This is a genomic window from Phytopseudomonas punonensis, assembly GCF_900142655.1.
GTDB lineage: Bacteria > Pseudomonadota > Gammaproteobacteria > Pseudomonadales > Pseudomonadaceae > Aquipseudomonas > Aquipseudomonas punonensis.
Map to the genome: position 1 here is coordinate 55,513 of NZ_FRBQ01000011.1, position 55,297 is coordinate 110,809.

A 55,297-nucleotide genomic window follows, 5' to 3' on the forward strand; every position below is an offset into this window, starting at 1 on the left:
AACGTGAATCGTACGTTGCGGCCAGATAGGTATACGCCAGCGCGGCAGACCATCGCTCGGCGAACTGGCTGTCGACGCCCAGTTCGAAACCGCGCCGCAAAGTCTTGCCGGCGTTTTGGTAACTGGTGCGCCCGTCGCGATTTTCCAGCACGGCGATCTCGTCATCTGTGTTGATCTGGAAGATCGCGGCATTGATCCGGGTTTCTCCGGCGATACGAGCTTTTAAGCCGATTTCGTACTGGGTACTTTCAGACGGTTCCAGGCCATAGTTGAAGCCGGAATTTCCTTGGGAATAGGCTAACTCGGCTTGGCTTGGCGTCTCGAAGCCCTTGCCGACGCTGACGTAACCGTTCAGGTCAGGCGTGAAGGCATAACCGACGTTGACCGATGGGGTGGCCTTTTCGTAACGTTTGGTGCCGCTGTCATCGCCATTGCCGACAACTATGTACTTGTCATCGACATCCACTTCGACGGTGCTGTAGCGCAAGCCGCCCTGCAGCGTCCAGTTGCCGATGATCCACGTAGCCTGGGCGTAGGGATCCAGGCTGGTGACAGTGTCCACCTCATTGCGGCGCAGGTTGCCTTTAACACCACGATTCACGTCCGGCAGCGTACCTACATAGTTTTCGTAACCCTGGCGGTCGTCTCGACTCTGGTCGTAGTCAAGGCCGTAGACGAGCTCAAGATTTCCAGCCACACCTTCTATGGGTTGAAGCCAGCGCACACTGCCACCGTGGAATTTTCGCTCGAAGTCCACCACGCCACCGCTGTTACCCGGATTGGCCTGAGGGTTGATGGGCGCAACACCGGGTCTAGGACTTGGCTCTATGGGGATGGCAAGATATTGAACGACATGACGCTTGCCCGCATAGGCGGTCACTTGCAGCGTCGCATCACCAAAATACCGCTCATAATTCGCTCCAAGTTGCTGATGGTCGATGCTTTTTCGCGTGTTGTAGCGAGTGGCGTTGCTCGCCACCGAACGCGGATCAGCTTTGTAAGCCTCCCATTCCTGCCCCAGCGGATCCTGCGTACCATTCTGCTCCAGGCTGCTGTAGATCAGCGCCAGCTTGCTGTCTTCATCCGGCTTGAAATTGAGCTTGGCAAAGATCTGATCACGGCGCGCCGAGCTGTGGTCGCGGTAACCGTCGGTGTCCATCCGCGAGGCGTCGAGTACGAAGCCGACGCCATCTGCCTCGCCTTCGGCGGTGAGGTGATTGCGAGTCAGGCCGTCGCTACCGATCAGCGTCTCGGCGCCGATACGCGGCCGGCCGATGCCATCACGGGAAAACATCTGGATCACCCCACCAGCATTGCTGCCATACAAGGTCGAGGCAGGGCCACGCAGCACTTCGATACGGTCGGCGGTATCCAGGTTGAAGGTCGCTGCCTGGCCCTGGCCATCCGGCGTACTCGCAGGAATACCGTCGGTGATCAACTTCAGCCCACGCACGCCGAAAGCTGAGCGCGCGCCGAAGCCGCGGGAGGATATCTGCAAGTCCTGCGCGTAGTTTTGGCGGTTCTGCACCACCAGCCCCGGCACCCGTGTCAACGCTTCGGATGCGTTGATCCCAAGCTGACCATCAGCTATCTGCTCGCGATCGATGCTGTCCACCGAAAACGGCAGGTCAAAACTTTGCGCCGCACTGCGTGAGCCGCTGACCACGCTGGGTTCGAGCACCAGGCTGCCAGATGCCTCCTGGGCCTGCGAGTTACCGGCCGCCGCGCAACTGCATAGCAGCATGGCCTTGGTGAGGCGGCAAAGCTGCGAAGGTTGGGAGATTGCTGTGCAGCTGGTAGACATGATCCTTTCCTTGTTCAGCATTGGCACACCCGGCGCCGCCATCCGGATCGGGATGGTTGAGCAAATCGTGGCATGGCGAATTCAACTTTCTTAGCATTCGCAAAACCGCAGGGCCTGCACTATACGGTCGGGCAGGCTTGACGTGCGACCCGCCAGCCAAAGCGATTGTTCAAACAATAGTGAGTGCCCGGAGATAACCGAATTGGCATTGCCTTACCCTGGCGGAACCTTCACGTGCGCTACGCCTCAAGATCGACGGCTCGTGTATCGCGGATGGCCTGCCTCCTGGCTCCGATATCAACCAATTGCAGGCTTGCCTTGCTCGCATCATCCGGCAACACTGCCGGCCCTCTCTCATTGACTGGAGCCTGCCTTGCGCCCTGCCGACATGCTGCGCCTTTTGTTGCTCGCTGCGATCTGGGGCGCCAGTTTTCTGTTCATGCGGGTTGTCGCGCCGGTTATCGGTAGCATGCCAACGGCCTTCTTTCGCGCCTCGATAGCCATGCTCGGGCTGCTGGCGATCCTGCTGCTGATGCGGGTGAAGTGGGACTTTCGCGGCAAGCTCGGCCTCTGCCTGATGCTCGGCGTGATCAATGCAGGTATTCCTTCGGCCATGTACAGCATGGCGGCGATGGTGCTGCCGGCGGGCTATTCGGCAATCATCAATGCCACCACACCACTGATGGGGGTGCTGATCGGAGCACTGTTTTTTGCCGAAGCGATGACGCTGACACGGGCCGCGGGTGTCGCTCTCGGCCTTTTCGGTGTCGCCGTACTGACCCGCAGCGGCCCGGCAGAGATGGACCTTAGCCTGCTGCTAGGCGCCCTGGCCTGCCTGCTAGCTACGGTGTGTTACGGCTTTGCCGGTTTTCTAACCCGCCGCTGGATAGCGGGTGGTCTGGACAATCGACTTACCGCATTTGGCAGCCTACTGGGCGCCAGCTTGTTCCTGCTACCAATGTTCGGCGGCTCGCTGGCGATACAGCCGCCAGCCAGTTGGGGCGGTTGGCTGGAATGGTCGTCACTGCTGGGGTTGGGGCTGGGCTGCACCGCATTTGCCTACGTGCTGTATTTCCGCTTGCTCAACGACATCGGGCCAATCAAGGCCTCGACCACCACCTTTCTGATTCCGATATTCGGCGTGTTGTGGGGCGCGCTGCTGCTCGACGAGCCGCTGTCCTGGGCGCACCTGTATGGAGGGATCCTGATTGCCATCGCTTTGTGGCTAGTGGTTCGTCCTACGACGAAGATGCCGACTTAGGCGTACGCGGCAGTTAGCTGCTCATCAGTGAGAGCTGACTGCTAGAGCCCGTGATCGCGCGCACGGACTGGGCGTCCACACGCGCTCCCACAAAAGCTGAATAGCTACTGCTGCAGCTCCTGCTCGGTAAACAGGTCGCTGAACAGCATGCTCGTCAGGTAGCGCTCGCCGGAGTCCGGCAGGATCACCACGAGGGTCTTGCCCTGCATATCCGGCTGTTCGGCCAGGCGTACCGCCGCTGCCATCGCCGCGCCGCAGGAAATACCACAAAGAATCCCTTCCTCGCGCATCAGACGCAGAGCCATGGCCTTGGCGTCTTCGTCGGTCACCTGCTCGACGCGGTCGACAATCGACAGGTCGAGGTTTTTCGGCACGAAGCCGGCGCCAATGCCCTGAATCTTGTGGGGGCTGGGTTTGACCTCATCACCGGCTATGGTCTGGGTGATCACCGGCGATGAAACCGGCTCCACCGCGACGGAGAGGATCGCCTTGCCCTGCGTCTGCTTAATGTACCGCGAGATACCAGTGATGGTGCCGCCAGTGCCAACGCCGGAGACCAGCACATCGATGGCACCCTCGGTGTCGTTCCAGATTTCCGGGCCGGTGGTCTTCTCGTGGATCGCCGGGTTGGCCGGGTTCTCGAATTGCTGCGGCATGTAGTATTTGCTGGTATCGGAGGCGGCGATTTCGGCGGCCTTGTCGATCGCCCCTTTCATGCCCTTGGCCGGCTCGGTGAGTACCAGCTCGGCGCCCAGCGCCTTCAATACCTTGCGGCGCTCCAGGCTCATAGAGGCCGGCATGGTCAGCATCAGCTTGTAGCCTCGTGCGGCGGCGACGAACGCCAGGCCGATACCGGTGTTGCCAGAGGTCGGCTCGACCAGGGTCATGCCCGGTTTGAGCACGCCGCGAGACTCGGCATCCCAGACCATATTGGCGCCGATCCGGCACTTCACCGAGTAAGCCGGGTTGCGGCCCTCGATCTTGGCCAGAATAGTCACGCCCTTGGGCCCGAGGCGGTTGATCATCACCAGGGGTGTATTGCCGATAGCCTGTGCGTTGTCTGCATAAATACGGCTCATGGTGTATCGGTTCCTTGTCATGACTGAGCCCGTCAGCCTATGCCTCAAGCCAGAACACGTCCAGCGTCTGGAAGTTCGAACTCCGGTAGATCGGCGGCAGTCAACTCCACACACCGCGTAACCGGACACCCACGATGAAACGTCGCTACAGCCTGCCCCTGTGGATCTGCCTCGGCCTGCTCACCCTGCTGCTGGTCGTGCATGTCGCCCTGCCCTACATGGTGCGCAATTACCTGAATGACAAGCTGGCCGAGATGGGTGATTACCGCGGCCAGATTGATGACATCGACGTGGCACTGTGGCGCGGCGGCTACCGAATCAATGGCCTGCGCATCGTCAAGGTGACCCAGAACCTGCCGGTGCCCTTCATCGACGCGCCGCAGATCGACATTTCGGTGAGCTGGAACGAACTGCTGGAGAATCATGCGGTGGTCGCCCGGGTGGTGTTCGAGCGCCCCGAGGTGAACTTTGTCGACGGCAAAAGCAGCGAAGATTCGCAAACTGGTGAAGGCACCGACTGGCGCGAGCAATTGAACAAGCTGCTGCCCATTACCCTCAACGAAGCAAGGATCAACGATGGCACCCTGGGTTTTTACAACTTCAATACCTCACCGCGGGTGAAACTGAAGGCCAATGACATCCAGGCCAGCTTCTATAACCTGACCAACGTGGCCGACGAACAGGGCGACCGCGTGGCGCGCTTCGAAGGCAAGGCCAAGCTGATGGATCAAGCGCCGCTGGAAGCCAGCGCGGTGTTCGACCCTTATCACAACTTCCAAGACTTCGAATTCCGCGTGCGGGCCACGGATATCGAGCTGCCACGCCTGAATAACCTGGCCAACGCCTACGGCAAATTCGACTTCAAGTCGGGCACCGGCGATATCGTGGTCGAAGCGATTGCCGAAGACTCCCAGCTCAGCGGCTACATCAAACCGCTACTGCGCAACGTCGAGGTGTTCGACTGGCAGCAGGATGTCGAGAACAAGAACAAAGGCTTCTTCCGCTCGATCTGGGAAGCGGTGGTCGCCGGTAGCGAAAAGGTGCTCAAGAATCGGCCCCGCGATCAAATCGCCACCCGCGTGGAACTGCGCGGCAGCACCAAGCAGCAGGATATCAGCGCCTTCCAGGCCTTTATCGGCATCCTGCGCAACGGCTTCATCCAGGCCTTCAACAGTGGTTTCGAACGCGACGCCGCTGAAGAGCCGTGAGCTGTCCATTCAGTGACTGAATACGCCGGCAACGTTCACAGCCGTGAGCCGGGCACGCTATAGTCGGCGCTTTCGTATTCGCCTGCACCGCGTGAGGATTCCCGATGAAGTTCGAAGGCACCGAGCACTATGTCGCCACCGATGACCTCAAGCTTGCGGTCAACGCCGCCATCACTCTGCAGCGCCCGCTGCTGGTCAAGGGCGAGCCCGGCACTGGCAAAACCCTGCTCGCCGAGCAACTGGCCGAATCCTTCGGCACGCGGCTGATCACCTGGCACATCAAGTCCACCACCAAGGCACACCAGGGCCTCTACGAGTACGACGCGGTCAGCCGTCTGCGTGACTCGCAGCTCAGCTCCGACAAGGTTCACGACGTTCGCAACTACATCAAGAAGGGCAAGCTATGGGAGGCGTTCGAGGCCGACGAGCGCGTGGTGCTGCTGATCGACGAGATCGACAAGGCCGACATCGAGTTTCCCAACGACCTGTTGCAGGAACTCGACAAGATGGAGTTCTACGTTTACGAGACCGACGAGACCATCAAGGCCAAGCACCGGCCGATCATCATCATCACCTCGAACAACGAAAAGGAGCTGCCGGACGCCTTCCTGCGCCGCTGCTTCTTTCACTACATCGCCTTCCCGGATCGCCAGACCCTGCAGAAGATCGTCGACGTGCACTACCCCGGCATCAGCAACAGCCTGGTGGCCGAAGCGCTGGACGTGTTCTTCGACGTGCGCAAGGTGCCAGGCCTGAAGAAGAAGCCCTCGACCAGCGAACTGGTCGACTGGCTCAAGCTGCTGATGGCCGACAACATCGGCGAAGCGGTGCTGCGCGAGCGCGACCCGACCAAAGCCATCCCGCCGCTGGCCGGGGCCCTAGTCAAGAATGAGCAGGATGTGCAGTTGCTTGAGCGCCTGGCCTTTATGGCACGCCGCGGTAATCGCTGATGCATAGCGGCAGCTGCCTGTGCGGCGTGGTGAAATATCAGATCGACGCGCCTATCAAATCGGCCAACCATTGCCATTGCGGCCAGTGCCGCAAGAGCCACGGCGCGGCATTCGCCACCTACGGCAACGTGCGCCGCGAGCATTTTCGCTTCACTCAAGGCGAAGAGTCGGTCAGCACCTTCACCTCATCGCCAGGCGTAGGCCGCACCTTTTGTCAGCACTGTGGCTCAAACTTGCAGTGGTTCGCCGAGCAGCCTTATCCGAAGTGGGTGTCGGTCGCGCTTGGCACACTGGATACGCCATTGCAAAACCTTGAGCAAAAGCACATCTACACCCGCTCGAAGGCCGATTGGTACTGCCTCAACGACGGTTTACCCGTCGATGATCACAACTGAGGGGGCGCCATGCTGCTCAACCTGTTCAACGAAATGCGCGCGGCCAAGGTGCCGGTGTCCCTGCGCGAACTGCTCGACCTGATCGATGCGCTCAAGCACAAGGTCGTGTTTGCCGACATGGACGAGTTCTATTACCTGGCTCGCGCCATTCTGGTGAAGGACGAGCGTCATTTCGACAAGTTCGACCGTGCCTTCTCCGCCTACTTCGATGGTTTGCAGAACCTCGACCAGCACCTCGAAGCGCTGATCCCCGAGGAATGGCTGCGCAAGGAATTCGAGCGTTCGCTGACCGACGAGGAACGCGCGCAAATCCAGTCCCTTGGCGGCCTCGACAAACTGATCGAGGAGTTCAAGAAACGCCTGGAAGAACAGAAGGAACGCCACGCCGGCGGCAACAAGTGGATCGGCACCGGCGGCACCAGCCCGTTCGGATCGGGCGGTTACAACCCGGAGGGCATCCGCGTTGGCGATGCCGGCAAGCGCCAAGGCAAAGCGGTCAAGGTGTGGGATCAGCGCGAGTACAAGAACCTCGACGACTCGGTGGAGATCGGCACGCGCAATATCAAGGTGGCCCTGCGCCGCCTGCGCAAGTTCGCCCGCCAGGGCGCCCAGGACGAACTGGACCTCGATGGCACCATCGACCACACCGCCCGTGACGGCGGCCTTTTGAACATCCAGATGCGCCCGGAGCGTCGCAACACGGTCAAGCTGCTCCTGCTGTTCGATATCGGCGGCTCCATGGACGCCCACGTCAAGGTCTGCGAGGAGCTGTTCTCGGCCTGCCGTACCGAGTTCAAGCACATGGAGTATTTCTACTTCCATAACTGCGTGTACGAATCGGTATGGAAGAACAACCTGCGCCGCAATGCCGAACGCATGTCCACCCACGACCTGCTGCACAAGTACGGCGCCGACTACAAGGTGGTGTTTATCGGCGACGCGGCCATGGCTCCCTACGAGATCACCCAGCCGGGTGGCAGCGTCGAGCACTGGAACGAGGAAGCGGGTTACCTGTGGATTCGCCGCTTCATAGAAACCTACAAGAAGCTTATCTGGATCAACCCCTACCCGCGGGAAGCCTGGGACTACACCACGTCGACCGGCATCATTCGCGAGTTGATCAACGACCAGATGTTCCCGCTTACTCTGCAGGGGCTGGAAGACGGGATGCGCTTTCTGGCCAGGTAGCTGCAACCTGTAGCCCGGGTCGAGCGCAGCGACACCCGGGAAAGGCTCTGGGTATCGCTTCGCTCAACCCAGGCTACGCAACCACTTCAACGCATGCGCGGCGTCTGTCGCTCTGGCGCAACGCGGCGCTGACGACGGCCAAATGGCAAAGCCAGCAACAGCAGGATGCTTTCCACTACCCAGGCGATAAACAGCGCGCAGGCGATACCCCAGGCGATCGCCTCCGGCGCCAGCAGCACCTGATAGCGGTAGGCAGCCCGGGTTTCTGCCAGCAACTGCGCATCGGCAGCGGTTGCCAGGTGCCAGACCTGGCCATACCAGGGACCTTGCATCGCCAGGGATTCTTTCTCGAGCAACGCAGAGCGCTCGACCAGCAGGCCGACGCTGCGCGCATCGCTCTGCATTACCGGATCGCTGCTATTGCGATAGTGGCCGACCAGGCGCTGCAGGTTACCGTCGAAGAAGCGCCGGGCAGTATCACGAAAGCCGCTCAGACTCTGTTCGGACTCAAGACGGTGGGCTTCGACGCGCTTGGCGTAATCATCGATGAAGCCGGGCACCTGAACGCCCAGCAGCAGGCCAAGAGCAAACAACGCCAGACGCAGATAACTTCTTATCATCCTTCCCTCGTCGCCCCGCGGGACGTCAGTCAGTTGCTCTGGCCCTGGGCGATGCATTCGCCGGCGCGCCACAGGCGCCATTCACCAGGCTGATAGACCGACCAGGCTTCGTTGTCGGTCAACGGCTCGGTGGCCAGCACCGAAACCACGTCATCGGGCGTGGTTTCGGCGTGAAAATCCACGCTCATGTCGGCATCACGCAGGTGTGCAGGGCCGAAGGGCGCGCGCCGGGTGATGTGCGCCAGCTTGGTCGAGCAAAAGCTGAATAGCCAGTCGCCGTCACTGAGCAGGCAGTTGAACACGCCGTGCTGTCGATAGGCCGCACAGGCTGCGACAAGTTCAGGCAACAGCACCTCGATCGGCACAGCTTCCGGGAAGGCAGTACGAATGCGGTTGAGCAGGTCACAGAAGGCCGACTCGCTGTCGGTATCGCCAATGGCGCGGTAGAAGCTCAGCGCCGGGCGGAAATCGGCCAGTTGGCCGTTGTGGGCGAAACACCAGTTGCGCCCCCACAGTTCACGCACAAAGGGATGGGTGTTGGCCAGGCACACGCGCCCGACATTGGCCTGGCGGATATGCCCGATCACCACTTCGCTCTTGATCGGATAGCGCTGCACCAGCTGCGCCACTTCAGATTCGCTGCTCGCCCGCGGGTCCTGGAAGAGACGCAGGCCGCGCCCTTCGTAGAACCCGATGCCCCAGCCATCTCGATGCGGCCCGGTACGCCCGCCACGCTGCATCAGCCCGGTGAAGCTGAAAACGATATCGGTGGGGACGTTGGCACTCATACCGAGCAGCTCACACATGATCTGGCTCTCGCTCTCTCAGGTTTACAAACGCGGTTCGACGCGAGTACTACGGCTGCCCCGTGGCGCCTTGTACTCTGGCTCCTGATCCTGCTGCAGACGCTCGCGCAAGGTCAGGTCGCTGTCATCGCCCTGCTGTTCTTCACGCGCGGCCTTGCGAGTCTTGGCGCGGCTCAGGAACGGCCAGCGTATGGCCACGAACACCAAATAGATGGCGAACACGATAAGCCCGTACATCGCCAGATCCGCCACAGCACGCCAGGCGTTGCTGCCCACCTTGAAAATCAGATCGAGGGCGACGATCGCCACAGCCGGTGCGAACAGCTCCTTGGCAGGGTCGACGATGGTCGGGCAAAACAGCAGGATCGCCACCAGCACCCGCAGCGGCTCACGCAGGTAGCGCCACATCCAGCCGGTAATCTTGAACCACACCAGCAGGCAGCCCAATGCGGCAATCGCATAAGCGCCCCAGGCGAGGAGATAGTCGTTTTCGATCATGAGGGGGATGGTTCCCTTGCTTGACTGGGCTCGAACGGGCAAATCCGTATTTTCGGCAGTTGCCTGGCCACAAAGGCGCTTATGATAACGGCTTTTCCCTGGTTCGGCGCTTTTAGGCCACTTCAAAAACCACCGCGTTTTTAGAAATGCCGCCTGGCGTCGCCCGCGCTTTGGAGACTCCCATGACCAACGCCCCTATCGCCCGCAAGGCCGCTGGCGCCGATCCATACCATTGGCTCGAAGCCCGCGACAGCGACGAGGTACTGGATCATTTGCGCGCCGAAAATGCTTACCTGGAAAGCCAGTTGAGCGATCAGAGCGCGCTGCGCGAGAGGCTGTTTCAGGAAATAAAAAGCCGTATTCGCGAGACCGATCTCTCGTTGCCGACGCCTTGGGGCGATTACCTTTATTACCAGCGCACCACCGCTGGCGATGAATACCCGCGCCACTATCGCTGCCCACGCCCCGCGGATGACAGCCTGAACATCGACGAAAGCGCGGAACAGCTGCTTCTCGACCCCAATGAAATCGCTGCAGGTGGTTTCCTGTCGCTGGGCGCCTTCAGCATCAGCCCCGATCAACAGCGGCTCGCCTACAGCCTGGATACCAGTGGCGACGAGATCTACCGCCTGTTCGTCAAAGAGCTGAGCAGTGGCGTAATCACGGAGCTGCCCTTCGAGAACTGCGACGGCAGCATGACCTGGGCCAATGACAGCCAGACTTTCTTTTACGGCGAGCTGGACGATACGCACCGCCCAGGCACGCTGCATCGTTTTCGTCTGGGCGAAGCGCAGAGCACCCAGGTTTTTCACGAGCCTGATGGGCGTTTCTTCCTCAGCTGCTACCGCAGCAGCTCAGAGCGCCAGCTGGTACTGCTGCTCGGCAGCAAGACCACCAGCGAGTGCTGGGTGCTGGATGCCGATGCGCCTCTAGAGCTCTTCCAATGTCTGGCCCCGCGTGAAGACGGCCACGAATACTACGCCGACCACGGCAAGCTCGACGGCGAATGGGCCTGGCTGATTCGCAGCAACCAGACCGGCATCAATTTCGCGCTGTACAGTGCAACACAGGAGCAACCAACGCGAGCCCACTGGCAGGAACTTGTGGCGCACAACGAGCACGTCATGCTCGAAGGCGTCAGCCTGGCCGAATCGGCACTGGTGCTCAGCTTGCGTGAAGGTGGTCTGCCGGTCATCGACGTACGCCCGCAGGGGCTGGCTGGTTATCGCGTCAGCCTGCCGGATGCGGCATACAGCCTGTATGTACAGGACAGCCTGGAGTTCAGCAGCCCGGTGATTCGCCTGCGTTACGAGGCGCTCAACCGCCCGGCACAGGTGCGCCAGTTGAAACTGGCGGATGGCACGCAGCAGATCCTCAAGGAAACGCCGGTGCTTGGCGAGTTCGATGCCGATGCATACATCAGCCAGCGGCTATGGGCGACAGCGGCGGACGGCACTCAGGTGCCGATCAGCCTGGTGGCCCGCCGGGACTCATTGGCGCAAGCGGCGCCCCTCTATCTATATGGCTATGGCGCCTACGGCGAGAGCCTTGATCCGTGGTTTTCCCATGCGCGCCTGAGCCTGCTCGATCGCGGCGTAGTGTTCGCAATCGCTCACGTGCGCGGCGGCGGAGAGCTGGGAGAAGCCTGGTACCGCGCGGGAAAACTGGAGCACAAACAGAACAGCTTCGGTGACTTCATCGCCTGTGCAGAGCAGCTGATCGCCCAGGGTTTCACCAACCCCTCGCAGCTGGCCATCAGCGGAGGCAGTGCGGGCGGCTTGTTGATCGGCGCGGTGCTCAATCAACGGCCAGAGCTGTTTGCCGCCGCCATTGCCGAAGTGCCTTTCGTCGATGTGCTCAACACCATGCTCAATCCGGATCTGCCGCTGACGGTGACCGAGTACGACGAATGGGGTGACCCCAATCAGCCGGCCGTCCATGAGCGCATCAAGGGTTACGCACCTTACGAGAACGTCAGCGCGCAGGCCTATCCCGCCATCCTCGCCGTTGCCGGTTACAACGACAGCCGTGTGCAGTACTGGGAAGCCGCCAAATGGGTGGCGCGGCTGCGCGAATTGAAAACCGATGACAACCTGCTGCTGCTTAAAACCGACCTGGAAGCCGGCCATGGCGGCATGAGCGGCCGCTATCAGGCCATCCGCGATGTGGCGCTGGAATATGCCTTCCTGTTCAAGGTGCTCGACCTGCACGTGGCAGGTCGATAGCGGGCTGCCGGAGTCAGCAGCGGAAGTCGTCAATCAGGAATTTGCTCGCCTGGTTGTTCGGGCGTCAGTTCTTCCTGACGCTCGGTGGCGTCATCGGCAGCTTTGGTGGACTCGTCGTTGTCACGGCCATCACGAATGACCGGCGGCGTATCCGGGTCGACCTTAGATGGATCTGGCACTTGAGGTGTCTGAATGGCGCCTGCCGGCTGCGGCGGCGCCGACTGTTGCTGCTGGGCGTGAGTGACGCCAGCCAATGAAAGCAGGCTGATCAGCATTACGCTGGATGTGCGCATGTTTGGTACTCCTCTGTACAAAGGGACATGCTGCGTTGGGCATTGCCGGCGCGCGGAAAGTGCAGACTCATTGCTCGGCTCAGCCTATATACTGCGAAAACCGGTTACCAAGGATCGATCATGAGCAGCCCATCCACGCCAACCTCCAAACTCGACCGCATTCTCGCCGACGCCCAGCGTAGCCGCGAAGAAGGCTATCGCGACAAAGCCCTGCGCATGTACCCGCACGTATGCGGCCGCTGCGCCCGTGAGTTTTCCGGCAAGCGCCTGAGCGAACTGACCGTACACCACCGCGACCACAACCACGACAACAACCCTCAGGACGGCTCCAACTGGGAGCTGCTGTGCCTGTTTTGTCACGACAACGAACATTCGCGTTACACCGATCAGCAGTACTTCAGCGAAGGCTCGACCGCCAGCCAATCGGGGCCGAAAACCACCCACAAGGCATTTGCCAACCTCGCTGATCTGCTGCAGAAAAAATCCTGAGGAGCGAACAGGCCGTATAATGCCGCCCATTTTGCGCGAGGCCTGTCCGTGGGCAACAAACGATACAGCTGCATTGGTCTTTACAACCCCAAGTCACCGGAGAACGTCGGCGCCGTGATGCGCGCCGCCGGTTGCTACGGCGTTGCCTCGGTCTTCTATACCGGTAAGCGCTACGAGCGCGCGCGGGACTTTGTCACCGATACCAAGCGCGTGCACCTGGATATTCCCTTGATTGGCATCGATGACCTGCAAAAGGTCATCCCGCTCGGCTGCACACCGGTAGCCGTGGAACTGGTGGATGGCGCCCTTCCCTTGCCGACTTACACCCACCCGGATCGCGCCTTCTATATCTTCGGCCCCGAAGATGGCTCGCTGGACAAAGCCGTACGCGACTGGTGCCAGGAGGTGATTTATATCCCGACTCAGGGCTGCATGAACCTGGCCGCGACGGTCAACGTCGTCCTCTATGATCGCCTGGCCAAAGGCAACAACACCAAGACCGGCCCCAAGTACTGAGCGAGTTGCGGGCAAAATAAAGCCCGGCCTAAGCCGGGCATCCGGTGCAGCATGCCAAATCAGGCCGGCTGAACTTTGCCACCGGTACGCTCGTAACCGTCTTCGGCTACCAATTTGCCACCGACGCGTTCAAAACCGTTCTCGGCAACTTTGCCGCCAGTGCGGCTGTAACCATCTTCAGCTACCAGTTTGCCGCCAACGCGCTCGAAGCCGTTTTCGGCGATCTTGCCACCAGTACGCTCGTAACCGTCTTCAGCTACCAGCTTGCCACCGACGCGTTCAAAACCATTCTCGGCGATCTTTCCACCAGTACGCTCGTAACCATCTTCAGCTATCAGTTTGCCACCAACGTGCTCGAAGCCGTTTTCAGCGATTTTGCCACCGGTACGTTTGTAACCGTCTTCAGCGACCAGCTTGCCGCCGACATGCTCAAAACCGTTTTCGGCAATCTTGCCACCAATACGCTGGTAGCCATCTTCAGCGACTTTCTGCGCACCAACCGAGTGCGAAGTAGTTGCGTCAACTGGGCCCTGTGGCAGTGCAAAAGCAGCGCTGGCGAGGGTGGCGATAAACAGGCTGGCGATAAATTCAGTTTTCATGGTGAGCTCCTTGGGAGGAAGTAAGTGGGTATGGAGCTCATGTTACTTAAGATTTTTTGATCAAAAACTTGATCCCGAGAATAGTAAAGATCGACTTCATTGATAGCTCGCGTAAACCAGCAGTGGCGGGCCTGTAAAGCAAAACGCCCAATCTGGCATCCGCACCGGATTGGGCGTTGTCGCATCAAAATAGATCAATTACTCAGATAAGTTAGCAACGGCAGACCAGGGCTATGGCCTGCAAGCCTGGCTAAAAGACTCAACGCAGTAGGCGCGTATCCAGCACCTTGGAGCTGCGACCCATAACGTTTTCGGTGATTTCGATGAAGTCCTTGGTGCTGGCCTTGTCCATGCGCATCAGGCCACGGGCAACGTCATCCAGGGAACGCTGTTGGCCATCTTTGGTAGCCTGACGAATCTCGCGGTCGAGCTCCTGCAGCAGCAGAACGGCGCGGGCGGTGACCGGCCCGGTAGAGGTTTCGGTACGTAGGGATTTGACCGGCTTGCTCCACTTGATCAGGTGCTCGCGCACTTTCTGGTAGCGATCTTCGCTAAGGCCGCCCGCACGCCGCATCACTTCGATGGCGTAATACTCGGCGATCCCTTCGCTGATCCAGTCGCTCTTGTCGGTGTCGCTGATCCGGCTGAAAACGTGCACCAGCTCGTGCACCAGTGAGCTGGTGCCGTTTTCGCTGACCAGCGGACGGTCGGCATGCATGAAATAGGAATTGGGCGCAGACAGGCCACCGCGCCACATAGGGTCACCAGCGCCGACTACCAGCAACTTGGCCGGGTCACGCGGGAACACCGCCTGCATTTCCGGCCAAACGAACGTCAGCAGAGTCAGGGCATCCATCCGGCGCATGCCCTCGCCCACGGGTGCGGCGATGGTGACCTGGGTCTCACCCAGTTTGGCGCGGCGAGTGCCGATCTTGCCCGCGACGATCCAGCCAGTGGGCCGGTCGAACTTGCGCTGCGGGTTGTCGATACGGAACTTGTTCTTGCCGACCCGCGGCCAGCCGGTTTCGACGCTACGCCAGCCTTTGGGCAGGTCGAACTCCAGGCGCGCGACCAGATCGGTATGGTCGGCCTGGTTAAGTACTGCGCTCGGGATCAGATCATCACCACGCAGCAGCGCCCAATCCTCGGTCATTCGTGCATCGAAACGCCCTTCCCCACGCGGATGGCTAATACGCACCTTGTAGCTCAAGGTGCTCTTGCCTTTGCTAGGCACCCACAGGCCACGCTGCTCGCCCTCCGGCTTCCACTCACCATCGGCTTTGAAGTCGCTGTAGTAGCCATCGTCACCGAGGTTGAAGTTGAGGCTGCGCACACGCTCGCCTTTTTCCAGGGTGATGCTGACCTGCGCCTCGTCGCTATCGGGAAGGAATTTCACCTTGTAGTCCAGATCGACCTTTTCGGCCGCCCAGACGGGCGTGCCGGTACTCAACAGAACAGCGGACAGCAGCAGGCAGCGAATCGACATATAGGAGACTCCAGGGCGGACGCGTCAGAACGCAACGGGGGATCTGAGCACAGCAAGAATATGACGCAACAGGGCAATCAAACACTAGCGCGCTTAAACGAGCCTTAACGGCTCATCGCAGACAATCAGCCAGCGCGAAAGATCAGATGTTCTTCCCAGTCATCTTCGGCCACGCTGTTTTCACTGAGCATGCGCCCTGCCTGGGAGATGCGCTCGCGATGTACGGCATCTGGGTCGCCGCAAACCAAGTGATGCCAGTGCGGCAGGTCCTTGCCCTCGCTGATCAGCCGATAGCCGCAGGTTGGCGGCAGCCACTGGAACTGATCCGCCTGGGCGGGAGTGAGCTGGATACAGTCTGGCACAAAGGTCTTGCGATTAGGGTAATCGCTGCAGCGGCAGGTTTGCAGGTCGAGCAGTTTGCAGGCGATGCGCGTGTAATACACCGCGCCATCGTCTTCGTCCTCAAGCTTTTGCAGACAGCAAAGGCCACAGCCATCGCACAGCGACTCCCACTCCTGAAGGTCGAGTTGCTCAAGCGTTTTGTGTTTCCAGAACGGTGATGTGGGAGCAGTCATGATCAGGCGGGAGGTAGCGGGCGAAAAGGCCGGCAGTCTAGGTCTGCCGGCCGCACAGCACAAGCCACGCGCGACGGCGTGACTCAATAGCCGCGGGAGAAATTCACCAGCCCTTTGAGGGCATGGCCTTCCCTGTATCGCTGCAAATTGCTGACGAACAGCTCGACCAGCAAATGCGGCAGCGTCGGCGCGGCGCTGTGGCCGGTTAGCAGCAGGTTGTCAGCCGTCCAGAACGGGTGGCCGACAGGCAGCGGCTCCTCACGGCACACATCGATCACCGCCCCGCCCAACTTGCCCTCCGTCAGCGCCGCAACCAGATCCTCATCGACCACGGAGGTGCCACGGCCGGCGTTGATCAGTACTGCGGTGGGTTTGAAATTGGCGAGCAGCGCGGCGTCATAGATATCGCGTGTCGCTGGCGTATTGGGCAGCAGGTTGATCACGTAATCGGCTTGCGACACCAGACGTGGCAGGCTCTCGAGCCCGGCCACCTCGTTGAACGGCGGCAGCGTTCGCGCGCTGCTGGCGACGCCCGTGAGCTCGACGTTGAAGGGCTTGAGAAAGCCCGCCACTGCCAGGCCGATTTCACCTGTGCCGACGATCAGCACCTTGCGACCAGCCAGGCTGCCCGGCACTCGCCCGTCCCAGCGCTGCTCACGCTGGGCCTGCAGCCGAGTGAAGAGTTCGCGCTCGTGGGCGAGCATATGACAAAGCACGTACTCGGCCATGATCTGCCCGAACACACCGACCGCGCGGGTCAGTTGATAATCCTTCGGCAGGTCATCTGCCAGCAGCGGCGCGATACCAGCCCAGGTGGACTGCAGCCACGCTGGCTTATGGCCGACACGCAGCAGCTCGGCGAACAGGCCGGGTTCACCCAGCCACACCGGGCAGCCGGCGGCCTGTTCAACGAGCGAACTGCCCTCGCCAACAACCAGCTCGAGCTGAGGAGCGGCGCTCTGCAGCAATTGCCGATAGATGGCGTGATCATGCTCGGCAATCAGTACCCGCATGATTTGATGCCCCCTCAGACCGGATCGTTACGACGTAGCAGCTCTTCGGGAAGATGCTCGATGTAATCTTCCTCCGGTGGCGGCATCTGCAGGTGATAACCCTGACTGTCGAGGTTCTCCAGCACCTTGGCGATATCCTCGCGGGCCAGCGTGCGCTCTGGCGTCAGCACCATGTCGAACGCATGGATGGGCGGGCCGAATGCGCTCAACAGTGGCTCGGGCACGCGCGCTAGCGCATCCGCGCGCAGCACGTAGAGATACATCTCGTTCTTGCGCGTACTTCTGTAAATCGAGCAGATACGTTTCACGCAGCTTCTCCTTCGCCAGCCAGGCAGTCGAGCAATGCCTGGCCCATCAATTCGCGACGCCAGCCACGCAGGCTCTCGGGCAAACGGTATGGCCCGTTCGGGTAGCCGCTTTTGAGCAGCGCCTCCAGCGTCTTCTTGCGCAGCATCAGTTCGGGCACGATTTCCAGGCGTTCGCCCTCACGCTGACCAATCGCACGCAGCTTCTTGAGCAGCCCGCTGGCCTCGATCGGCAAGGGCTCAGGCATCGCCGGTGGCCACTCGCTTGGCGGCAGCGCAGCCGCCTCGCGAATCAACTGCAGGATGGTTTCGCCATCCTGGCGGACAGTCTTCGGGTGCATGTCTTCGATACGCGCCAGAGCGACCAGATCGCTTGGCTGCTGGCGGGCCAACGGCCACAGCGAATGCTCACGCAGAATACGGTTGCGCGGCTGATTGCGTGCCCTGGCCTGACACTCACGCCAGATGCACAGCTCGCGCAGTACCGCGAGCTGTGCGCGTGACAGCTTCCAGGCCAACTTGGCGTCGCGGTACGCCTCTTCAACCGGCGTTTCGCGGCGCAGGCCGGCAATCAGCTCGGCGCCATCCTCGAGAATCCAGGCATTCTTCTCAGCCGAGAGTTTGTTTTGCAGGCGGCGATACAGCTCGGCCAAGTGCACGACGTCTTCGGCCGCGTAACTGACCTGGGTTTCGGACAGCGGGCGCTGCAGCCAGTCCGAACGGGTCTCGCCCTTCGGCAGCTCGATATCCAGCACCGCCTGCACCAGGCGCGAGTAGCCCATGGAGAAGCCGAGATTGAGGTAGCCGGCCGCGAGCTGCGAGTCGAACAGCGGCGCTGGCAGGCTGCCCGTCAGGCGCAGGAACACTTCCAGATCTTCGCTGCAGGCATGCACCACTTTGACCACCTGCTGATCTTCGAGCAATGCGGCGAATGGCGCCCAGTCGCCGATCAACAGCGGGTCGATCAGGTAAGCATGCTCGCCTTCGCTGACCTGCAGCAGCCCGGCAATCGGGTAGAAGGTGTCGACGCGCATGAACTCGGTGTCCAGCGCCACGAAGGGCTGCTTGCGCCAGACAGCGCAGTGCGCTGCCAGGCTGGCGTCGTCTCGAATCCAGACAATTTCGATGGTCACGCGGCTCTCCCGTAAAGATTGCCGCGCAGTATATCCCGTGAACCTCGGCTGTGCGCTCATGGCAGTTCGCTGCACAGACGCTCGCGCAGTGCATCGGAACAACGCAGCATGGGCTCGCGCAACTCGTCGACGATCAGCCCTTGCGTGGCGAGCATGGCCTTGACCGGCGCAGGGTTGGGCTCGCTGAACGCCAGGCGAATCCACGGCAGCAATTGGCGAAACCGCTCACGCCCCGCCTGCAGATTGCCTTGCTGCAACAGCGCGACCACGTCGACGAAGTCAGCCGTGCGAATATGCGCCGCCGCGGAAATGGCGCCGCTGCCGCCGAGGCACAAGGTGGCGAATATCTGTTCATCTTCGCCAGTGAGCACATCGAGCACAGCGTCTTCGATCAGCATCTGGGTCTTGCGTATATCGCCGCCACAATCCTTGATCGCCACAATGCGTGGGTGCCGGGCCAACTGGCGGATAGTCTCCAGCTCCATGCTCACGGCGCTGCGATACGGAATGTCGTAAAGGATGATCGGCAGCTGCGAGGCGTCGGCGATGGCCTGGAAGAACGCCAGCAGGCCCTGCTGCGAGGGCCTTACATAGTAGGGCGCTGGCACCAGAATGCCGGCCAACGGGCGACGCTGGATACACTGCAGTCGGCCCAGCACCGCGGCCTGGTTATTGCCGCTCAGGCCCATCACCACGCGATCAGCTGGCACCACCTCCAGCACGGCGTCGAGCACCGTCAGTTGCTCCCTCTCATCCAGAGCAGCTGCCTCTCCACTGGTACCACAGACCACCAGCCCGGTCGCGCCAGCTTCTATCAGATGCGTGGCCAGCGATCGCAGCGCCGGCACATCCACCTGTCCACCGCGAAACGGCGTTACCAGTGCAACCCAGACTCCAGAAAACGTAGACATGCATGAGACTCCTCGGTGTAGACCGTGTGGTCACCGTCGATGGAGTCCGGGAAGGGAGTGTAGCGAAGGGATACTTCGACTTAGCGCCTCTGTCCTGTCAGCCCATCTGACGGGACAGCGCGCCCCGGTCAAATGAGCGACTGTTTCTTCGACTTGCCAGCTTCCAGGCAAACGCACTGCGCCGTAGCGACGAGGCTATAGACACAAAACGAAGGCTGGGAAATGGGCGACATGAACTGCTCGGACAAGACGTTGTGGGCCGATACTGCCGAAACCACCGAAGCGGTGTCAATACGGACAGCAAAGGCACTACGAGAGCCTCTGCAGTTCCAATTAGGTATATACGCGACCGCTTCGATCCTCAATTGATTTAAAAACAGCCTTTTACAGCAGTAATATCCCACTATGCTTCAACTTGAGCGGCTAACCCACCGCTCCCGGTGGGTTTTATCGGTTCGCTGAAGTTGCTCAAATGCAGCTTCCAGCCTGGAAACTGTTTCTCGTTACCCTCCCCCACCCGGCCACCTCTATGCAGAGGCTCGTATGGGAATCGCCGCCAGTGACCTTAATCAGCAAATCATTCGCCCGACACTGCTGTATCTGAATAGACAATCCACTGCTGCCGAAGCCCTGCTGCTCGGCGTCGCCGCCTGTCAGTCGTCACTGGGCGCAGCCTTGGACAATCACAGCGGCTTTGGGCTGTACCGAATCACCCAGTCCCATCATCAGCACCTTTGGGATGATCGCCTGGCAGCCAACCCCGACCTCGCCAGCCTGGTACGCGGCCTGGCCAGCCAGCACGCGTTTCTCGGCGCGCCTCACTTGGAGCTGACCGTCAACCTGCGCTACGCCACAGCGATTGCCTGGCTGCTGATAGAGCACCATGGGCAAGAACTGCCAGCGGCTGACGATCTCGGCGCTCAGGCGCTGATCTGGCAGGCGGTTTTCGCGCCGTATCGCAAGCCGAATGAATTCGTTTGTGCCTGGCAACGTTGCATTCTCGGGCTGGCGAGCACCGCGTGAAAAACTGACTGTCGAGTCACAGGTGCCAAGCACCGAAAGGCTCTATATCCTGGGTTTCACGGATAGCATCAATCTCGAAGGATCGTGTTTACCCTGAACTTTCCGAATTGCAGCTCAGTCAGCAAGCGAGAGTTCCCCGAACCTGCCATGGAGCACCCCGTGAGTAAAACAATCCTAAGAACCGGTTTGGCAATCGCCATCGCATCCACCTCCACCTACGGTCTGGCCAGCGGCTTTGCTTTGAACGAGCAAAGTATCTCTGGCATGGGCATGTCGTTCGCGGGTCGTTCTTCCGCCGCGGACGACGCCAGCACCGTATTTGGCAACCCGGCTGGCATGGCGCGCATCCAGCGCGAGCAGGTCAACTTCGGTGTCGCCGCTATTCATGCCAAAAGTCGAATCAGCAATACCAGCAGTACGACCGCACCAGCTGCAGGTGGCGGCGGCGCAAACGGTGGTAGCAATGACGGCGATATGGTGCCGACCACTGGCGTGCCAATGGGTTACTACGTAAAACCGCTGGATGAAAAAGTAGCGTTCGGCGTTGGCGTGTATGTGCCCTTTGGTCTGGCGACGGAATACGAGAATGGCTTCCAGGGCCGCTATTTTGCCGACAAGAGCTATGTACGCGTCATCACCGTACAACCCACGCTCAGCTATCGCTTCAACGACAAGCTGTCGGTTGGCTTTGGCCCGACGTTCAACCATATCGAAGGTGAGCTGAGTTCTTCGCTGACCAACCCCTTTGGCCCGGCTGGATCAAATGACGGCAAGGTCAAGGTTAAGGGCGACGACACGGCCGTTGGCTTCAATGCCGGCGTGCTTTATGAGTTCACACCGCACACTCGCGTTGGTGTGACGTACCGCTCCAGGGTCAAGTACGAACTTGAAGGCGACACACGTGTATCCGGTCCGGGCGGCGCAATTGCTACCTCGGCAGGCAAATACGACGCTTCGCTAGATGTGACCACCCCCGAGTCGGTGGACATGTCCTTCACCCACGAACTGAACGATGCCTGGACGTTGTACGCCGGCAGCACCTGGACTCGCTGGAGCCGCTTCAAGGAGCTGCGTATCGAGAACGAAGGTGTCGGCGGCGCCTTTGCCGGCTCGTTAGGCACCATCGTCGAAGAGCAGGAATGGCATGACACTTGGGCTCACGCAGTCGGCCTGTCCTACAAGGTGAACCCGCAGTGGGTACTGCGCACCGGCCTCGCCATTGACCAGACCCCCACAAACAACACCGACCGCTCGCCACGTATCCCTTCTGGCGACCGGACTATCTTCAGTCTGGGCGCTGGCTGGAGCCCGACAGAGGATATGACCATCGACGTCGCCTACTCCTATCTCAAGGAAGAAGATGTAGACATCAGCCGCAGCAGCACGGCGCGCGGCAGCTACAACGCCACCTACAAAAATAGCGCTCACGGCCTCGGCGCATCCCTGACCTATCGCTTCTAATCGAAGCAGAGCCCGGTCACTTCAAACGGCTGGGCTCATTCTTCACACATAAAAAATCGCGGCCTTGGCCGCGATTTTTTTGCTTCTGGCCTCAAGGCTTTGAGGCAATCGCCTTCTCTATAGCGGCGATCAGCTCGGGATCATCCGGTTTGGTCAGGCTGGAAAACCGTGCTACCACCCGCCCTTTGCGATCGACCACGTACTTGAAGAAGTTCCAGCGTGGCGCTGCCGTCTGCTTGGCCAGCTCCTTGAACAAGGGGATGGCGTTATCGCCAGTGACCGGCTGGGTTTCGCTCATGGTGAAGGTCACGCCGTAATTCACGTAGCAGACCTTGGCGGTCTCCTCGGCGTTGTCGGACTCCTGTTTGAATGAGTCGGACGGCACACCAAGAATCTCCAGCCCCTGATCGCGATAACGCTTGTTGAGCGCCTCCAGCCCTTCGAACTGTGAGGTGAAGCCGCAGAAGCTGGCGGTATTGACCACCATCAGCGGCTTACCGGCGAACTGTTCACACAGGTCGATCTTGTCCTTGGATCGCAGCTTGGGCAGCTCACCTTGCAGCAGTGCCGGGCACTCGGCAGCCTGCAAGCTGCCGCTCAATGCCAGCAAGGCCAGGGGCACGGCAAACAATGACATTCGCATCGAATCGTTCCTTATCGGTAACCGCTCAGCAGAGGTTCATGCCCAGCTGCATGATCGCTAGGCCAGCCGTACGCCAGGCCCAGAAGATAACTGTAAGCAGAGCCAGCCCAACAGCGCCAACGGCTACTACGGTTAAAGGTTTGAACATCATGCCTGGGCTCCTTGCAAACGCGCTACGGGCTGCTCACGAACCGGCCAGTTGAGCGCGGCGGCAAGCACGCTGAGCAGGATGGAAATCTGCCACACCAGATCATAGCTGCCCGTGTGGTCGTAGAGGTAACCGCCGAGCCAGCCGCCAAGGAAAGAGCCCAACTGGTGAAACAGAAACACGATGCCACCGAGCATCGACAGGTTACGGACGCCGAACATAGTCGCCACGGTCCCATTGGTCAGCGGCACCGTAGACAACCACAGCAGCCCCATGGCGATACCAAAGGCGTAGGCCGTCCATACGCTCAGCGGCACCGTAATGAACAGCGTGATGACCACGCCGCGCGCCAGATACAAGGCGCTGAGCAAGCGCGGCTTGGAACGCCGCCCGCCCAACCAGCCTGCGATGTACGTGCCGAACACGTTGAACAAGCCCACCAGCGCCAACACCGTAGTGCCGACGATGGCTGGCAGATGCTGGTCGACCAGGTAAGCAGGCAGGTGCACGCCAATGAATACCACCTGAAAGCCGCAAACGAAAAAACCTAAGGCCAGCAGCCAGAAGCCGGAGTGGCTGCACGCCTCACGCAACGCTTCAGCCAAGGTCTGCTGAGGGCCGTGGGAGACTTGCGGCCGATCCTTGACCATCACGGCGAGCGGCACGATCAGCGCGACCATCATGCCCAGCGCGATCAATGCGGCCGACCAGCCCAGCCAACCAATCAACCCCAGCGTACCCGGCAACATGGCGAACTGGCCGAAAGAGCCTGCAGCGGCGGCGATGCCCATGGCCATACTGCGTTTCTCCGGCGGCACCGCACGACCGACGACGCCGAGAATTACCGAGAACGAAGTGCCGGACAGGCCGATACCAATCAGCAGCCCGGCGCTCAGCGACAGTGACAACGGCGAGTCCGCGAGCCCCATCAGCACCAGCCCGGCTGCATAAAGCACACCACCGACGATGATCGCCCGCTGCGCGCCGAAGCGATCAGCCAGCGCACCGGTAAATGGCTGTGCAATGCCCCAGATCAAGTTCTGCAAGGCGATGGCGAAGGCGAACACACCGCGCCCCCAGCCGAAATCCGCGCTCATCGGCGACAGGAACAGACCAAATCCGTGGCGAGTGCCGAGAGACAAGGCAAGGATCAACGACGCCCCCACCATCAAACAGATACCCGTGCGCTGTAGCGAGCTCATTGCATGTCCTTTTTGTTATCAAATCCAACACGGGTAGAAATGGTGATTAACGCCCTTATGGTCGATCCAGGCTGGCAAGCAACTCATCCAGCGCTTGCAGATGATGGGTTTGCACGCGCTGCTTCAGTTGCACCTGCACGCCCTGCCAGGCGTCAAGTGCGTCGCTAACAAGCTGCTCTCCGGCCTCAGTCATCGCCACCAGACGGTTACGCTGATCGGCGCCATCTTGCAGCATCACAAGATTACGCCCCTCCAACACCCGAAGATTTCGCCCAAGCGTACTGCGCTCCAGGCCCATGGCTTGCGCCAGATCAGTGATGCTTGGCTGATTGAGACGCTGCAGGTGCCTGAGCAAAGAATACTGGGCAACGTTGAGCCCGACACCACTCAGCGCGTCGTCATAAAGCTTGCTGACGCCACGACTGGCACGACGCAAGCGAGTGCAGAGGCATTCGGTAGGTAACATGGGATATAGGTATATACCCGCAATTCAACGCGCACAACCGCAAATCCAGCACATGAGCGAAACATTGGAGATATACGCAACCGCAGTTAGGCGATTTGCACAGCCAAAGCCAGCAACACAGCACACTCCAGAACTTCCAGCAGCGCACCGGCGGTATCGCCCGTGGTGCCACCCAGGCGCTGCGTCATCATGCGACGTGCCCAGAAGAAAACGGCTACGGCCGCCAGCATCGCCCAGATGCCACCGAGTAGCAGACACACCAGCGCCGTAACGGCGGATACAGCGATGCCGGTAGACCTCGGCAAATGGCCGGCCAGTGCCTCACCGAGGCCGCCAGCACGGACATAGGGCGTGCTGAGAAACAAGGCCAGCAGTGCGCCACGGCCAAGCACCGGCGCCAGCAGGAGCATGAGGTGACCACCCTGCTCCAGTAGCGCAAGTAGCGCGGCGAACTTGAGCAGCAGCAGCAATACCAACACCACCACGGCGATTGGTCCGCTGCGCGGATCCTTCATGATCGCCAGGGTGCGCTCGCGATCGCCGAAACCACCCATCCAGGCATCGGCGCTGTCTGCCAGGCCGTCCAGGTGCAGTGCGCCCGTCAAGGCAACCCACAGGCTCAGCAGCAAGGCTGCCTGCAAAGCGATGGGTGCAGCCTCGATTAGGTGCGCGGCGCCTATCAACAATCCGCCGATCAAGGCGCCCACCAGCGGGTACCAGAGCAACGAGCGGCCCGTCTGCTCTGGCGTGGGCATACCTGAAAGGCGCACAGGCAAACGGGTGAGAAACTGCAGAGCGATCCAGAATGGCGTCATGAGAGCTCCCGCAGGCTGTGCTCGTCGACCTGCAGGTGCACACGCTGGCCGTGAACAACACTGACCTGCAGCAGTTGCTCGCGAGGCAAACCGCGTGCTCTGGCCAGCAACAAGCGCATCACCCCGCCATGGGTGACCACCAGCAACTGCTGAGCGGGATACTCGGTCTGCAAGCGCTGCAGTGCATCGAGCACCCGAGCTTCAAAGGTCAACAGCGGCTCGCCGCCTGGTGGCGTGAAGGTATAAGGATCGGCCCAGAAACGACCGAGATCATCGGCGTCGGTTTCCATTAACTGGGCGGCGCTGCGCCCTTCCCAGTCGCCAAAGTGCAATTCCTGCAGGCCAGCTTCGAACTGCAGTGGCAACTCGCGGGCCGTGGCCAGTTCCTCGGCAAACCGCGCACAGCGCTGCAGGGGCGAGCTGATCACGGCGTTCCAGCTTTCATCGGCGTGTACCGCACCGCGCAACTGCGCCCAGCCTGCCTCAGTCAGTGCGTCGTCGAGGCTGCCGCGCAGGCCGCCGCCCTGCTCAGTTTCGCCGTGACGCAACAGATGCAGAATCACGCCGGACGATCCGCTACCGAAGCCTCGGCGAAGGTGGCCATGCCGTTGTGCAACGCACAGGCAAGGCGCAGCATCGGCACTACCAGCGCAGCACCACTACCCTCGCCCAGGCGCAGGCCCAGGCTAACGATCGGCGTCGCCTGCAGCGCTGCGAGCAGGCGCTGATGGCCTGGCTCGGCGCTCTGGTGGGAAAACAGCAGCCAGTCGCGACACGCCGGGTTCAAACGTACTGCCAGCAAGGCGGCGACGCTACAGATGAAGCCATCGACCAGCGCCACCACACCCTGTTGCGCACAAGCCAAATATGCTCCGGTCAGCGCACCGATTTCAAAACCGCCCAGGCAGCGCAGCGCCTCCATTGGCTCATCGGCAGCACCGCGATGCAGTACCAGTGCCGTCTCGATCACTTGCGTCTTGTGCGCCACACCAGCAGCAGCCAGCCCAGTGCCCGGCCCGACCAGTTCACTCACCGGACAGTCCAGCAGCAGGCAAGCCAACGCGGTGGCCGCCGTGGTATTGCCGATACCCATTTCGCCGCCGATGAACAGCTCATGCTGCTGCTCGGCGGCCCGGATCACGCTATCGCGCCCGGCCTGCATTGCGATCAACGCCTGTGCCGGCGTCATCGCCGCTTCACGCATCAGGTTTGCGGTGCCCGCACCAACCTGCAGATGGCGTACACCCGGTAACGGCTCCAGCGGCTCGGCGGTCCCGAGGTCGGTCACTTCCAGCGCAGCATCAAGCTGGCGAGCCAGCACGCTGATTGCGGCACCACCGCCAACGAAGTTACGCAGCATCTGCCCCGTTACCGCCTGCGGATACGCCGAGACGCCCTCGGCCACTACGCCGTGATCGCCAGCGAAAATGGCGATCCACACCTTGTCGACCAGCGGCCGCTCGCGGCCCTGCAGCGCAGCTAGGTGAACGGCCAGGCGCTCCAGTTCGCCAAGCGAGCCAGCCGGTTTGGTGAGTTGCGCCTGACGTGCCGCCGCCTTGTCGCGCGCAACCGAATCCAGAGGCTGCGTGGGGTTGAGCCACCAGTCGAGTGTCATAACGGGTCTCCCTTGAGAATCATCGGCAAGCCGGCAACGGTGAACACGACGCGCTGGCAGCGCTCGGCGATGGCCTGATGCAGCAGGCCGGCTTCGTCGACATAGCGGCGAGTCAGCTCGCCCATCGGCACCACGCCAAGGCCGGTTTCATTGCTGACCAGAATCAGCCGGCCAGGCAGCGCTGGCAAAAGGCTCAGCAACGCGTCGCACTCTTGATTCAGGCGGGCACCATCGTCGAGCATTAACAAGTTGGTGAGCCACAGCGTCAGGCAGTCGACCAGCAGGCAACGGTCTTGCGCCGCCTGCTCTTCGAGCACCCGAGCCAGCTCCAGCGGCTCTTCAATCAACCCCCAACGCTGCGGGCGCCGTTCGCGGTGCTGGCGGATACGGCTGCTCATTTCACCGTCGAGCGGCTGGCTGGTAGCGACATAAGTCACCTGCAAGGCCGACTCCGTCGCCAGACGTTCGGCGAGGCGACTCTTACCGGAGCGTGCACCACCGAGAATCAGTTCGTGCATTTATTTCGCCTCCGCAGCATCTGGCAGACCGCATAGCGCTCGCAGCGCAGCCTGGTCCAGATGGGCCTCGACCAGATCGGCCAGGCGCTCGATATCGCGCTCGCGCAAGGCGTGATAATCCACCGCCTGCACATCCTGCAGCCCGGCCCAACGCAGCAGCGCCGAGCATGCAGCCGAAGACTCGAACAAGCCGTGCAGGTAAGTGCCCATCACCTGGCCATCGGCGCTCAACGCACCGTCGGGACGGCCGTCATCGAGCTGAACCGCGGCGCGTTGCAAGTCGGCGCCAGAAGTCACTCCAGCATGAATTTCATAACCGCTGATTGGCGCGTCTTCCAGGCACAGCCGGCCGCTGACGTTGCGCAGCTGTTTGTGCGGCTCCAGCACGGTATCGATTTGCAGCAGGCCAAAGCCTTCGCTGCTGCCCGCAGGTCCTTCCAGCCCATCCGGGTCCTCGACACGACGCCCGAGCATCTGCAGCCCGCCGCAGATACCCAAGAGCTTGCCGCCATAACGCAGGTGCCGATCGATGGCAGCGGCCCAGCCCGCGCTGCGCAGGAAAGCCAGATCCGCACGTACACTTTTTGAGCCGGGCAGGATGATCAGGTCGGCTGGCGGAATCACTTCGCCAGGCCCGACGAAGGTCAGCTCAACCTGCGGATGCAGGCGCAGCGGGTCGAAGTCGGTGTGATTGCTGATCCGCGGCAGCACCGGCACCACCACCTTGAGTACCTGTTCGGTCTTGCTCACCTGGCGCCGGTCGATGGCGTCTTCGGCCTCTAGGTGGAAATCCATCAGGTACGGCAGCACGCCGAGCACCGGCTTGCCGGTACGCTGTTCGAGCCAATCCAGGCCCGGTTGCAGCAAGGCGATATCGCCGCGAAAACGGTTGATCACGAAACCTTTGAGCCGCGCCTGCTCGCTTGGCGACAGCAGCTCCAGGGTGCCGACCAGATGGGCGAACACGCCGCCCTTGTCGATATCGGCGACCAGAATCACCGGGCAATCGACCGCCTCGGCGAAGCCCATATTGGCGATGTCATTGGCGCGCAGGTTGATCTCGGCGGGCGAGCCAGCGCCCTCGACCATGACCACCTGGTGTGCATCCCGCAAACGCTTGTGGGAAGCCAGCACCGCCTCACGGGCGACCTGTTTGTAGTCGTGATAGGCCACCGCATTCATGTTGCCGATGGCCTGGCCGTGGATGATCACCTGGGCACCGGTGTCGCTGTTGGGCTTGAGCAACACCGGGTTCATATCGGTATGCGCAGGCAGGCCGCACGCCTGGGCCTGCACTGCCTGAGCGCGGCCGATCTCGCCACCATCGGCGGTTACCGCGCTGTTGAGCGCCATGTTCTGCGGCTTGAACGGCACCACGCTGACGCCCTGGCGGCGCAGCCAGCGGCACAGTGCAGTAACCAGCGTGCTCTTGCCGGCATCGGAGGTGGTGCCTTGCACCATCAGCGTGGCACTGGATTCACAACGGCTCATCGTGCCTCCTCGGCGAACACCTTCAATGAACGCTGCAGGCGCTGCCAACCTGCTTCGTCTGGCGGCAAACCAAAACGGATGCTTGCCGGCCGCTCGAACAGCCGGGTGAAAATACCGTTGCAGGACAGAAATTCATGCAGCAGCGCGGCATGCTCGCTGGCGATCCACTGGAACATCGCACAGCCGCCAGTAGGCGCCAGGTCATGTTCACGCAGCAGATTGGCCAGGCGCTGACCATCATGGATAAGCCGCTTACGCTGGGCATTCTGCCCGGCCCGATCGATAAGCATCTGAGTAGCCAGCCAGCGCGTCGGGCCGCTGATCGTCCACGGCCCAAGCATCTCTTCGAGTTCATCGAGCAGCGCGCCATTGGCCAACACGAAGCCCAGGCGCGCGCCTGCCATGCCAAAGAACTTGCCAAACGAGCGCAGCACGATCAGCCCGGGTAAATGGGCGTGAGCCCCCAAGCTCTGCTCCGGCGAGCAGTCGATAAAGGCTTCATCGACGATTAGCCAGCCGCCACGCTGGGCCAGCCGCGCATGCCAGGCGTACAGCTGCTCGGGCGAAAAACGTCGGCCAGTGGGGTTGTTGGGATTAACCAGCAGCAATACGTCGAGCCGCTCCAGCGCGCGGTTGACGCCTGCCTCGCTGATTTCCAGCACGCGGTGCCCTTCTCGCTGCCAGGCTGCAGCGTGCTCCGCGTAAGCCGGCGAGACGATGCCAACTCGTGCCTCGGTGCGCAGGCGAGGCAAGCACTGGATAGCAGCCTGGGAGCCCGCCACCGGCAACAGCCGCGCGGCGCCATAGTAGTCGCATGCTGCCGCTTCAAGACCATCATCGAGCTCCGGCAGGCGGTTCCACACCTGCTCCGGGATCGCCGGCAGCGCCAATCCGTAGGGCGCCACGCCAGTCGAGAGGTCCAGCCATTCGCCCAGGGGAATGCCGTACTGCAGTGCCGCTCGGCGTAAGCGCCCGCCATGCTCAAGCAACGCACACCTCCACGACCAGCAACACCAACAGCCAGAGCAGCACGCCACCCCAGACCAGATTCATCGCCCGTTCGATATCACGGGCATGGGGCTGCGGCCCCTCACCCAGTTCAGGACGCTGGTGTAGCTCACCGTGATAAATAGCCGCACCGCCCAAGCTCACACCAAGCGCACCCGCGCCCGCGGCCATCACCGGGCCGGCGTTGGGGCTGTCCCATTGCGGCGCCTGGCGTTGCCAGCAGCGTATTGCCGTGGTGGTGCGCCCCAGCAAGGCATAGGTCACCGCGACGAGGCGCGCCGGCACGTAGTTGAGCAAATCGTCGATCTTCGCAGCGGCCCAGCCGAAACGCTCGAAGCGCTCGTTGCGATAGCCCCACATGGCATCCAGGGTGTTGCTCAGCCGATACAGCACGACTCCCGGTGCGCCGGCGACGAGAAACCAGAACAGCGCGGCGAACACCGCGTCACTGCCGTTCTCCAGCACCGACTCGGTGCCGGCACGCGCTACGCCAGTGGCGTCCAGATCTTCCGTACGGCGGCTAACCACATAACCGACGCGCTGGCGCGCCAAGGGCAAATCGCCAAGGCGCAGCGCCTGAGCGACCGGATGGGCATGTTGATCGAGGCTGCGCAGGCCAAGGGCCGCATACAGCGCGATGATCTGCACCAGCCAACCGATCCAGGGCAACTGCACCAACAGCACGGTGAGCAGGGTGAGCGGCAAGACAGCAAGGCACCATGCGCTGACCCCGTGGCTACGCCAACCCGCACCGGACGGATTGAAACGCTGTTCGAGGCGGTTGGCCAACTTGCCGAAGCCCACCAGCGGGTGCCAGCGCTTCGGTTCACCGAGCGCGGCATCCAGCACCACGCCAGCGATTGCGCTGAGGATCAGGCTCATCGAGGTGTCCCGTTATTCATGGTTGCCCCAACGATCCTGAAACAACAGTTCACTCAGCGGCCGAACCTGCGCCCAGCCCTCCTGAACCAGCATCGGCGCCGGGTAGAACGCCGGCACCGGCCCCAGGCACAACACCGCCACAGGTTTGCTGCCAGGCGGCATACCCAACAAATCGGCCAGCGCCGCAGGATCGAACAACGATACCCAGCCCATGCCCAGCCCTTCGGCGCGGGCCGCCAGCCACAGGTTCTGAATGGCGCAGGACAGCGACGCCATGTCCATTTCCGGCAGCGTACGGCGGCCGAACACATAGGCTTCGCGACCTTCCATCAGCGCCGCCACCAGCACCTCGGCGCAATCGCGAACACCTTCGACCTTCAGGCGCATGAACTCGTCCGAGCGCTCACCGAGCGCCTCGGCGGTCAGCTGACGCTCACGCTCGACTAATTGGTAAATATCCTCCCGCAGCGCTGGCTGAGTGATGCGGATAAATCGCCAAGGCTGCATCAGCCCAACGCTAGGCGCCTGATGCGCGGCCTCGAGGAGCTTGGCGAGCAGCTCAGGGGCAATTTCGCCGCCGCTGAAATGGCGCATATCGCGGCGCTCGGCGATGGCTCGATAGACCGCCACACGCTCTTCGGCGCTGAACGCGTGCTCACTCATGGCTGCAACAACGCCGCTGCAGCTGCCGGGTTCGACGGCAGATAAAAATGGATATAAGAGGCAGTCAGTCGCCCAATACGAAATACCGCCTCGCTGACAGGTTTGTCATTCGGGCAATCTCCACGCACCAATGGCTCAAGCACCGACTCGAGCCGCGAATGGTGGTAGCTGTGGCCGCGCAGCAGGCCCTCTGGCAACGCAACGCTTTGCAGAGCCAGCGCGACCAGGCGCTTCTGCATCTGCGCGTGGCCAGGCACCAGTCCGGCCAGCTCGGCGTGTTCACCCGCGGCATCACTCAGCGACTCGAGCAGATACAGCATGCCGCCGCACTCAGCGAGCATCGGCTTGCCGGCCTGCTGATGTGCCTTGATCGCCGCGATCATTGATCCGTTGGCGGCCAGCGCCTGCAGGTGCAGTTCCGGGTAGCCGCCGGGCAGATAGAGACTGTCCACCTCTGGCAGCGCCGCGTCGGCCAACGGACTGAAGAACACAAGGCTCGCGCCCATTTGCTCTAGCAGATCGAGATTGGCCTGATAGATAAAGGCGAAGGATGAGTCCCGGGCCACACCGATGCGCACGCCCTCCAACAGCGGCGGCAATGGCGACAGCGAAGGCGCAGCGAAGGTCACCGGCGGTGGCAGGGTCACGGTCGCAGTCTGCGAGAGCGCATCGGCCGCGGTATCCAGACGCACGTCTAGGTCGGCAAGCTCGGCGGCCTGCACCAGGCCAAGATGCCGACTTGGCAATTCGATAGCCGCACTGCGTGGCAACGAGCCATACCAACGGATCGAGCTCGGAAGGCTGTCGCGGATCAGATCGTTATGGCGTCCCGGATTGACGCGATTGCCGAGTACGCCGGAGAACGGCAGGTCAGGCTGGTAGCTGGCCAGCCCGACAGCCAACGCGCCGAACGTCTGGGCCATGGCCGAGCCATCAATGACTCCCAACACCGGCACACCAAAACGGCGCGCCAGGTCGGCAGCCGACGGCGAACCGTCGAACAGGCCCATCACGCCTTCGATCAGAATCAGGTCCGCCTCGCCAGCCGCCTCCCAGAGCAGGCGACGGCTCTCGTCCTCGCCAACCATCCACAAGTCCAGCTGATAGACCGGGTTGCCACTGGCGCGGGAGAGAATCATCGGGTCGAGAAAGTCCGGCCCGCATTTGAATACCCGTACTCGCTTGCCCTGCCGCGTATGCAGGCGTGCCAGAGCGGCGGTGACAGTGGTCTTGCCCTGCCCCGAGGCAGGCGCTGCGATCACCAGCGCCGGGCACTGACGCGGCGCAAGGGGCTCAGCGCGAGAGAGCGATAGAGTTGGGCTCAAAATTCCACGCCTTTCTGGGCCTTAACGCCAGCCTTGAAGGCGTGCTTGACGAGCGTCATCTCGGTGACGGTATCCGCGGCGTCGAGCAGCGCAGGCGGCGCTCCGCGGCCGGTCACCACCACGTGCTGCAACTCAGGGCGCGATTCGATATCCCGCAGCACCACGTCCACATCCAGGTAACCGTGCTTGAGCGCGATATTCAGCTCATCGAGCACCACCAGGGCGATCGTCGGATCGTTCAGCAGCTGCCTGGCAACATCCCAGGCCAGGCGAGCCTTCTCGATGTCGCGCTGGCGATCCTGGGTATCCCAGGTGTAACCCTCGCCCATCACGTGGTAGCTGACTTCATCGGGGAAGCGACGAAAGAAGTGCTCCTCACCAGTGGCCATGCCGCCCTTGATGAACTGCACGACGCCGACCTTGAGGCCGTGCCCCAGCGCACGGGCAACCATGCCGAACGCCGAGCTGCTCTTGCCCTTGCCATTGCCGCTGTGCACCAGCAGCAGCCCGTATTCGTCCTGCGCTTGAGCGATCTTCTCATCCATCAGCGCTTTCTTGCGGGCCATGCGGGCGTTGTGGCGCGCATCGCGCTCGGCAGATTCACGGCTCTGGGTTGGGCTCGACTCGCTCATGGGATCTCCTCAGCGCCGGCCGGTAAGCACGCGCAGGTAAAACGCTCAGACAGAAACAAGCTATGCCTGATAACAAAAATGATCACACAGGAGTAGGCAGGAGCTGGCCGCGGCCACGCACCGGCCGCGCCCACCGCGCAACCCAGGAAAAGCGACAGGCCGGTCTCCGGGCTCACGAGCGTCGTATCCAAAGAGGACGCGACGGACAACGCCGCCTTCCCGTATCAGCGATACAGTGGCCAGTGGCGTGCTTGTACTCGTTTACCGTTGCGGGGGCAGCGTCGGCTTTGCGTGCTAGGCAGCAGCGCACCGACTTCCCAGTTTCACCACTTGGCCAAGGCCAGGGGCACCTGAAGCAGATCGCAAAGGGTAAGGATTGGCAACATAAGCGTCAATCGAAGACTCGGCGCCATTCAGGCGCGAGCCGCTCAGACGACATCAAGGGTGGCTGGCCAGCTCGACCGGAAATACCCGTTTGGCTTCAATATAGGCTCGCTGCCAGTAGCTGTTGGCAAGGCTGTCGAGACGCACAGTGCCGCCGGAGGACGGCGCATGTACGAAGCGCCCTTCACCAACATAAATGCCGGCGTGGCTGACGTTGCTGCCGCCATTGGTGGCAAAGAACACCAGATCACCGCTACGCAGTGCGTCGCGACCAACAGTTGGCGCGCGCATGCTGATCAGCTCACGGGTCGAGCGCGGCAGCCTGATGCCGGCAGCGTCACGGTAAACGTAACCAATCAGGCCACTGCAATCGAAACCGCTGTCCGGCGTGTTGCCGCCATAACGATAAGGCGTACCTACCAGACCCAATGCGCGAAATAGCACGTCGTCGGCACCGCCCTGGTAAACGCCAGGTGCAGGCACGACAACCACGGGTTGCGGTGCAGGTACGGGAGCTCTACTGGAGCAGGCACTGAGCAATGCCACGACAAGCAGGAAGGCGATGCGGATGGTGGCAGTCATGGACGGACGATCCTGGAGCCTGAATGCGCCCTACTCTGCCGTTTTCACAACTGCAGCGCAAGCTTTAGCTTTACGCTGCATTCGCTTGAAAACTATCAAATTGTTGCCCAGCCGATGCGACTGGGCAGCGCTACTCAGTGCTGAGAGGCCAGCTGTTCGGTTGGCGCCAGCGCCAACACACGCTTGGCTTCTATGAACGTACGCTTCCAATAGCCATCATCCAGGCTGTCGATACGTACGCCACCGCTGCGGCTGCTGGAGGAATGAATGAACTGGTCATCGCCCAGATAGATGCCGGCATGACTTACGCGGCCACGACCTGCAGTACTGAAGAACACCAGATCACCAGGCTTCAGCGCTTTGCGCTCAACCAGCGGCGCGTCAATGTTGATCATGTCGCGCGTCGAACGCGGCAGCTCCATGCCCAGCTCTTCGCGGAACAGGTAGCCGATAAAACCGCTGCAATCGAAACCAGTCTTCACCGAATTGCCGCCGAAGCGATAACGGGTGCCAATCAGGGAAATACCCTTCTCCAGTACGCTGTCTGCCAGCTGCGGCAGCTCGTAGGGGGCGTGCCCGGTGAAGCTGGCAACGGCGTCGTCATCACTGGCTGCGTGCTGATCAACAGCAGGCGCGTTAACTACTGGCCTGGCAGGCAGAGAAGCCTGGGCTGGTACATCGCTCTGAAGTTGAGAACCATGGTTAGCGCAGGCGGCGAGAACCATTGTGAGTGCTAGAGGCACGAGGGGTGCGAAGCATTTGCGCATGGGCACGACCGTGGCATGAAAAATGAATAGCCGCGACTATGCCCACTAACGGGGTCATTTGCAAATATTATGATCAGCGATGTGACTCAGTAGTTCCGGAAAAACATCTAAGGCCCGTTCCTCCAGTCTGAAATCCACCAGATTGCTGACCTCTGAGTGCGACAAATTGACCTCCACGGTCACCCCGCCCGCCCGACGTGCTCGCACCACTGGCTCGACTATATAAGGAAAGCTGGCACTCGTGCCGACACTGATCACCAGGTCGAAACCTTGCCCCAGCTGCTCGTAAAGGCGCTCGACAGCAGCCGTTGGCAACCTCTCACCAAACAGGGTAATGGGCGGGCGAAGCACACAACCGCACTCCTCGCACAAAGGCGGCAGTAGTTGCTGGAGACGCTCAGACAGCCGTTCGTCGGTTGCCCCGCAAGCCCGGCAATATAGCGGCGCCAGCTCGCCATGAATTTCGATCAGACGCTCTTCTGGGCTACCGGCCTGGCGGTGATAACCATCGATATTCTGAGTAAGCACCCAGCACTCGGGCTTCAAGGCTTGCAACCTGGCGATTGCGTTGTGGGCCGCGTTCGGCTGCGCAGCCAGGCAAGCGCTACCGAGCTGCGCGAGGTATTTCCAGCACAAGGCGGGATCCTGGCGCAGCATCTCACCCGACAGCGCCACCTCGATTGGCACACCTTCATCGGTATGGCCGTTGTACAGACCGCCAAGCCCACGATACGTAGGCAGCCCCGAATCGGCCGAAAGGCCCGCACCGGTAATGATCAATATCCGCCGCGCCTCGATGAACGCCGACGCTAGGCGCTGCAGCTGAATACGCATCAATGATTGACCGTATGAGCCAGCATCACCGAAAGCTGGCACATGGGCCGACCACTCTCCGCATGCCATTGATTGAAGGCTGCCTGAACCGCTGCGCGGTCGCGCTGACTGCTGGGCACCTTGTCGACGATCTTCTGTGCCTTGAGCGCGGCGACCATGTCATCGGAGGGAATAAAGGTGTCTTTGCCGACCATGCGTAAAAATCGTGGCGCTGAGAGCCCGCCGAGCTGGGTGCCCTGCTTGGCCAGCCAGTGCCAGAGGCCGACGATATCGGTAACCGGCCAGTCGGCGATCAACGCACCAAAGGCATAGCCGGGCTTGGGCGTAGTAGCCTTCACCTCAGCAGCCGGGCCGCTAAGCGCACCACGCTCTACATCGAGAATGAACTGAGCGTTGCGTGGCACGCTTTTGAGCTTGCCCAAATGCCGAATCAGCCGGGCGTCCTGCATCAAACGCTCCAGGCGCTCGCCGCCCATCAGCACGACTTTTTCCGGATCGAAACCGAAAAACACCTCTTCGAACGCCGGCCACTTGGCATCCACGAGGCTGTGCTTCAGGCCCGCCCGAAAGATGCGCAGGCTCATGATCGACAGATATCGATCATCACTCAACGCACGCAGTTTCTTGTCGGAAACAGGGTGCGGTAAACGCGCCTCAAGCTCCTCAAGCGAGCCGAAGCGGTTAACGCAGTACTCGTGCATCCATCGGTAATCGTGCATCGTGTGCGGTCAGCTCCGGATTACAGGTTCATGACATTCAGGAAGCGCGGCGTGGCCTGCTCGTCGATCTTCAGACTGTTGAAATCGAACAGATTGCGGTCAGCCAATTGCGACGGCACCACGTTCTGCAGCGCCCGGAACATGATTTCGGTGCGGCCCGGCGATTTGCGCTCCCACTCCTGCAACATGTCTTTCACGACCTGGCGCTGCAGGTTTTCCTGAGAACCGCACAGGTTGCACGGAATGATCGGGAATTCCTTGAGCTTGCTGTAGGCCTCGATATCGGCCTCGTTGCAATAAGCCAGCGGGCGAATCACAACGTTGCGACCATCGTCGGCACGCAGCTTGGGCGGCATGGCCTTGAGGGTGCCGCCGTAGAACATATTGAGGAAGAAGGTCTCGAGAATGTCGTCGCGATGGTGACCGAGGGCCATCTTGGTGGCGCCAATCTCGTCAGCGAAGGTATAGAGCGTGCCGCGGCGCAGGCGCGAGCACAGCGAACAGGTAGTCTTGCCTTCCGGGATCTTCTCCTTGACCACCGAATAAGTGTCTTTCTCGACGATGTGGTAAGGCACACCAATGGATTCGAGATAAACCGGCAGCACGTGCTCGGGAAAGCCCGGCTGTTTCTGGTCCATGTTCACGGCGACGATTTCGAAATTGATCGGCGCGACCTTCTGCAGATACAGCAGGATGTCGAGCATGGTGTAGCTGTCCTTGCCGCCGGACAGGCAAACCATGACCTTGTCGCCCTCCTCGATCATGTTGAAGTCGGCGATGGCTTCGCCAGCCTGACGACGCAGGCGTTTTTGCAGCTTGTTCTGATTGACCGAGAGGGTGCCCATGGCGCGCAAGAATCCGCTAGAAGTACTGAAGGCGCGCATTTTACCCAGAAAACGAAGCGCGCCCCAGCTACAAAACGGCTAACGGTCGGTGCATCGACAAAACCGGGCGTTATCGGGTTATCAACTTGCCAGCGCATCGTCTAAGGTAAGCCAATGACCGAAGAAACCGCCCCCACTCAACAACTGCTCGACCTGCTACGTACCGCGCCCGAAGGGCTATCGGAGTACGAGCTGTTGCTGCGCCTGAGTCGCTGGCAAGGCGGCGATGAGCGCCTGCCGACCGACACGCTTGAACTGTTTCGCAGCCACTTTCTGCTGTTCCACACGCTGTACCGGCTGCGTGATCAGTTACATGCAGAACGCCAGGCTTCTTTACAGATCAGCCCACTGTGCATTCGCTTGCTGCCTTATCAAGGTACCGAAAGCGCGCTGAGTGAGCGCGAGCCGCTGCGCGACTATTACCTGGACCTCACCCATCTGCGCGATACCGGTGCGGACGACGTCGACAAGATGCTCGGCGCTTTCTGGATGCGCCTGCAAGGCGCCGAAGACAAGCAGCACGCGTTAGCCACCCTGGAGCTCGACGAGCAGCAAGGCACGCTCGACCTGGCAGCCATCCGCCAGCGCTATCGCCAACTGGTCAGCCTGCACCACCCGGATCGCGGCGGTTGCACACAGCAGCTGCAACGCATCAACAGCGCCATGGAAACCTTGCAGCGTTACTACCGCTGAGCGTCTACCACTCGGCTCTTCGCCCTGCAGAAGAGGCTGATCTACGGCATAATCGCCGCCAGTTATCGGCCTTCGTAGCGACCATGTCCGACCAGATTCACGCCCGCGTCGAAGCCTGCTATCAGCAGGCAGAAATTTTTTTCAAACGCCCTTTCACACGCCCGCAGGTTAGCTTCAAGCTGCGCGGGCAGAAAGCTGGCGTGGCACATCTCACCGAAAACAAACTGCGCTTCAACCCGCAGCTTTACCGTGAGAACCAAGAGGACTTTCTACGCCAGACTGTCGCCCACGAAGTGGCGCACCTGATCGCTCATCAGCTATTTGGCCTGAGCATTCAGCCCCATGGCGAGGAATGGCAATTGATCATGCGCGGCGTCTACGAGCTACCGCCGCACCGCTGCCACAGCTATGACGTGAAACGCCGCCAGGTTAGCCGCTTCATCTATCGCTGCCAGTGCCCGCAAGGTGAGTTTCCGTTCTCAGCGCAGCGCCATGCGCTGGTGGCAAAGGGACGTCGCTACTTCTGCCGGCGCTGCAAAATCACCCTGCAGTTCACCGGCGAGCAGCGCATCGAGTAGGCTCAGCCGTTCAAACGCTGAAATGCAAGCAACAATGCCTTGCTGAGATCCACGCTGGAAAACTTGGTCAACACGTCGTTGGCGCCTACTGCACGGGCCTTCTCGGTGTTCATGGTGCTGTCCAGCGAGGTGTGCAGCAGCACGTAAGTTTCGCTGAGCACGGCGTCCTTGCGAATCTGCTGAACGAGGGCATAGCCATCCATTTCAGGCATTTCAATGTCGGAGACCAGCACCTCCACCGGCCGCCCCTCCTGCCGCGCAGCGTTCAGCACCTCCAAGGCACTCGCCGCGCTACGCACGGCCTGGCAATCGAGGTCGAGCTTGCGCAGGGTGATCAACGTCTGTTGCAAGGCGACTTGGGAATCATCGACCACCAGTACGCGCCGCCCTTGCAGTAAGCGGCGTTCTTCGACGCTAAGCAGCTCTTCGTTGACTTCCTCGAGCGGCGCCGGAGCGATCTCATGCAAGACCTTCTCGATGTCGAGAATCTGCACAATCTTGCCTTCGATCTGCGTCACGCCGGTGATGAATGCACGCGAACCCGCGCCCGAAGGCGGCGGGCGAACATCACGGGTTGAGCACTGCACGATACGCTCGACACTGTGCACGTGCAGGCCCTGCCGCGAACGGCTCAGCTCGGTAACGATCAGGCAGCCTTCCTGATCGTCAGCGCCGCCACGCTCGCCAATCGCGCGGGCCAGGTCGATGACTGTCAGCGCCGAGCCACGTAGCGTTGCCACGCCACGAACGTGCGGATGGCGGCTGGGCATCTTGGTCAATGCGGGGCAAGGGATGATCTCATTGACCTTGAGCAGATTGATGCCCAGCAGGCGGCCGTTGTGTAAGCGGAACAACAGCAGCGACAACGCATCGCCGAGCACCATGTTCATTGACGTGACTCCCCATTTCCAAAAATAAAAAAGTGGCCCGGCTGCAATAGCGCCAGGCTCATCGCTCTAGTGGCAATCGGTCAGCCCAGAAAAGAAGCAACCTGCGGCGCATCGAACGGCCAATGCAGCTCTGCGCCAGTATCGGTGCGCCGCAGCACAGGAATGACCAGAGCATAACGCTCCAGCAATCCTGGCACCTCAGCGATATCCACAAGCTCGACCAACAGACCGTTTTCTACGAACGGCATCAACACGGCCTCTGCGTAATCACACAGGTGGCAGCCGAGGGTGCCAAGCAACTGGCATTCAGGCAGCATGGTTGAAGGAGCCTGTTAAGTGATGAAGGCCGTATTCTAGCACCTCACCTCCCCCGGCTTAGGCCTTCTCACCACCCTCGCTGCCTGGCGGCGTGAGCGTCGAGTTCAACAGCCCCTGCAGGCCGTCGAGCAAACGCCCATTTACCTGCTCGGCCTTTTCCAAACGACCGGAATCAAAGCGCTCATCCAACGAGAATCCGCCTTTGAGCAGATCCTGCAGCAAGCCCTTGCCATCGCTGACCCAGGCATCGGCCGTACGCAGGGCGTCGAGCAAACCCTGAGCGTAATCGGTGAGCGCACCATTGGTAGCGCTGGCAGGCTGACCGCCCTCATTGGAGACCGACCCATAGGTGTCGGTAGCCTGACGCACGCTGGTCTGGGTTAGCCGTAGCGACATGGAGGCCAGCTGCGAGCTGTCCATATCAAGCGCCATGGCGCGGTCGAAAGCACCGGCCATATCACCCGAATAGAAGGAGTTGGACAGATCCTGAACCTGGCTGAAGAGTTTCCCCAGCGCGGCCTTTTCCTCATCATCCAGCTCGCCCTCGACCTCCACCTGCCAACCGCCGATCTGCAGGCTGCCGGACTGACTGCCCGAGCCTTCGGTACGTGACCAGGCAGCAGAGGCCTGGGCAACCGATACGCGCAGGCGATCGCCGTCACGGGTAGTGATATTGAGCTCGAAGCTTTCTGCCACGGCAGCGAAGCGATCACTGGAGGTTGGCGTAACGCCGCCGCTGCCACCAGTGGCCGGCGCCGCGCCATATAACTTGTCGAGGCCGGCGAAGCCCTGCTCGATGCGTTTGAAGGTGTCGTCGATATCCGCGGCGACCTTGTCCTTGAGCAAGCCCATACCGTCGAGAATCTTGCTCGCCTCATCAAAGCCTTTCTGTACGCCAGAGCGAGCCTGATCCAGAAGCTTCTGTAACTTCTCCGGGTCAGCCCCGGAAGCGGCTTCACTTTTCAGCCGCTGCTCGACAAAGCCCATTACGCGATCGGCGACCTTCTCAGGGGAGAAGTCGTCCTGCTTGGCATTCAACGAGCCTGGCGGCAGGCCAAGGCGCTCGGCGAGCCGGTTGGATAGCGCGGCCTGAGCGTCGGCCGCGTTGCGAATGGTGGGCTGTCCGCCGATTTGTGGCGAGCGGCCTGTCGTATTGGTCGACAGCGGGATGGAAATAGCCATGGCAAGTCACCGAAACGGAGCGTGTTCAAGGTTGACGGCAGCCCCCGGTAAAAGTTTAGGGCTAGCCGTCAGACAATCGCCCGGACGGTTCCCCGCTTAGTCCTGACTCACCGCACCGATCTTGTGTATCGACAGGTCGGCGCCGTAATACTCCTGCTCCTGGCTCAGGCGGATGCCGACCAGCATCTTGAGTATCCCGTAAACAGCGAAACCACCGAGCAGCGCCACAACCACGCCGGCCAGACTGCCTACCAGCTGGCTGCCAAGGCTTACACCACCCAGTCCACCCCACAATGGCTGGCCGAAGATGCCGCAGGCGATGCCACCCCATACACCGCATAAGCCATGCAGCGGCCAGACGCCGAGCACATCATCGATCTTCCATTTAACCTGGGTCGCAGTGAAAGCCCATACGAACAGCGCGCCGGCGATGGCGCCGGTGACCAACGCACCTACCGGATGCATCAGATCGGAGCCGGCGCAGATGGCTACCAGCCCAGCCAAGGGGCCGTTGTGCAGGAAACCAGGGTCGTTGCGTCCGACGATCAGCGCCGCCAGGGTGCCGCCAACCATCGCCATCAACGTGTTGACTGCCACCAGACCGCTGATGCTGCCCAGGGTCTGGGCACTCATCACGTTGAAGCCGAACCAGCCGATGATAAGGATCCATGAGCCCAGCGCCAGAAACGGAATGCTCGATGGCGCCATGGCCACCAGCCGACCATCGCGGTAGCGGCCATCACGGCGACCCAACAAGATGACGGCCGCAAATGCCAGCCAGCCGCCAACGCCATGCACCACCACGGAGCCGGCGAAGTCATGGAACGGCGCGCCAAACTGCTCCTGCAGCCTGGCCTGAAAACCGAAATTGCCGTTCCAGATCATGCCTTCGAAAAACGGATAGACGAAGGCGACAATCAACGCCGTGGCGCACAGCTGCGGGCCGAAGCGCGCGCGTTCTGCAATCCCGCCGGAGATGATCGCCGGGATCGCGGCCGCAAAGGTCAGCAGGAAGAAGAACTTCACCAGCGCATAGCCGTTGCCGTCGATCAGGACGCTTGCCGGGTGCAAAAAACTCACGCCATAGGCGATCCAATAGCCGACAAAGAAATAGGCCACGGCGGAGATAGCGAAATCCGAAAGGATTTTCGACAAAGCGTTGACTTGGTTCTTCTGCCGCACCGTACCGACTTCCAGAAAGGCGAAGCCGGCGTGCATGGCCAGCACCATGATCGCGCCAATCAGGATGAACAGCGTGTTGGATCCATGAATCAGGGTTTGCACGGCACTGTCGAGGTTTTCCATCGAAGCACAGACTCCAGAGCGAAAAGCACCAAAAGAGAACGTCAGTCTTTCAAAAAGCACCAACACGAGGCATGCACTCAATCAGCAACTCGCACTTATCGAAGGCGGAGCGTCTCCCTGTCGCTCCAAAACATCGCTCTAATCGAACTTATTCTTTAATTATCAAATGGTTAATGACGCACAAATTAAATGCTGGCAATCACGAGAAGCACCATGACTAGGCATTTAGGCTGGCAACGCAGCTCGCCAATGCAATGCCTATGCCCTAAAACTTGGAGATAGCGTCTGCGAACGACAGATAGAGTGAACCTGCCGTTGGCCCACCACTCGAACCCCTTACACCGCCTCATACCTACAGGAGATTGATCAATGGCCCGCCCACTTCCTACGCGCCCAGCCACTCCCGCTAATAAAGAGGAGCTGCTCGAGGAGTTCCAGGCACTGGTACGTGATACCGAAACCCTGCTGCAGCACTCGGCCAGCCTGGTCGGTGATCAGGCAGAAGAACTGCGTGCGCAGATCCGTGACAGCCTGGGCCGCGCTCGTTCGACCCTGAAGAACACCGAGGAAAACGTCGTGCAGCGTGGCAAGGCCGCCGTTGGCGCAACCGAGGACTATGTGCAGACCCATCCTTGGCAGACCATCGGCATTGCCGCCGGTATTGGTATACTGATCGGCATGCTCATTAGCCGACGTTGATCAGGACAGCACATGGATGACAGCCAGACAGCAGCACCTCCCAGCCGCGGCCCTTCGCCGCGGCGCCTGGCCGGTGCGCTGCTCGGGCTGGTTCATGGTCATGTCGCGCTGTTCAGCGAAGAGCTCAAGGAACAGCAATCGCGTACCGTCACCCTGCTGATCCTGACAGGTCTCTGTGTACTGTTCGGCCTCATGTTAATCATCGGCGTGTCGACCGCCCTGCTGATCTTTTTCTGGGACACCCACCGCATTCCCGTTATCAGCCTCCTTTGTCTGCTCTACGCAGCGGGGCTGTTCGGCTGCGGCTGGAATCTCGTTCAGCGCATGCGCAATGCACCTGCGCCATTCAGCGCCAGCCTCGAAGAATTGGCGCGTGATCGGGAGCAATTACTGCCATGAGCGACAAGACCTCAACCCAGGAATTACGCAAAACCATGCTGCGCCTGCGCCTGGAAATGCATCGCCAGGAAATTCGCCATGAAGCCCTGGTCATCCTGCAGCCTCTGCAAAAAGCCAAGGATTTCGGCACTCACTGGCGCCAGGAACTCAAAGGGAGCAATGCACCCATATGGATCACGGGCGGTGTTTTTGCCCTGACGGTTCTAGGGATGCGTGGCGGTCAATGGCGCCGCTGGTTACGCATGGCACTGGAGGCCTTTCCAGATCTACGAAAGCGCTCGACTGCACCTGAAAGCGAAAAGCCATCAGCGGCGACTGATAAATCCTGAAGCTGGCCACGTTCTTGCTTGAAAGAGCAGTTAAAAGCCAGGCTTAGTTCTGGCATTACTGCCCCTCTCTACTAAGGATGTGCCTGGTGCTCGACGGTCAACCTGTCGCCGTCTTCCAACCTTTCATCGATACCGCCAACGGGCAAATCGCTGGCGTCGAGGCGCTGGCCCGCTTGCGTGATGCGCACGGGCGCCTGCATTCTGCTGGCCCCTTGTTCGCCGACCCGAAAACACCACCTGCGGCGCTGCGCCGGCTAGACCGGGCGATTCGCGAGCAGGCGTTCGCGCGCTTTCATGCTGCCCCTGCCCACTGGTTTCTGAGCGTCAATATCTCCCCTCGCTGGATCGGCCGCTTGCGTCCCGAACAGGCGCTGCCAAGTCTCAAGCAACTGGCAAGCAGCGGCATAGACCCACAGCGCGTGGTATTCGAGATCACCGAGCTGGGCGGTGCCAGTTCACGACTTGCCGCCGTGGCCGCTCGCTACCGCGAAGCCGGAGTGCGCATCGCCATCGACGATTTTGGTGCAGGCTATTCGCAGCTCGACCGCGTCCTCGCACTGCGCCCCGATATTCTCAAACTCGACATGCGCCTGTTTCAGGAGGCTGCCCGTGGCGGGCCCAGTGGAGAAGTGGTCAAGGCGCTGGCCCTGATGGCAGAAAAAACTGGCTGCTGGATCATCGCCGAAGGCGTGGAAACCGAGGCCGAACTGCATTTCGCACTGGAATGCGGCGCCCGTTTTGTACAGGGTTACCTGTTCGCCAAGCCAGAAATCGAGTTTTTTGATAGCAACGCGTTCGTCGAGCACTTCGCCAGGTTGCGCGACGCCTATGTGCAGAAGAAGCTCGCCGAGCGCATGCGTCTGATGGCGCTGCGCAGGCAACTCGCCGAACTGTTCACCCAGCTTAAAAGCGACACTCAATCGCTCGCGCCCGCGGTAACGCCGGCTTCTTTTCCGTGGCTGCTGCGCCTGTACCAATGCGACAGACATGGTACCCAGATCACACCAAACCTCGAATGGCGTGATGGCAGGTGGCAAGCCGACGATCGCTACCTGGGCCATAACTGGTCGTGGCGCCCCTACTTCTATCAGTTGCTCGCCGAAGGCTGGGACGAACGCCGCCTGATCCTGTCCAACACCTACCGCGACGCCACGACCAACCAGTATTGCCTGACCGCCGGGCAGTTCATCGATGACGGCGCGCGCCTGCTGCTCGTCGACATCGACGCCAGTGGACTTTAGTGGATGTGGCCTTGCAGTTGCCCGAATGAACAGGGAAGCTACAGGCATCCGCCCGTGCGGCTCCGCTGGCAAGAGCGCACATCTTTGACCCGCAGTATCCGGTAAAGGAAACACGCTTGGATTGGCAAACCCTGCTCACCCGTGAACGTCTTGGCAAACCGGCGCCCAGTGCCGATGAACTGGGCCGCAGCCCCTTCCACAAGGATCACGACCGGATCATTTTCTCCGGTGCATTTCGCCGCCTGGGCCGCAAAACCCAGGTGCATCCGGTGTCCAGCAACGATCACATCCATACCCGCCTGACTCACTCGCTGGAAGTTAGCTGCGTAGGCCGCTCGCTGGGCATGCGTGTCGGCGAAATGCTGCGCAGCGAGCTGCCGGCCTGGTGCGAGCCAAGCGACCTGGGCATGGTGGTGCAGTCCTCGTGCCTCGCCCACGACATCGGCAACCCGCCGTTCGGCCATTCCGGCGAAGATGCGATCCGTCACTGGTTTCAGCAGGCTGCCGGGCGCGGCTGGCTCGACGCCATGAGCGATGCCGAGCGCGGCGACTTTCTCAGTTTCGAAGGCAACGCTCAAGGCTTTCGGGTACTCACCCAGTTGGAATACCACCAGTTCGATGGTGGCACGCGGCTGACCTACGCGACCCTCGGTGCTTACCTCAAATACCCATGGACATCGCGGCACGCCGAAGCCCTGGGCTATAAAAAGCACAAGTTCGGCTGTTACCAGAGCGAGCTGCCGCTGCTCGAACAGATCGCCAGCAAACTTGGCCTGCCGAAACTCGAAGAGCAACGCTGGGCGCGCCATCCACTGGTGTATCTGATGGAGGCGGCAGACGATATCTGCTATGGCCTGATCGACCTCGAAGACGGCCTGGAAATGGAGCTGCTCGACTACGCGGAAGTGGAGTCGCTGCTGCTCGACCTGGTCGGTGATGACCTGCCGGAAACCTATCGGCAACTCGGCCCGCACGATTCGCGCCGGCGCAAACTGGCGATCCTGCGTGGCAAGGCCATCGAACACCTGACCAACTCGGCGGCCCACGCGTTCGTCGAGCAGCAGTCAGCCTTGCTGGCAGGCACGCTGGAGGGGGACTTGGTCGAGCACATGCACGGCCCGGCCAAGAACTGCGTACAGGCCGCCAAGGCGATGGCCCGGGAAAAGATCTTTCAGGACAAACGCAAAACGCTGCACGAGATCGGCGCCTACACCACCCTGGAAATTCTCCTCAATGCCTTTTGTGGGGCGGCCCTAGAACAGCACGGCGGCCGTACACCGTCGTTCAAGAACCGCCGCATCCTCGACCTGCTGGGCCATAACGCACCCGACCCGCAGTGGCCGCTGTATCGCTCCTTCCTGCGCATGATCGACTTCATCGCCGGCATGACCGACAGCTATGCCACGGAAATGGCGCGCGAAATGACCGGCCGCTCGAGCCCGGTCTGAGGATGCGCCAGGTGTTCAGGCAGTTGTTCAGCTGGCACGCCGGGCCTCCCGCCTGGGGGCCAGCCGTGGTAGCGGGCCTGGGCTGTGCACTGCCACTGCTGCTTGGCCTGTTCAGCGCTCACCCGGGGTTCCTGTGGGCCTCGGTCGGCGCTTTCCAGGCGGCCCAGGCCAACCCGCTGCACCGCTTCGGCATGTTGCGCATGCTGCTGCTCACCGGCCTCGGTGCCTGCAGCGCCGGGCTGGGCTTTTGGTCCGCAACCCATCCGCTGATCAGCCTGTCGCTGTTCGCCGCTTTCGGTTTGCTACTCGCCTGGTTGCAGCGCTATGGCACCGAGGCCGGCAAGCTGGGCATCGGCCTGACCGTATGCCTGTGCCTGGGGCAAGGCCAATACGGCAGCAGCATGCTGAACAACCCCAACGCCATCGCCATGCTGTTCATGCTCGGCGGGCTATGGGTGATGTTATTGGCATTCGGCCTACGGGGCCTGCACGGCCTGCGCATGTGGCCGCACATGCCGCGCCTGATCAGCCTGCTCAAGGTGCTGCGCCGCCACGCTGGGCGCCAATCACGCCAGCAATGGGGCTTGTATGCACTGGGCTGCACGGTGGCCGTGTCACTGGCGGGGGTGATCGTCAACCTGGCGCATCTGCAGCGTGGTTACTGGTTGACTCTGGCCGTAGTCACCACCTTGCAACTGGAGTTCAGAGGCAGCCTGGTGCGCGCGCTGCAAGCGAGTATGGCCAGCCTCAGCGCGGCGGGCTTGCTGATTCTGTTCGGCCACAGCCTGCAGAGCCCACCGTTGATGGTCGCCATCATGCTGCCGCTGATCATGCTCAGCCGCGCCTTGCAGGCCAATCACTATGGCCTGTTCGTTTTGCAAACGACGGTTTGCTTCGTGCTCTTGGCCGAGAGCCTGGCCAAGGACTGGCATCTACCGCAAGTGCGCTTGTTCAACGTCACACTGGGTATCGTGCTAACACTGTTCATCGCCCTGCTGATGCATGGCCTGCGCCACTGGCTGGATAACCGCAGTGCGGCAAAACAACAGCCGCCAATCGCGGACGAGCAGTTACCCTCGCGCGAATCACCAGAAGCCTAAGCGTTACCGCCAGGGTGATGATCGGCAGGACAAATGAAAAGGGCCTCGAATGAGGCCCTCAGTGGATCAGGAAGCGGAGTTGATCTCTTTTTCCGGGTACCACACATCGAGCAGCGGGCTGACATTAAAATCGACCAGCTCGGAACGGCTCTTGAGCCAGGCTTCCACAGCTGCACGTTGCTCTTCGCTGACCGAGCCACGTTCGGCCAGGCAAACCAGACCGTAGTCATCGCCGCCAACATAGCCCAGGCCGTTGGCAGTCATCGCGTCGCTCAGGAAAGCATCGAGGAAGGCGTCGACGGCTTCGTCGCTCAGGTCTTCCTTGAAGTTCAGGTTCAGCTCGAAACCCAGCTCCTGAAACTCATCCACACAGAGTTTCTTGCGCAGACGACGGGAACGATTGGTAGCCATGGGTATAAATTCCTTGCAGAGTGATAACGCGCGGCACTCTACCAGTTTAGTGACGACGATGCCCGCCAACCGACAAAAATCCCAGCGCCAAGGTGCCGCTATCGGCAATGCGCATACCCGCTGACCGTCGGCCATAAATTCCTGTAATCACCGCCATTGGCGGTCTGGTCATAGGGCATAATGCGCGGCATTGTCCCAAACCGCTGTGGGAGCTCGTAATGCGATTTTCCGTTGTACCCGCTGTCCGGAGGCTGCGCATCCTCCGCCCTCTGGCCCTCGCCTGCCTCGTTCTGCCAACCACCCTGCCCGCTTATGCAGCCACCAATGCCACCCTTCCGGAAAGCGTGGCGAAAAGCCTGAAGGCCAACAAGATTGGCCAGCAGTCACTGTCGGTAGTCACCCTGCCACTCAGCGGGCCGGGCAATGGCACCATTTTCAACGCCGACGTGTCGGTGAATCCGGCATCGACCATGAAGCTGGTCACCACCTTCGCGGCACTGGAACTGCTCGGCCCGACCTATCAATGGAAAACCGAGTTCTACACTGATGGCCAGCTCAAGGACGGCGTGCTCAACGGCAACCTGTACCTCAAGGGTGGCGGCGACCCCAAGCTGAACATGGAAAAGCTCTGGCTGATGCTGCGTGACCTGCGCGCCAATGGCGTGCGCCAGGTGACGGGTGATCTGGTGCTCGACCGCAGCCACTTCGTGCAACCGGATCTGCCCGCTTTCAATGACGACGGCGGCGATGCCAACAAGCCTTACCTGGTCACCCCCGACTCGCTGCTGGTCAACCTCAAGGCGCTGCGTTTCATCGCCCGCGCCGAGAACGGCAAGGTCACTGTGGCCGCCGAGCCGCCGCTGGCTGGTTTGAAACTGGACAACCAGGTAAAGGTACTCAAAGCCGGCAAATGCCCAGCCTGGCCCGATGTGCGCTACAACCCGGTCAAGGAGTTCGATGGTACTCGGGTAATCGTCACCGGCCAGTTGACCGATGGCTGCAGCGCCCAGACCTACCTGTCGCTGCTCGATCACCCCGCCTATGCCGCTGGTGCGGTTCGGGCGATTTTCAGTGAGCTGGGCGGCACCATCCTCGGTAAGGATCGCCAGGCCGAAGTACCGAAGAGCGCGACTCTGCTGGCGCGCGCCTTCTCGCCGGACCTGGTGGAGATCATCCGCGACATCAACAAATACAGTAACAACACCATGGCCCGGCAGCTGTTCCTCAGCATCGGCGCGCAGAACCGCAACGAAGCCGATGTCGACGATGCCCATGCCGCGCAACGGGTAATCCGCGCCTGGCTGGCACGCAAAGGCATCACCGCGCCGCAGCTGGTGATGGAAAACGGTTCTGGGTTGTCTCGTGCAGAGCGCCTGAGCGCGCGGGAAATGGGCAAAATTCTGGAAGCAGCCTGGAAGAGCCCGTACGCCGCCGAGTTCATCAGCTCGATGCCGATCGTCGCGCTGGACGGCACCATGCGCAAACGCTTGCGCAACACGCCAATGGCCGGCCAGGCACACATCAAGACCGGCACTCTCAACAATGTGCGTGCCATCGCTGGCTTCAGCCGCGACAGCAACGGCAATACCTGGGCAGTGGTCGCCATCCTCAACGACCCGAAACCCTGGGGCGCCTCGGTGATCCTCGACCAGGTACTGCTCGACCTTTATAAGCAGCCGAAAAACACCGCCCGATAAGCGCTAAGAACCTGTTCACGATCTAGCGAGCTAGAGCCATAAAAGGCAAAAACAGGCGAGGAAGCGGAGTTTACGAGCTGTAAATGAGCATTCCGAGCCTGTTTTTAACGCAGTAGGGCCGACGCGCAGCAGATCGTGAACAGATTCTAAGGTAGCCCGCATCGAGCGCAGCGATACCCGGGAAGCCAGCCTGGGTATCGCTACGCTCAACCCAGGCTCGGCTGTAACAGACTTACTTGGCCATCAACTTCCAGGCGCGGTGGATCTTGGCGTTGCGCGCGAAGTCTGGATCGAGGGTGTCTGCGGTGATTTCTTCGACTTGATAACGCGACGGCAGCTGCTCATCGAGCAGGAACTTGCGGAAGTTGTTTGAGAAGTACAGCACGCCGCCGGGCGCTAAGCGCGCCATGGCCATGTCCAGCAACTGGACGTGATCACGCTGCACATCGAACACACCTTCCATGCGCTTGGAGTTCGAAAAGGTCGGCGGATCGATGAAGATCAAGTCGTACTCGCCACGATCATCAGCCAGCCAGCTCATCACGTCGCCCTGCTCCAGACGGTTCTTGTCCGAGAAACCGTTGAGCGAGAGGTTGCGCCGCGCCCAGTCCAAGTAGGTTTTCGACAGATCGACGCTGGTGGTGCTGCGCGCGCCGCCTTTGGCTGCATGCACGCTGGCCGTGGCGGTGTAGCAGAACAGGTTAAGGAAGCGCTTGCCTGCGGCTTCCTTCTGTATGCGCAGGCGCAGCCGACGGTGGTCGAGGAACAGTCCGGTATCAAGGTAATCGGTCAGGTTGACCAGCAGCTTGATGCCGCCCTCCTTCACTTCCATGAACTGACCTTGCGCAGCCTGACGCTCGTACTGCTTGGTGCCGCTCTGGCGCTCGCGGCGCTTGATCACTACCTTGTTCTTGTCGATACCCAAGGCCTGTGGAATCGCTGCCAGTGCATCGAACAGGCGCGCCTGGGCCTTTTCCGGGTCAATCGACTTGGGCGCGGCGTATTCCTGCACATGTACCCAGTCGTGGTACAGGTCGACGGCCAGGGAGTACTCGGGCATGTCGGCATCGTAGAGGCGGTAGCAATCGACGCCTTCGCGGCGCGCCCACTTGCCAAGCTGCTTGAGATTTTTCTGCAGGCGATTGGCGAACATCTGCCCGCCCTCGCTGAGGCGTGCCTGCTCGACGGGCGCCGGTGCCGGCTTGATCGGATTGCCGTTTCGATTGAGCTTCGGCGCCTCGGCCTGCAGCTCGTTTTGCTCGCGTTCGCGCTCACGCTGCTCGGGTGTGCGGCGCTCGCCAGTGACGAACTGCTCGGGCTGTACTTTGATCAGCAGTAGTTTGCACGGCAATGCACCGTTCCAGAACGAATACTGCTTGTGGCTGCGAATGCCCATGCGCTTGCCCAAATCGGGCGCACCGGTGAACACCGCCGCCTCCCAGCCCATGCACGCCTGGCGCAGACGCTCACCAAGGTTCTGGTAGAGGTACAGCAGGCTCGCCTCGTCACCCAGGCGCTCGCCGTACGGCGGGTTGCTGATGACCAGGCCTTTCTGGTTCTGATCCGGGCGCGGCTCGAAGGTCGCCACTTCGCCCTGATAAACCTTGATCCAGTCGCTAAGGCCCGCGCGGTCAATGTTATTACGCGCAGGCTGAATCAGCCGCGGGTCGGCTTCGTAGCCGCGAATCCACAATGGCGGCTTGGCCATACCGGCCGCAGCACGCTCTTCAGCCTCGGTACGCAGGCGAGTCCAGGTAGCTGGCACATGGCCGAGCCAATTGCTGAAGCCCCACTGCTCGCGCGTCAGGTTCGGCGCGATGTCGGCAGCGATCATCGCCGCCTCGACCAGGAAGGTGCCCACACCGCACATCGGGTCAGCCAGCGCGCCGCCTTCGGCAGCAATGCGCGGCCAACCGGCACGAATCAGCACGGCTGCCGCCAGGTTTTCCTTCAACGGCGCGGCGCCCTGCTGCAGGCGATAACCGCGTTGGTGCAGGCTATGGCCGGAGAGATCCAGCGAAAGGATTGCTTCGCCGCGATCCAGGCGCAGGTGCACGCGCAAATCCGGATTGAGCTTGTCCACCGACGGGCGAGTGCCATCGGCCTGGCGCAGTTTGTCGACGATAGCGTCCTTGACCTTTAAAGCACCGAAATGGGTGTTGTCGATGCCCGAACCATTGCCACTGAACTCCACTGCCAGGCTGCCACTGGGCTCCAGGTGCTCGAACCAGTCGACATTGAGCACACCTTCATAAAGGGTCTCCGCATCGCGCACCGGAAAACGCGCCAGCACCAGCAGCACGCGGTTCGCCAGGCGTGACCACAAGCACAGGCGATACGCCGTTTCCATGCTGGCCAGGCCGCGAATTGCGGAGGTGTGCTCGCGGGCATCGCCCAGGCCCAGTGCCTTGGCTTCCTCAAGCAACAGGCCTTCGAGCCCCTTGGGGCACGTGAGGAAGAGTTCGTTATCGTCCGACATCAGAAATCCAGTGCCCGAAGGCGGTAATGGGTTTGGCCCAGTGGTGGGCGCAACCAAAAATAAGTGACAAGAAGTCGCAATGCGACCCTTCGTCTGAATAAATTACAGCTGCAATCGATAGCCATTCACGATGGCAAAACACCAGCAGCGTTCACGTAACCCGCCAACAGAGCGGGCTTCAGCCAGATCAGCGACTATCGCCAATCGAGCTTATGGCTTCACCCTCAAAAGCGTTACGTCCTTATGACAAATTGATCATTCACAGTGGGTCGTGCATTCGATAGAAATCTACCCAGGCCGTCGTTGCAACGATGACGGCACAGGAGGCTCGCGACGCCGGCAGCGGACTCCATGGCAGACCTTCTGCCTGACCTTCTAGAGGTCTACGGGACATAACAGTCAACAAGTGAGGGCAACACCCTATGAGAAGACTTAAGCGTGATCCGTTAGAAAAAGCATTTTTGCGCGGCTATCAGTACGGTATCAGTGGTAAATCCCGCGAGCTGTGTCCTTTTACTCTTCCGTCCGTGCGTCAAGCCTGGCTCAATGGCTGGCGTGAAGGCCGCGGTGACAACTGGGACGGTTTGACCGGCACTGCCGGTATTCATCGACTCAACGAACTTCGAGCTGTCGGCTAAAGCCAAGGACCTACCGACTTCACCAAGCACGCTCCATCCGAGCGGCGGGCGTGAGCCCAGGGGCTCCCTAAGGGAGCCCTTTTTATTGCCCGTGATTCAGCGCCGCGCCGCGGCGATTGCGTCCACCGCCTCGCGAATCAATGCCGGCCCTTTATAGATGAAGCCCGAATAGATCTGCACCAGGCTCGCACCAGCTGCGATCTTCTGCGCGGCATGCCGCCCTTCGGTAATGCCGCCCGCCGCAATGATCGGCAGGCGCCCGCGCAACTCACCTGCCAGCACACTGACCGTGTGCGTGCTCTTGTCGCGAACCGGAGCACCGGAAAGCCCACCGGCCTCATTGGCAAATGCCAGGTTCTCGACGCCTTCACGGCTCAATGTGGTGTTGGTGGCGATGACTGCATCCATGCCGCTTTCCAGCAGCGCCGCCGCCACTTGCACCGTTTCTTCATCGGTCATGTCCGGCGCGATCTTGATCGCCAGCGGCACGCGTCGGCCATGGCTCAACGCCAGCTCGTTCTGACGTTTATGCAAGGCATCGAGCAGCTGCTTGAGCGAATCGCCAAACTGCAGGCTGCGCAGCCCCGGTGTATTCGGCGAGCTGACATTGACCGTAATGTAGCTGGCGTGGGCGTAGACCCTGTCCAGGCAGATCAGGTAATCGTCCACCGCCCGCTCGACTGGCGTATCGAAGTTCTTGCCGATGTTGATACCCAGCACGCCACTAAACTTGGCAGCCTGCACGCGGGCCAGCATGTGATCGACGCCATGGTTGTTGAACCCCATGCGATTGATGATCGCCTCGGCCTCAGGCAGGCGAAACAGACGCGGCTTGGGGTTGCCCGGCTGCGGACGCGGCGTGACCGTACCGATCTCGACGAACCCGAAACCCAGCCCGGCAAACCCGTCGATGGCATCGCCGTTCTTGTCCAGCCCGGCAGCCAGGCCAACTGGATTGGGGAACTGCAGCCCCATCACCGTCACCGGCAGGCTACTCGGCGCCTTGGTCAGGCGCCCGGTCAGGCCCAAACGACCAGCCGCACCGATCAGGTCGATGGACAGCTCGTGGGAAGTTTCCGGGGACAGTTTGAACAGCAGCTCGCGGGCCAGGTTGTACATGGGCAGGCTTAGCTCGGCAGTGGCGAAATCGAAAGGCGCGAATTATAGCCGGCCAAGTGTCCGCGTAGCGAGGGTTAGAGCCTGTTCACGATCTCGCGAGCTAGAGCGATACAAGGGCAGGCGCCCCCGACTAGGCGCCCCCGCAAAAACACGCGAGGAACGGACTGGGCTCGCATGCGAGTTTACGACTGGTAAATGAGCATGACTCGCTTTGCTCGCTCCTCCGGAGCCGCACCAAGGTGCGTTAGCCGCAAGCGGCTTTCCGACTAGGCTAGCAATCTAGTTTGTTTTCAACGTAGGAGCGCCGGCGCGAAGCAGGTCGTGAACAGGTTCTTAGGGCAAGCGGCGCAGGCTGAGCAGTTCACCGGCATCGTTGAATTGCAGCTCGAATGAACCATAGATACCGGCGTGGGTCAGAAACGTCCGGAAATGATGGGCAGGAATACTGACCCGACGACCGTCGCGGCTGACCGCCTGAATGCGGTTGGCACGCCCTTGATAGACCGCCTGCAGACGGTCTGCAGGTAACGCGATATCCAGAACCAGGCTGGCCATGGAGGCTCCTTGCAAATGAATGAACGGATTCTGACACAGTACCGAACGGCCGGAGCCCAGCAGCCGGGCATTTCTGCCACACAGAGGACATTCTGTACTGAGGGTCGTGCAAGTCATTGCCGGCTCTGCCACACTGCGCCAGGCACCCAGACGTACGCGAGCTGCCATGAGCCTGCCTGAACAGCCCAGCCCCCTAACCTCACGCCTGGCCGCATTGGCCCAGCGAGTGGGTTTGCTTGGCCGTGGCTGCAAGCCGATCTTCGAGCGTGCCAGCCAGCTGCAGCTGCCGTTCTCCGCTATCCCGCCCTTTGGCGACACGATCTGTTGGCTCGGCGGCCCGCCGCTGCAGCGCCTCAAGGATCTGCCGCGTAGCGCATTGTCAGGCCCGGTGCAGGAAGACAAGGCCGACGCCCATGCGGCGCTGATCAATCTAATCGAGGTCGAGCACCGTTATCTGGAGCAGCTCGATCTGCGTCTCGTAGACAGCCTGGTGCACTGCGATGGCAGCTACGGCAGCCTGGAGGATTACGCCGCCAGTGACGCATGCAGGCATATCCGTATCATCAGCTATCGCGACTTCCTCAAGAACCTGAGCAAGGCGCTGCCCGAATACCCTCATCAAAGCCTCGAACTGTTTCATGCCCAGTGGCGTGGCGAACGGCTGTTCTGGGCAGGCGATTCGAATCCCGAAGCCTTTGCCAGCGCAGTGGCTTATGCGCGGCTGCGCGGCCTGGAAATTACTCTGCCAGCCCATGTCACTTACTACCGCATCAGCCCTCAAGGCCTGCTTGATCTGGAGC

The 55,297-nt window shown here is 61.0% G+C and carries 61 protein-coding genes and 1 riboswitch (2 of these 62 running past the window's edge); of the genes, 21 read left to right on the plus strand and 40 right to left on the minus strand.

Features of this window, described 5'->3' with window-relative positions; all coding sequences use genetic code 11:
• On the minus strand, positions 1-1,744 hold the 5' portion of the coding sequence (locus tag BUC40_RS20275; protein WP_073268354.1) for a TonB-dependent receptor family protein. The gene continues 374 nt to the left of window position 1, outside the view; 1,744 of the gene's 2,118 nt are visible here — the first part of the coding sequence; the start codon lies at positions 1,742-1,744; its stop codon lies beyond the left edge, outside the window.
• Positions 1,745-2,177: 433 nt separating this feature from the next.
• Between BUC40_RS20275 and BUC40_RS20280 the strand changes: the two genes are divergently transcribed.
• Complete coding sequence (locus BUC40_RS20280; protein WP_073268213.1) at positions 2,178-3,065, plus strand: DMT family transporter; 888 nt, start codon at positions 2,178-2,180, stop codon at positions 3,063-3,065.
• Positions 3,066-3,169: 104 nt separating this feature from the next.
• Here BUC40_RS20280 and cysK read toward each other — a convergent pair whose 3' ends face one another.
• A complete protein-coding gene (cysK, locus tag BUC40_RS20285; RefSeq protein ID WP_073268215.1) occupies positions 3,170-4,144 on the minus strand; it encodes a cysteine synthase A in 975 nt (324 codons plus the stop codon).
• Between the two features lie 134 nt (positions 4,145-4,278).
• On the opposite strand from cysK, the gene BUC40_RS20290 reads away from it, so the two are divergent.
• The 4 genes from BUC40_RS20290 (at position 4,279) to BUC40_RS20305 (ending at position 7,885) form a co-directional block, all read left to right on the plus strand.
• On the plus strand, positions 4,279-5,352 hold the full coding sequence (locus BUC40_RS20290) for an AsmA family protein (RefSeq protein WP_073268217.1): 1,074 nt from the start codon (positions 4,279-4,281) through the stop codon (positions 5,350-5,352).
• Positions 5,353-5,456: 104 nt separating this feature from the next.
• The gene (locus tag BUC40_RS20295) at positions 5,457-6,302 is read left to right on the plus strand and encodes an AAA family ATPase (protein ID WP_073268219.1); all 846 of its coding nucleotides are present in this window, start codon (positions 5,457-5,459) and stop codon (positions 6,300-6,302) included.
• Positions 6,302-6,697 carry a GFA family protein gene (locus tag BUC40_RS20300; RefSeq protein WP_073268221.1) on the plus strand — a complete coding sequence of 132 codons (396 nt, stop codon included), beginning with the start codon at positions 6,302-6,304 and terminating at the stop codon, positions 6,695-6,697. The genes BUC40_RS20295 and BUC40_RS20300 overlap by 1 nt, the downstream gene beginning before the upstream one ends.
• A gap of 9 nt (positions 6,698-6,706) precedes the next feature.
• Positions 6,707-7,885: a vWA domain-containing protein gene (locus tag BUC40_RS20305; protein WP_073268223.1), complete on the plus strand. Its 1,179-nt coding sequence runs from the start codon at positions 6,707-6,709 to the stop codon at positions 7,883-7,885.
• Between the two features lie 86 nt (positions 7,886-7,971).
• Here BUC40_RS20305 and BUC40_RS20310 read toward each other — a convergent pair whose 3' ends face one another.
• From BUC40_RS20310 to BUC40_RS20320, 3 genes are read right to left on the minus strand one after another with little or no spacing between them, the layout of a single operon-like run.
• Positions 7,972-8,505 carry a DUF2937 family protein gene (locus tag BUC40_RS20310; RefSeq protein ID WP_073268225.1) on the minus strand — a complete coding sequence of 178 codons (534 nt, stop codon included), beginning with the start codon at positions 8,503-8,505 and terminating at the stop codon, positions 7,972-7,974.
• Positions 8,506-8,534: 29 nt separating this feature from the next.
• The gene (locus BUC40_RS20315) at positions 8,535-9,311 is read right to left on the minus strand and encodes a class II glutamine amidotransferase (protein WP_073268227.1); all 777 of its coding nucleotides are present in this window, start codon (positions 9,309-9,311) and stop codon (positions 8,535-8,537) included.
• A gap of 24 nt (positions 9,312-9,335) precedes the next feature.
• Positions 9,336-9,809 carry an MFS transporter gene (locus tag BUC40_RS20320; protein ID WP_073268229.1) on the minus strand — a complete coding sequence of 158 codons (474 nt, stop codon included), beginning with the start codon at positions 9,807-9,809 and terminating at the stop codon, positions 9,336-9,338.
• A gap of 182 nt (positions 9,810-9,991) precedes the next feature.
• On the opposite strand from BUC40_RS20320, the gene BUC40_RS20325 reads away from it, so the two are divergent.
• Entirely contained in the window at positions 9,992-12,034 is a 2,043-nt protein-coding gene (locus tag BUC40_RS20325) for a S9 family peptidase (RefSeq protein WP_073268231.1), read from the plus strand.
• A gap of 29 nt (positions 12,035-12,063) precedes the next feature.
• Here BUC40_RS20325 and BUC40_RS20330 read toward each other — a convergent pair whose 3' ends face one another.
• Complete coding sequence (locus BUC40_RS20330; RefSeq protein WP_073268233.1) at positions 12,064-12,327, minus strand: hypothetical protein; 264 nt, start codon at positions 12,325-12,327, stop codon at positions 12,064-12,066.
• 120 nt (positions 12,328-12,447) lie between these two features.
• On the opposite strand from BUC40_RS20330, the gene BUC40_RS20335 reads away from it, so the two are divergent.
• Together BUC40_RS20335 and BUC40_RS20340 are read left to right on the plus strand one after the other, a co-directional pair.
• Positions 12,448-12,816, plus strand: a complete 369-nt coding sequence (locus tag BUC40_RS20335; protein WP_042555759.1) for a YajD family HNH nuclease — start codon at positions 12,448-12,450, stop codon at positions 12,814-12,816.
• A 48-nt stretch (positions 12,817-12,864) separates the two neighbouring features.
• On the plus strand, positions 12,865-13,332 hold the full coding sequence (locus tag BUC40_RS20340) for an RNA methyltransferase (RefSeq protein WP_073268234.1): 468 nt from the start codon (positions 12,865-12,867) through the stop codon (positions 13,330-13,332).
• 59 nt (positions 13,333-13,391) lie between these two features.
• Here the strand turns inward: BUC40_RS20340 and BUC40_RS20345 are convergent, their stop codons facing one another.
• From BUC40_RS20345 to dapA, 7 genes are all read right to left on the minus strand, one after another.
• A complete protein-coding gene (locus BUC40_RS20345) occupies positions 13,392-13,931 on the minus strand; it encodes a hypothetical protein (protein WP_073268235.1) in 540 nt (179 codons plus the stop codon).
• Positions 13,932-14,190: 259 nt separating this feature from the next.
• Positions 14,191-15,417 carry a hypothetical protein gene (locus BUC40_RS20350; RefSeq protein ID WP_073268237.1) on the minus strand — a complete coding sequence of 409 codons (1,227 nt, stop codon included), beginning with the start codon at positions 15,415-15,417 and terminating at the stop codon, positions 14,191-14,193.
• 125 nt (positions 15,418-15,542) lie between these two features.
• On the minus strand, positions 15,543-15,992 hold the full coding sequence (locus BUC40_RS20355; RefSeq protein WP_073268239.1) for a YcgN family cysteine cluster protein: 450 nt from the start codon (positions 15,990-15,992) through the stop codon (positions 15,543-15,545).
• A gap of 83 nt (positions 15,993-16,075) precedes the next feature.
• Positions 16,076-17,005, minus strand: a complete 930-nt coding sequence (locus BUC40_RS20360) for a D-2-hydroxyacid dehydrogenase (RefSeq protein WP_073268241.1) — start codon at positions 17,003-17,005, stop codon at positions 16,076-16,078.
• 14 nt (positions 17,006-17,019) lie between these two features.
• Complete coding sequence (locus BUC40_RS20365) at positions 17,020-17,313, minus strand: YcgL domain-containing protein (protein ID WP_073268243.1); 294 nt, start codon at positions 17,311-17,313, stop codon at positions 17,020-17,022.
• Entirely contained in the window at positions 17,310-18,443 is a 1,134-nt protein-coding gene (gene rnd / locus BUC40_RS20370) for a ribonuclease D (protein ID WP_073268245.1), read from the minus strand. The genes BUC40_RS20365 and rnd overlap by 4 nt, the downstream gene beginning before the upstream one ends.
• A 56-nt stretch (positions 18,444-18,499) precedes the next feature.
• On the minus strand, positions 18,500-19,354 hold the full coding sequence (dapA, locus tag BUC40_RS20375) for a 4-hydroxy-tetrahydrodipicolinate synthase (RefSeq protein WP_073268247.1): 855 nt from the start codon (positions 19,352-19,354) through the stop codon (positions 18,500-18,502).
• A gap of 543 nt (positions 19,355-19,897) precedes the next feature.
• On the opposite strand from dapA, the gene BUC40_RS20380 reads away from it, so the two are divergent.
• Together BUC40_RS20380 and BUC40_RS20385 are read left to right on the plus strand one after the other, a co-directional pair.
• Positions 19,898-20,377, plus strand: coding sequence for a hypothetical protein (locus tag BUC40_RS20380; protein WP_073268249.1), 480 nt, complete (start codon positions 19,898-19,900; stop codon positions 20,375-20,377).
• 159 nt (positions 20,378-20,536) lie between these two features.
• Complete coding sequence (locus BUC40_RS20385; RefSeq protein ID WP_083593652.1) at positions 20,537-21,838, plus strand: OmpP1/FadL family transporter; 1,302 nt, start codon at positions 20,537-20,539, stop codon at positions 21,836-21,838.
• Between the two features lie 91 nt (positions 21,839-21,929).
• Here BUC40_RS20385 and BUC40_RS20390 read toward each other — a convergent pair whose 3' ends face one another.
• The 19 genes from BUC40_RS20390 to ttcA all read right to left on the minus strand — a co-directional run bounded on the left by BUC40_RS20390 (position 21,930) and on the right by ttcA (position 37,377).
• Entirely contained in the window at positions 21,930-22,481 is a 552-nt protein-coding gene (locus tag BUC40_RS20390) for a glutathione peroxidase (protein ID WP_073268253.1), read from the minus strand.
• Positions 22,482-22,506: 25 nt separating this feature from the next.
• Positions 22,507-22,629, minus strand: a complete 123-nt coding sequence (locus BUC40_RS23265) for a hypothetical protein (protein ID WP_279627156.1) — start codon at positions 22,627-22,629, stop codon at positions 22,507-22,509.
• Positions 22,629-23,831 carry an MFS transporter gene (locus BUC40_RS20395; protein ID WP_073268254.1) on the minus strand — a complete coding sequence of 401 codons (1,203 nt, stop codon included), beginning with the start codon at positions 23,829-23,831 and terminating at the stop codon, positions 22,629-22,631. Before BUC40_RS20395 ends, BUC40_RS23265 begins: the two co-directional genes overlap by 1 nt.
• A 55-nt stretch (positions 23,832-23,886) precedes the next feature.
• A complete protein-coding gene (locus BUC40_RS20400) occupies positions 23,887-24,297 on the minus strand; it encodes a MarR family winged helix-turn-helix transcriptional regulator (RefSeq protein WP_073268256.1) in 411 nt (136 codons plus the stop codon).
• An 86-nt stretch (positions 24,298-24,383) separates the two neighbouring features.
• On the minus strand, positions 24,384-25,112 hold the full coding sequence (locus BUC40_RS20405) for an adenosylcobinamide-GDP ribazoletransferase (RefSeq protein WP_073268258.1): 729 nt from the start codon (positions 25,110-25,112) through the stop codon (positions 24,384-24,386).
• Positions 25,109-25,675 carry an alpha-ribazole phosphatase family protein gene (cobC, locus tag BUC40_RS20410; RefSeq protein WP_139272213.1) on the minus strand — a complete coding sequence of 189 codons (567 nt, stop codon included), beginning with the start codon at positions 25,673-25,675 and terminating at the stop codon, positions 25,109-25,111. The genes BUC40_RS20405 and cobC overlap by 4 nt, the downstream gene beginning before the upstream one ends.
• The gene (cobT, locus tag BUC40_RS20415; protein WP_073268260.1) at positions 25,672-26,727 is read right to left on the minus strand and encodes a nicotinate-nucleotide--dimethylbenzimidazole phosphoribosyltransferase; all 1,056 of its coding nucleotides are present in this window, start codon (positions 26,725-26,727) and stop codon (positions 25,672-25,674) included. The genes cobC and cobT overlap by 4 nt, the downstream gene beginning before the upstream one ends.
• Complete coding sequence (cobU, locus tag BUC40_RS20420) at positions 26,724-27,245, minus strand: bifunctional adenosylcobinamide kinase/adenosylcobinamide-phosphate guanylyltransferase (protein WP_073268262.1); 522 nt, start codon at positions 27,243-27,245, stop codon at positions 26,724-26,726. Before cobU ends, cobT begins: the two co-directional genes overlap by 4 nt.
• A complete protein-coding gene (locus BUC40_RS20425) occupies positions 27,246-28,736 on the minus strand; it encodes a cobyric acid synthase (RefSeq protein WP_073268264.1) in 1,491 nt (496 codons plus the stop codon).
• Positions 28,733-29,725, minus strand: coding sequence for a threonine-phosphate decarboxylase CobD (gene cobD / locus BUC40_RS20430; protein ID WP_073268266.1), 993 nt, complete (start codon positions 29,723-29,725; stop codon positions 28,733-28,735). The genes BUC40_RS20425 and cobD overlap by 4 nt, the downstream gene beginning before the upstream one ends.
• Positions 29,718-30,626 (minus strand): adenosylcobinamide-phosphate synthase CbiB, encoded by a 909-nt coding sequence (cbiB, locus tag BUC40_RS20435; RefSeq protein WP_073268268.1) that lies wholly within the window; start codon positions 30,624-30,626, stop codon positions 29,718-29,720. Before cbiB ends, cobD begins: the two co-directional genes overlap by 8 nt.
• 12 nt (positions 30,627-30,638) lie before the next feature.
• Entirely contained in the window at positions 30,639-31,289 is a 651-nt protein-coding gene (bluB, locus tag BUC40_RS20440) for a 5,6-dimethylbenzimidazole synthase (RefSeq protein ID WP_073268270.1), read from the minus strand.
• Complete coding sequence (locus BUC40_RS20445) at positions 31,286-32,614, minus strand: cobyrinic acid a,c-diamide synthase CobB (RefSeq protein WP_073268272.1); 1,329 nt, start codon at positions 32,612-32,614, stop codon at positions 31,286-31,288. Before BUC40_RS20445 ends, bluB begins: the two co-directional genes overlap by 4 nt.
• Positions 32,611-33,246 (minus strand): cob(I)yrinic acid a,c-diamide adenosyltransferase, encoded by a 636-nt coding sequence (gene cobO, locus BUC40_RS20450; RefSeq protein ID WP_073268274.1) that lies wholly within the window; start codon positions 33,244-33,246, stop codon positions 32,611-32,613. Before cobO ends, BUC40_RS20445 begins: the two co-directional genes overlap by 4 nt.
• A 140-nt stretch (positions 33,247-33,386) precedes the next feature.
• Positions 33,387-33,615: riboswitch (cobalamin riboswitch) on the minus strand.
• A gap of 69 nt (positions 33,616-33,684) precedes the next feature.
• On the minus strand, positions 33,685-34,212 hold the full coding sequence (locus tag BUC40_RS20455; RefSeq protein WP_073268276.1) for a C40 family peptidase: 528 nt from the start codon (positions 34,210-34,212) through the stop codon (positions 33,685-33,687).
• 134 nt (positions 34,213-34,346) lie between these two features.
• A complete protein-coding gene (locus BUC40_RS20460) occupies positions 34,347-34,937 on the minus strand; it encodes a C40 family peptidase (RefSeq protein ID WP_425272945.1) in 591 nt (196 codons plus the stop codon).
• Between the two features lie 96 nt (positions 34,938-35,033).
• On the minus strand, positions 35,034-35,813 hold the full coding sequence (locus BUC40_RS20465) for an NAD-dependent deacylase (RefSeq protein WP_073268280.1): 780 nt from the start codon (positions 35,811-35,813) through the stop codon (positions 35,034-35,036).
• Positions 35,813-36,532, minus strand: a complete 720-nt coding sequence (locus tag BUC40_RS20470; RefSeq protein ID WP_073268282.1) for a DNA-3-methyladenine glycosylase I — start codon at positions 36,530-36,532, stop codon at positions 35,813-35,815. The genes BUC40_RS20465 and BUC40_RS20470 overlap by 1 nt, the downstream gene beginning before the upstream one ends.
• Before the next feature lie 20 nt (positions 36,533-36,552).
• Positions 36,553-37,377 (minus strand): tRNA 2-thiocytidine(32) synthetase TtcA, encoded by an 825-nt coding sequence (gene ttcA, locus BUC40_RS20475; RefSeq protein ID WP_073268284.1) that lies wholly within the window; start codon positions 37,375-37,377, stop codon positions 36,553-36,555.
• 153 nt (positions 37,378-37,530) lie between these two features.
• On the opposite strand from ttcA, the gene BUC40_RS20480 reads away from it, so the two are divergent.
• Together BUC40_RS20480 and BUC40_RS20485 are read left to right on the plus strand one after the other, a co-directional pair.
• The gene (locus BUC40_RS20480; protein ID WP_073268286.1) at positions 37,531-38,109 is read left to right on the plus strand and encodes a DNA-J related domain-containing protein; all 579 of its coding nucleotides are present in this window, start codon (positions 37,531-37,533) and stop codon (positions 38,107-38,109) included.
• Positions 38,110-38,192: 83 nt separating this feature from the next.
• The gene (locus tag BUC40_RS20485) at positions 38,193-38,687 is read left to right on the plus strand and encodes a SprT family zinc-dependent metalloprotease (protein WP_073268288.1); all 495 of its coding nucleotides are present in this window, start codon (positions 38,193-38,195) and stop codon (positions 38,685-38,687) included.
• Positions 38,688-38,689: 2 nt separating this feature from the next.
• Here the strand turns inward: BUC40_RS20485 and BUC40_RS20490 are convergent, their stop codons facing one another.
• From BUC40_RS20490 to BUC40_RS20505, 4 genes are all read right to left on the minus strand, one after another.
• On the minus strand, positions 38,690-39,577 hold the full coding sequence (locus tag BUC40_RS20490) for a chemotaxis protein CheV (protein WP_073268290.1): 888 nt from the start codon (positions 39,575-39,577) through the stop codon (positions 38,690-38,692).
• Between the two features lie 80 nt (positions 39,578-39,657).
• The gene (locus tag BUC40_RS20495; protein WP_073268292.1) at positions 39,658-39,894 is read right to left on the minus strand and encodes a glutaredoxin family protein; all 237 of its coding nucleotides are present in this window, start codon (positions 39,892-39,894) and stop codon (positions 39,658-39,660) included.
• A gap of 58 nt (positions 39,895-39,952) precedes the next feature.
• Positions 39,953-41,077: a DUF5610 domain-containing protein gene (locus BUC40_RS20500; RefSeq protein ID WP_073268294.1), complete on the minus strand. Its 1,125-nt coding sequence runs from the start codon at positions 41,075-41,077 to the stop codon at positions 39,953-39,955.
• Between the two features lie 96 nt (positions 41,078-41,173).
• Positions 41,174-42,382: an ammonium transporter gene (locus BUC40_RS20505; RefSeq protein ID WP_073268296.1), complete on the minus strand. Its 1,209-nt coding sequence runs from the start codon at positions 42,380-42,382 to the stop codon at positions 41,174-41,176.
• 369 nt (positions 42,383-42,751) lie between these two features.
• Between BUC40_RS20505 and BUC40_RS20510 the strand changes: the two genes are divergently transcribed.
• The 6 genes from BUC40_RS20510 (at position 42,752) to BUC40_RS20535 (ending at position 47,598) form a co-directional block, all read left to right on the plus strand.
• Positions 42,752-43,081, plus strand: coding sequence for an ElaB/YgaM/YqjD family protein (locus BUC40_RS20510; protein WP_073268298.1), 330 nt, complete (start codon positions 42,752-42,754; stop codon positions 43,079-43,081).
• A 12-nt stretch (positions 43,082-43,093) separates the two neighbouring features.
• A complete protein-coding gene (locus BUC40_RS20515) occupies positions 43,094-43,480 on the plus strand; it encodes a phage holin family protein (protein ID WP_073268300.1) in 387 nt (128 codons plus the stop codon).
• A complete protein-coding gene (locus BUC40_RS20520) occupies positions 43,477-43,809 on the plus strand; it encodes a hypothetical protein (RefSeq protein WP_073268302.1) in 333 nt (110 codons plus the stop codon). The genes BUC40_RS20515 and BUC40_RS20520 overlap by 4 nt, the downstream gene beginning before the upstream one ends.
• Before the next feature lie 86 nt (positions 43,810-43,895).
• Positions 43,896-45,050, plus strand: a complete 1,155-nt coding sequence (locus tag BUC40_RS20525; RefSeq protein ID WP_073268304.1) for an EAL domain-containing protein — start codon at positions 43,896-43,898, stop codon at positions 45,048-45,050.
• 116 nt (positions 45,051-45,166) lie between these two features.
• Positions 45,167-46,498, plus strand: a complete 1,332-nt coding sequence (locus BUC40_RS20530; RefSeq protein ID WP_073268306.1) for a deoxyguanosinetriphosphate triphosphohydrolase — start codon at positions 45,167-45,169, stop codon at positions 46,496-46,498.
• Between the two features lie 2 nt (positions 46,499-46,500).
• Complete coding sequence (locus tag BUC40_RS20535; protein ID WP_073268308.1) at positions 46,501-47,598, plus strand: FUSC family protein; 1,098 nt, start codon at positions 46,501-46,503, stop codon at positions 47,596-47,598.
• Between the two features lie 66 nt (positions 47,599-47,664).
• Here the strand turns inward: BUC40_RS20535 and BUC40_RS20540 are convergent, their stop codons facing one another.
• Entirely contained in the window at positions 47,665-48,009 is a 345-nt protein-coding gene (locus tag BUC40_RS20540; protein ID WP_073268310.1) for a YggL family protein, read from the minus strand.
• A 218-nt stretch (positions 48,010-48,227) separates the two neighbouring features.
• On the opposite strand from BUC40_RS20540, the gene dacB reads away from it, so the two are divergent.
• On the plus strand, positions 48,228-49,706 hold the full coding sequence (gene dacB / locus BUC40_RS20545) for a D-alanyl-D-alanine carboxypeptidase/D-alanyl-D-alanine endopeptidase (protein WP_073268312.1): 1,479 nt from the start codon (positions 48,228-48,230) through the stop codon (positions 49,704-49,706).
• A gap of 232 nt (positions 49,707-49,938) precedes the next feature.
• Here dacB and rlmKL read toward each other — a convergent pair whose 3' ends face one another.
• Positions 49,939-52,185: a bifunctional 23S rRNA (guanine(2069)-N(7))-methyltransferase RlmK/23S rRNA (guanine(2445)-N(2))-methyltransferase RlmL gene (gene rlmKL / locus BUC40_RS20550; protein ID WP_073268314.1), complete on the minus strand. Its 2,247-nt coding sequence runs from the start codon at positions 52,183-52,185 to the stop codon at positions 49,939-49,941.
• Between the two features lie 422 nt (positions 52,186-52,607).
• Here rlmKL and rmf point away from each other — a divergent pair, with 422 nt between their 5' ends.
• On the plus strand, positions 52,608-52,823 hold the full coding sequence (rmf, locus tag BUC40_RS20555; protein WP_073268316.1) for a ribosome modulation factor: 216 nt from the start codon (positions 52,608-52,610) through the stop codon (positions 52,821-52,823).
• Between the two features lie 96 nt (positions 52,824-52,919).
• Here rmf and BUC40_RS20560 read toward each other — a convergent pair whose 3' ends face one another.
• Entirely contained in the window at positions 52,920-53,942 is a 1,023-nt protein-coding gene (locus BUC40_RS20560) for a quinone-dependent dihydroorotate dehydrogenase (RefSeq protein WP_073268317.1), read from the minus strand.
• Positions 53,943-54,275: 333 nt separating this feature from the next.
• Positions 54,276-54,497: a DUF2835 domain-containing protein gene (locus BUC40_RS20565; protein ID WP_073268319.1), complete on the minus strand. Its 222-nt coding sequence runs from the start codon at positions 54,495-54,497 to the stop codon at positions 54,276-54,278.
• Between the two features lie 166 nt (positions 54,498-54,663).
• Between BUC40_RS20565 and BUC40_RS20570 the strand changes: the two genes are divergently transcribed.
• Positions 54,664-55,297, plus strand: the 5' portion of a protein-coding gene (locus tag BUC40_RS20570; protein WP_073268321.1) for a DUF6685 family protein. It continues 230 nt past the right edge of the window; the window shows 634 of its 864 coding nt (coding positions 1-634); its start codon is at positions 54,664-54,666; its stop codon lies off the right edge, out of view.

Coding starts and splice junctions, on each gene's coding strand:
- cysK (WP_073268215.1), bottom strand. CDS start 4,144: ATGAGCCGTATTTATGCAGACAACGCACAGGCTATCGGCAATACACCC.
- BUC40_RS20290 (WP_073268217.1), top strand. CDS start 4,279: ATGAAACGTCGCTACAGCCTGCCCCTGTGGATCTGCCTCGGCCTGCTC.
- BUC40_RS20295 (WP_073268219.1), top strand. CDS start 5,457: ATGAAGTTCGAAGGCACCGAGCACTATGTCGCCACCGATGACCTCAAG.
- BUC40_RS20300 (WP_073268221.1), top strand. CDS start 6,302: ATGCATAGCGGCAGCTGCCTGTGCGGCGTGGTGAAATATCAGATCGAC.
- BUC40_RS20305 (WP_073268223.1), top strand. CDS start 6,707: ATGCTGCTCAACCTGTTCAACGAAATGCGCGCGGCCAAGGTGCCGGTG.
- BUC40_RS20310 (WP_073268225.1), bottom strand. CDS start 8,505: ATGATAAGAAGTTATCTGCGTCTGGCGTTGTTTGCTCTTGGCCTGCTG.
- BUC40_RS20315 (WP_073268227.1), bottom strand. CDS start 9,311: ATGTGTGAGCTGCTCGGTATGAGTGCCAACGTCCCCACCGATATCGTT.
- BUC40_RS20320 (WP_073268229.1), bottom strand. CDS start 9,809: ATGATCGAAAACGACTATCTCCTCGCCTGGGGCGCTTATGCGATTGCC.
- BUC40_RS20325 (WP_073268231.1), top strand. CDS start 9,992: ATGACCAACGCCCCTATCGCCCGCAAGGCCGCTGGCGCCGATCCATAC.
- BUC40_RS20330 (WP_073268233.1), bottom strand. CDS start 12,327: ATGCGCACATCCAGCGTAATGCTGATCAGCCTGCTTTCATTGGCTGGC.
- BUC40_RS20335 (WP_042555759.1), top strand. CDS start 12,448: ATGAGCAGCCCATCCACGCCAACCTCCAAACTCGACCGCATTCTCGCC.
- BUC40_RS20345 (WP_073268235.1), bottom strand. CDS start 13,931: ATGAAAACTGAATTTATCGCCAGCCTGTTTATCGCCACCCTCGCCAGC.
- BUC40_RS20350 (WP_073268237.1), bottom strand. CDS start 15,417: ATGTCGATTCGCTGCCTGCTGCTGTCCGCTGTTCTGTTGAGTACCGGC.
- BUC40_RS20355 (WP_073268239.1), bottom strand. CDS start 15,992: ATGACTGCTCCCACATCACCGTTCTGGAAACACAAAACGCTTGAGCAA.
- BUC40_RS20360 (WP_073268241.1), bottom strand. CDS start 17,005: ATGCGGGTACTGATTGCCGAGCATGATCACGCCATCTATCGGCAATTG.
- dapA (WP_073268247.1), bottom strand. CDS start 19,354: ATGTCTACGTTTTCTGGAGTCTGGGTTGCACTGGTAACGCCGTTTCGC.
- BUC40_RS20380 (WP_073268249.1), top strand. CDS start 19,898: ATGGGAATCGCCGCCAGTGACCTTAATCAGCAAATCATTCGCCCGACA.
- BUC40_RS20390 (WP_073268253.1), bottom strand. CDS start 22,481: ATGCGAATGTCATTGTTTGCCGTGCCCCTGGCCTTGCTGGCATTGAGC.
- BUC40_RS23265 (WP_279627156.1), bottom strand. CDS start 22,629: ATGTTCAAACCTTTAACCGTAGTAGCCGTTGGCGCTGTTGGGCTGGCT.
- BUC40_RS20395 (WP_073268254.1), bottom strand. CDS start 23,831: ATGAGCTCGCTACAGCGCACGGGTATCTGTTTGATGGTGGGGGCGTCG.
- BUC40_RS20400 (WP_073268256.1), bottom strand. CDS start 24,297: ATGTTACCTACCGAATGCCTCTGCACTCGCTTGCGTCGTGCCAGTCGT.
- BUC40_RS20405 (WP_073268258.1), bottom strand. CDS start 25,112: ATGACGCCATTCTGGATCGCTCTGCAGTTTCTCACCCGTTTGCCTGTG.
- cobT (WP_073268260.1), bottom strand. CDS start 26,727: ATGACACTCGACTGGTGGCTCAACCCCACGCAGCCTCTGGATTCGGTT.
- cobU (WP_073268262.1), bottom strand. CDS start 27,245: ATGCACGAACTGATTCTCGGTGGTGCACGCTCCGGTAAGAGTCGCCTC.
- BUC40_RS20425 (WP_073268264.1), bottom strand. CDS start 28,736: ATGAGCCGTTGTGAATCCAGTGCCACGCTGATGGTGCAAGGCACCACC.
- cbiB (WP_073268268.1), bottom strand. CDS start 30,626: ATGAGCCTGATCCTCAGCGCAATCGCTGGCGTGGTGCTGGATGCCGCG.
- bluB (WP_073268270.1), bottom strand. CDS start 31,289: ATGAGTGAGCACGCGTTCAGCGCCGAAGAGCGTGTGGCGGTCTATCGA.
- cobO (WP_073268274.1), bottom strand. CDS start 33,246: ATGAGCGAGTCGAGCCCAACCCAGAGCCGTGAATCTGCCGAGCGCGAT.
- BUC40_RS20455 (WP_073268276.1), bottom strand. CDS start 34,212: ATGACTGCCACCATCCGCATCGCCTTCCTGCTTGTCGTGGCATTGCTC.
- BUC40_RS20460 (WP_425272945.1), bottom strand. CDS start 34,937: ATGGTTCTCGCCGCCTGCGCTAACCATGGTTCTCAACTTCAGAGCGAT.
- BUC40_RS20465 (WP_073268280.1), bottom strand. CDS start 35,813: ATGCGTATTCAGCTGCAGCGCCTAGCGTCGGCGTTCATCGAGGCGCGG.
- BUC40_RS20470 (WP_073268282.1), bottom strand. CDS start 36,532: ATGCACGATTACCGATGGATGCACGAGTACTGCGTTAACCGCTTCGGC.
- ttcA (WP_073268284.1), bottom strand. CDS start 37,377: ATGGGCACCCTCTCGGTCAATCAGAACAAGCTGCAAAAACGCCTGCGT.
- BUC40_RS20480 (WP_073268286.1), top strand. CDS start 37,531: ATGACCGAAGAAACCGCCCCCACTCAACAACTGCTCGACCTGCTACGT.
- BUC40_RS20485 (WP_073268288.1), top strand. CDS start 38,193: ATGTCCGACCAGATTCACGCCCGCGTCGAAGCCTGCTATCAGCAGGCA.
- BUC40_RS20490 (WP_073268290.1), bottom strand. CDS start 39,577: ATGAACATGGTGCTCGGCGATGCGTTGTCGCTGCTGTTGTTCCGCTTA.
- BUC40_RS20495 (WP_073268292.1), bottom strand. CDS start 39,894: ATGCTGCCTGAATGCCAGTTGCTTGGCACCCTCGGCTGCCACCTGTGT.
- BUC40_RS20500 (WP_073268294.1), bottom strand. CDS start 41,077: ATGGCTATTTCCATCCCGCTGTCGACCAATACGACAGGCCGCTCGCCA.
- BUC40_RS20505 (WP_073268296.1), bottom strand. CDS start 42,382: ATGGAAAACCTCGACAGTGCCGTGCAAACCCTGATTCATGGATCCAAC.
- BUC40_RS20510 (WP_073268298.1), top strand. CDS start 42,752: ATGGCCCGCCCACTTCCTACGCGCCCAGCCACTCCCGCTAATAAAGAG.
- BUC40_RS20515 (WP_073268300.1), top strand. CDS start 43,094: ATGGATGACAGCCAGACAGCAGCACCTCCCAGCCGCGGCCCTTCGCCG.
- BUC40_RS20520 (WP_073268302.1), top strand. CDS start 43,477: ATGAGCGACAAGACCTCAACCCAGGAATTACGCAAAACCATGCTGCGC.
- BUC40_RS20535 (WP_073268308.1), top strand. CDS start 46,501: ATGCGCCAGGTGTTCAGGCAGTTGTTCAGCTGGCACGCCGGGCCTCCC.
- BUC40_RS20540 (WP_073268310.1), bottom strand. CDS start 48,009: ATGGCTACCAATCGTTCCCGTCGTCTGCGCAAGAAACTCTGTGTGGAT.
- dacB (WP_073268312.1), top strand. CDS start 48,228: ATGCGATTTTCCGTTGTACCCGCTGTCCGGAGGCTGCGCATCCTCCGC.
- rlmKL (WP_073268314.1), bottom strand. CDS start 52,185: ATGTCGGACGATAACGAACTCTTCCTCACGTGCCCCAAGGGGCTCGAA.
- rmf (WP_073268316.1), top strand. CDS start 52,608: ATGAGAAGACTTAAGCGTGATCCGTTAGAAAAAGCATTTTTGCGCGGC.
- BUC40_RS20560 (WP_073268317.1), bottom strand. CDS start 53,942: ATGTACAACCTGGCCCGCGAGCTGCTGTTCAAACTGTCCCCGGAAACT.
- BUC40_RS20565 (WP_073268319.1), bottom strand. CDS start 54,497: ATGGCCAGCCTGGTTCTGGATATCGCGTTACCTGCAGACCGTCTGCAG.